The organism is Cronobacter sp. EKM101R, from assembly GCF_963888145.1.
Taxonomy (GTDB): domain Bacteria; phylum Pseudomonadota; class Gammaproteobacteria; order Enterobacterales; family Enterobacteriaceae; genus Cronobacter; species Cronobacter turicensis.
The window spans coordinates 53,790-111,460 of sequence record NZ_CAWPHW010000001.1 but is presented as its reverse complement, the minus strand read 5'-3'; the positions used below and the strand labels follow the sequence as shown (position 1 = coordinate 111,460).

Here is a 57,671-nt window from a genome sequence, read left to right as displayed (position 1 = left end):
AGACGACCGGCGGAGAGATCGGAGTAAATCAAATCCTGGTTCTGGTACGCCACCACATCAACGCCCTTGCCGCGCCATTTCTCATTCGCGTAGGCTTCCTGGGTTGAGCCCTGAAGCACGCCAACATGTTTGCCTTTCAGCGATTCAATGGTTGGCTGAATGGTCGCGCCTTTGGCGGCGATCAGGCGGGAATCGGCGGCGTAGAGCTTGTCAGAGAAGGCGATCTCTTTCTGGCGCTTTTCGGTAATCGAGAGCGAAGAGATAATCGCGTCGATTTTTTTCGCCTTCAGCGACGGGATCAGCGAATCGAAATCGCTGCCGACCCAGGTGCATTTCACCTGCATGCGTTTACACATCTCGTTGCCGAGATCGATATCAAACCCGACAAAATCGCCTTTGGCGTCTTTTGAGGAAAACGGCGCGTAAGTGGCATCCGTACCAATGCGCACCGTCTGGGGCAGCGCGGCGAAAACGCTGGCGCTGGTGGAAAGGCCAAGCAGTAAGGAGAACGCGAGCACCTTCTTCTTCATACATTACCCTCAAGTTTTCTGATTTTATTATCTGTTGCGTTGTGTGTTGCAACCAGACGTTGCACTTCCCATGCCAGCTTTACGCGACCGCGCGTGCCGACTGGATTTGTTAAAAAATGGTTGCAATGAAGTTGTGTGAATGAAAGATAGCACTCCGCACAGCAGACGCTGAGCGTGAAATGGCAAAAGGCGGGATTAAATGTCGAGGATATGATCGCGCTTGCAGAATTGCCCCAAAATGAGGCGCCGCGCTGCGCTTTGCCTCACCGTGGCGCGCGTTACGCGCCGGGCCAGCGGGTGAAGAGGTCGGCGGGCAGCGTGATATCAAGCTGATCGAGCGCGCGGTTTACCGTCTGGTTAATCACGTCATCCAGCGTCTGCGGGCGATGATAAAACGCAGGCATGGGCGGCATAATAATCGCCCCGAGTTCCGCCGCCTGGGTCATCAGGCGCAGATGGCCGAGATGCAGCGGCGTTTCACGCACGCATAGCACCAGCCGACGTCGCTCTTTCAACACTACATCCGCCGCACGGGTCAGCAGGCCGTCGGTATAGCTGTTCACGATGCCGGAGAGCGTTTTAATCGAACACGGCAGGATAATCATTCCGTCGGTTTTAAACGAGCCGGAGGAGACGCTGGCGGCGATATCGCGCGCGTCGTGGTTCACGTCGGCCAGCGCCTGTACGTCGCGCACGCTCATGTCCGTTTCCAGCGCCAGCGTCTGGCGCGCCGCCTGGCTCATGATGAGATGCGTTTCCACATCCGGCACGGCGCGCAGCGTCTGCAACAGCCGGATGCCGTAAATCGCGCCGCTGGCGCCAGAGATGCCGACAATGATTTTTTTCATGGAGTTATCTGGAAAAGGAGCACTGAGCGAGACTTTGCCGCAAGACGCGGCGAGATGCAAACGGGGATTTCGCCCCTCGCGTTGCGCAAGGGGCGACGGCACGCAGGAAGGTTAGCCTTCGTTGTGCATTTCTAAGTTTTCAACTTCGTTCTGGCGCATTACCGCTTTGGCGTCGTCGTTACGCAGAGATTCGAGGTATTCCAGGTACTGGTGATCGACATCTTTGGTGACGTAAACGCCGTTAAAGACCGAACATTCGAACTGCTGAATATCCGGATTCTCGGCGCGCACGGCTTCAATGAGGTCGTCGAGATCCTGGAAAATCAGGCCGTCAGCGCCGATGATCTGGCGGATTTCGTCCACTTCGCGGCCGTGAGCGATAAGCTCGTTGGCGCTCGGCATGTCGATACCGTAAACGTTCGGGAAGCGAATTTCCGGCGCGGCAGAGGCCAGATAGACTTTCTTCGCCCCCGCCTCGCGGGCCATCTCGATAATCTGCTCGGACGTGGTGCCGCGCACGATGGAATCATCGACCAGCAGCACATTTTTATCGCGGAACTCGGCGCGGTTGGCGTTGAGTTTGCGGCGCACCGACTTACGACGCAGATGCTGGCCCGGCATGATAAAGGTACGGCCGACGTAGCGGTTTTTCACAAAACCCTGGCGGTAGGGTTTGTTGAGAATACGCGCAATCTCAAGCGCGATATCGCAGGAGGTTTCCGGAATCGGGATCACCACGTCGATATCCAGGTCTTCCCATTCGCGGGCGATTTTCTCGCCGAGCTTTTTACCCATTTCCACGCGGGCGCTGTACACGGAAATCTTGTCGATAAAGGAGTCCGGGCGCGCGAAGTACACATATTCAAACAGGCACGGGTTGCTGACCGGGTTATCGGCGCACTGGCGGGTGAACAGCTGGCCTTTTTCGCTGATGTACACCGCTTCGCCAGGGGCGACATCGCGCAGGAATTCAAAGCCCAGCGTATCAAGCGCCACGCTCTCGGAGGCCACCATGTATTCGGCGCGGCCGTTGCCGGCGTCGCGCTTGCCAAGCACCAGCGGGCGGATGCCGTTAGGATCTCGGAACGCCACCATGCCGTGGCCGATAATCATCGCCACACACGCGTAAGCGCCGCGGATCAGGCGGTTCATCGACGCGATGGCCGCGAAGATGTTGTCCGCTTCCAGCGGGTAGTGACGGAAGTTATCCAGCTCGCTGGCGAAAATATTGAGCAGGATTTCAGAATCTGAGGTGGTATTGATATGACGGCGCTTCTCTTCAAAGAGCATTTTGCGCAGTTCATGGGCGTTCGTCAGGTTGCCGTTATGGGCAAGCGTAATGCCGTAGGGCGAGTTCACATAGAACGGCTGGGCTTCAGAGGCGCTGGAGCTGCCTGCTGTCGGGTAGCGCACATGACCAATACCCATATTACCCTGCAGACGCTGCATGTGGCGGGCTTCGAATACATCATTCACCAGGCCGTTCGCTTTACGCAGACGGAAGCAATTATTCGCATCGATGGTGATGATGCCTGCGGCATCCTGCCCGCGGTGCTGAAGCACCGATAACGCGTCATAAATCGACTGGTTGACCGGCATAACACCGGCGATCCCGACAATACCGCACATGTTGTCTTTTCCTCAATTCAAAGACCGCCCCCGGCACGATTACCGGGGCAGGAAACTTGACGAGCTTTGCAGATAGTCAAAGAACCATCTGATGATGAAACTGAACTGTGGGATGAGCTGCGACTTTTGCCAGTCCTCGCTTTTGGACAGGCCCGTGAAGGTATCAAGAAAGAACAGAATGGCGGCGACAATCAGCACGCCTCGCAAGGCGCCGAAACAGATCCCCAACACCCTGTCTGTACCCGACAGGCCGGTTTTCTCCACCAGCGCGCCAATCACATAGTTGACTATCGCACCGACGATAAGCGTCGCGATAAACAGCACCGCGATAGCAATCCCATTACGTACCAGTTCGTCTTCAAAGCCGGTGAACCAGACTGCCAGGTAAGTGTAGTAATGACTGGCGACAAAGAAAGCGCAGCCCCAGGTGACCAGCGACAGCGCCTCTCTCACGAACCCGCGGATGAGGCTGACCAGGCACGAGAAACCCACTACTGCAATGATGGCGTAATCTATCCAGACCATGAATGTGTCCCACGATAAAACGCCCTGACATCCGGTTCGGGGCGCATTCTAACAGAAAAAGAAAACGTTTGCGTAGGGATTTCCTTTCCACGCGTTAATAAAAAATGGCGTTGAAAAAATCTTCAACGCCATCCGTCCGTTACGCCCGCGGGCGTTAAAAACGCGCCTGCTGCAGGCCGTCTGTGGCGCGATGCGGTTTCTCGGTGCGCCTGAGAAAAAGGCGCCGGACCGCTTAGTTCACGCTGTAATTCATTATCACGCCGTTCAGCCCCGACAGGCTATTCAGCTCGCCCAGCGACGATTTTAACTTATCTTTCGACGCCTCCGGCCCTACCAGAATGCGAGTGATTTTCCCCTGCACCGGCGTGGACGGCGACGTATACGCCCGGTAACCCGCCGAGCGCAGTTTGCCGACTATTTCATTCACTTTATCGGCATTTTTCAGCGCGCCGAGCTGCACGACATACGCCTTGCCCGCTGGCGGCGTTTGCGGTTTCTCCGGCGGCGTGGTTTTCGCAGGCGCTGGCGCTTCGGCCTCGCTCACCATCGCCAGTTGCTCGTCGGTTTTATCCCGCTGCGGCTTGTTCTGAGGCTTATCGGCGGCGCGCGTTTTCGCGGGCTCCGTCGCCTTCGGCTTCGCAGGCGTCACCGGCACTTCATCAAGCTCCGCGCCAGTTTCGGCAGGCAGGCGCGTGGTGTCGATGGAAGAAGTCGCCGCGTTACCGGCCCTCACCTCTTCCGCCGCGCCTTCCGGCGGCTGAGACGGCAGCGCCTGCGTCGCGGCAGGCAGCATATCCGGCTCGTCGCGATCGCCTGGCTTCGGCACCAGCGGGATCGCCGCGAACTCATCCTGATAATGTTTTTTCTGGCCGTCCAGCAGCCCTGGCAGCACGATAACCCCCAGCGCCACCAGCACAATCGTGCCGACTAATCGGTTCTGAAACTTACTCGCCACCTCGTCTCCCCGCGTCCATCTCTTCCATTACCTGTGCGACGGTATGAAACGACCCGCATACCAGTACCGTATCGGCAGGCTGCGCGTCGGCCAGCGCCGCATGCCAGGCCTGCGCCACGCTATCAAAGACAGCGCTGGCCTGCAGATGTTCCGCAAGCTCTTCGGCGCGGGCGCCGCGCGGCCCGTCCAGAGGGGCACAATACCAGCTATCCACGACCCTCTCCAGACAGGCGAGGGTGCCGGCGATATCTTTATCATGCAGCATGCCGATAACCGCCAGTACGCGCCCGGCGGATGGCGACTGCGCGAGCCGCTGCGCCAGATACCCCGCCGCGTGCGGATTATGAGCGACATCCAGAATGATGCGCGGGGCCTCGCTCACAATCTGGAAACGCCCCGGCAGCGTGGCGCGCGCAATGCCGTCGCGGTAAGCCTGCTCGCTAACCGTAAGGCCGCTTGCGCGAAGCGCGGCCAGCGCGGTCGCCGCGTTAGGCTGCGGCACCTGCGGGAGCGGGAGGTGAATCAGTTCGCCATCGCCGTCGCTAAAACGCCAGCCGTCACTATCGGCCTCATAGCGCCAGGCGTCGTTCACGCGCAGCAGCCGCGCGCCCTTCTCCCGCGCCACCTGCGCGATGGACTGCGGCATATCCGTCTCGCCCACCACCGCCGGTTTGCCCGCCCGGAAAATACCGGCTTTCTCACGCCCGATGCTTTCGCGATCCGGCCCCAGCCAGTCGGTGTGATCGAGCGCAATGCTGGTGACCACCGCCACATCGCAATCCACCAGGTTGGTGGCGTCCAGACGCCCGCCAAGCCCCACTTCGAGGATCACGACATCCAGCTGCGCCTCCTTAAAGAGCCACAGCGCGGATAGCGTGCCGTATTCAAAGTATGTAAGAGAGGTTTCACCGCGCACGGCTTCAATCTCCGCAAACGCGGCGGTGTGCTGGCTTTCGGCAAGCTCTTCGCCCTGCACGCGCACGCGCTCGGTGTAGCGCACCAGATGCGGCGAGCTGTAAACGCCCACGCGAAAACCGGCGGCCATCAGCACCGCCTCGAGCGTGCGGCAGGTGGTGCCTTTGCCGTTGGTGCCCGCGACAGTGAAGACAAACGGCGCGGGTTTCACCACATCAAGCAATGCCGCCACGCGTGAGACGCGCTCAAGGCCCATGTCGATGGTTTTACCGTGCAGGTTTTCCAGATAAGAAAGCCACGTGGCCAGAGGCGACGTGGCTTGGGGAAGGTGTTGCTTTTCCATGGTGCCCGTATCCTGGTTACGGTTCATAAACAAGAAGGGCAGCGCCTGGTGGCCCTGCCCTTCATGACTATCAGGCCTCTTGATCCTGCTCCGGCACCGGCGGCACCACCACCGCTTCACGCGGCGCGTCCGGGCTTGGCGCCGGGAGGTTCATCAGCTTCGCCAGAATGCTGGCAAGCTTCAGGCGCAGCTCCGGACGACGCACGATCATATCGATTGCGCCTTTTTCGATCAGGAACTCACTGCGCTGGAAGCCAGCCGGCAGTTTTTCACGCACGGTCTGCTCGATAACGCGCGGACCGGCGAAGCCGATCAGGGCTTTCGGCTCGGCGATGTTCAGATCGCCAAGCATCGCGAAGCTCGCGGAAACGCCGCCCATGGTCGGGTCGGTCAGCACGGAGATGTACGGCAGACCACGCTCCTGCATTTTCGCCAGCGCAGCGGAGGTTTTCGCCATCTGCATCAGCGACATCAGCGCTTCCTGCATACGCGCGCCGCCGGAGGCGGAGAAGCAGATAAGCGGGCAGTTGTCTTCCAGCGCCTGCTCAACCGCACGCACGAAACGCGCGCCAACGACGGAGCCCATGGAGCCGCCCATAAAGGCGAACTCAAACGCCGCCGCGACAATCGGCATACCATGCAGGGTGCCTTTCATCACCACCAGCGCGTCTTTCTCGCCGGTTTCTTTCTGGGCGCTCGCCAGACGGTCCTTGTATTTTTTGGAATCACGGAACTTCAGCACATCTTTCGGCTCAAGCTCACTGCCCAGTTCCACCAGCGACCCTTCGTCTAACAGGCTGTGCAGACGGTCGCGTGCCGCCATGCGCATGTGGTGATCGCATTTCGGGCAAACCTCAAGGTTACGCTCCAGTTCGGCGCGGTAGAGTACCTGGCCGCAGCTGTCGCACTTGGTCCACACCCCTTCCGGGATGTTTGCCCTGCGAGTGGGAGTAATATTGCTTTTATTGAGAATTCGTTCAATCCAGCTCATTGATAACCTTTCTGCCTGAACCTGGTCGATGCCAGTTTTTCTGTGGGGGCGCATAATGCCATTATTGCCTTCCACAGACCATAAATGGTGCTCATTAAACCATAACGGCCCGCGACTTTGGATAAAAAAGTGGTCGAACCGCCAGAGGGCTTATTTTGTCTGGCGCGCCGCGGCGCGTTTGTGACGCACCACTTCATATACGCCCGGCAATACCGAGACGACAATAATAGCGACAATCAGCAACTTCAGATTGTCCTGAATAAACGGCATCGCGCCAAAGAAGTAGCCTGCGTAGGTAAACAGCAGAACCCACAACAGCGCGCCCACGACATTAAACAGGGCAAAATGACGGTAGGACATATGCCCCATCCCGGCGACGAACGGCGCGAAGGTGCGCACGATCGGCACGAAACGGGCGAGGATAATCGTTTTACCGCCGTGGCGCTCATAAAACGCATGCGTTTTATCAAGATAGCTCTGCCGGAAGATTTTTGAATCCGGGTTGCTGAACAGCCGCGCGCCAAAGAGTCGGCCTATAGTGTAGTTCACCGCGTCGCCGAGGATCGCGGCGATGACCATTAAAAGCGCCATCAGGTGCACATTGAGATCGTTGGACGGCAGCGACGAGATAGCGCCCGCCACGAACAGCAGCGAATCGCCCGGCAGAAACGGCGTCACGACCAGCCCGGTTTCGCAAAACAGGATCAGGAACAGGATCGCGTATACCCAGATCCCGTACTGTGCCACCAGCTCCGCCAGATGCACGTCGATATGTAAAATAAAATCAATCAGAAAGCGAATAATGTCCATACTGGTTCTTCTTCCCCGACTGCTGTCAGTCAGCTAAAAAAAATGGGCCCATCGGCGGCTTCGGAAGCGCAAACTGCGCCGGATAATCCACCGACACCAGATAGAGCCCTTCCGCTTTCGCCGTCGCTGCCGCGAGCGTTCTGTCCTTAGCCGCCAGCAGTTCTGCCATCCAGCTCTCCGGCTGGTTACCGCAGCCTATTTCCATCAGGCTGCCAACGATATTGCGCACCATATGATGCACAAACGCGTTAGCCTTGATATCCACCACAATGTACGCCCCGAAGCGCTCAACGTTGATATGCATCAGGTTGCGCCAGGGCGTGCGGGACTGGCACTGCACCGCGCGAAACGAGGTAAAGTCGTTCTCGCCGATAAGGCACTGCGCCGCCCGGTGCATACGCTGTGCGTCCAGCGGCAGGTGGTAATGCGTCACCCCCTGCGAGAGCACCGCCGGCCGCAAACGGTGATTATAGATAACGTAGCGGTAACGGCGAGCCGTGGCGCTGAACCGGGCGTGAAACTCCGCGGGCACATCTTTAACCCAGCGCACCGCGATGTCACCAGGTAAATTCGCATTTACGCCCAGCGTCCAGGCGGCGTCCTTGCGCACAGCGGTGGTTTCGAAGTGCACCACCTGGCCGGTGGCGTGCACGCCCGCGTCGGTGCGGCCCGCGCAGAAGACGTTAACCGGCTCGTTCGCCACCTGCGAGAGCGCCTTTTCAAGCTTTTCCTGAACGCTGCGCACTTCCTGCTGACGCTGCCAGCCGTAATATTTACTGCCGTCGTACTCAATGCCGAGCGCGATTTTCCTCACCGGCTTTTCCAGACCTTCCGACATCAGTACACGTACTCCTGCAGCAGTTTCTCCGCGGTTTTGATTGCCATCAGCGCGCCGCCGAAGCGCACGTTATCGGCGACCGACCAGAACTGGATCTGCTCCGGCATCCCGTAGTCGTTACGCACGCAGCCGATAGAAAGATGCACGCTACCGGAGGCGTCGCCCACCTGGGTCGGATAGTCGTTCTCTTCGGAGAGCGCGATATCCTGATCGCGCTCCAGCGCGTCGCGCGCCTCTTCCGCCGCGAGCGGTCGCAGCGCTTCGAAATTCACCATCTGGGCGTGGCCGTAAAACACCGGCGCCTGTACGCTGGCCACGGAAATCATTAAGCCGTCGTCCTGCAATACTTTGCGTACTTCATCCACCAGACGGCGGTCCTGGCGCACGCTGCCTTCGCGGTCCGGCAGCAGCGGCAACACGTTGAACGCCAGCTGGCGGCCAAAGTGATCGTCGTCATCGACCGGCATCCCGTTCAGCAGGCGCGCGCTCTGCCCCGCCAGCGCATCCACCGCCGCTTTGCCCTGGGCGGATGCCGCCAGCAGGTTCGTCACCTGAATACGCGACAGCCCCCCCGCTTCCATCAGCGGGCGCAGCGCCGTCAGGAGCTGACTGGTCAGGCTGTCCGCCACCGCCACCACGTTACGGTTGCGGTAATCGGCCAGCACATACGGGTTCACATCCGGCACCACCAGCGGCACGTCCGGCTCAAGCGCAAACAGGCCGCTGGAGTCAATAACCAGACAACCGGCGTTGGTCGCGTCATCAACATAGCGCGCGCTGGCCTCCGGGCCCGCGACGAAAAAGGCGAGCTGCGCCTGGGTCCAGTCGAAATTCTCAGCGTCCTGCACCTGCACGCTTTTACCGTTAAAGCGCAGCGTTTCGCCCGCGCTTTCGTTGCGCGCCAGCGCATAAAGGTCACCCACCGGGAACTGACGCTCGGCGAGTTGCTCAAGCAGGGCCTCTCCCACGGCGCCCGTCGCGCCCAGTATGGCGATATTCCAGCCTTCAGACATGGTGGTTTTACTCCAGAAAATAAAAATGCCTTCCCCGCCCGTTGCGCGGGGAAGAAGAGAATCAGTGATTAACGGATCGGATGATGGGTCGCGTTAAAACCCAGCTTTTGCAGCAGCGCGGCGGCGGCTTCGTCATCGCACTGCACATAGAGCGACGACCATTCGCGGCGCTCCTGGTAATTTTTGCGAAGTTTATCAAACTCGCCCGGAACGCCCGCCACACGCCGAAGCGGGGCATCGTCGCGGCGCACATCATACACCAGATGCACCAGCCGTTTCAGCGTCGCCTGGTCGAGCGGCCCCTGGAGCGTCACGCGGCCGAATTCCGGCGGCGGCAACAGCGTAGCCAGCGCCACCTGCTGCGGCGCGCCGAGGAACTGACTGTACGCCTCAAACACCTGCGTGGTGCCGCGCGCTTTGCCTTCGAGCGTATAGCCCGCGATATGCGCGGTGCCAATATCAACGCGTTTTAAAAGCTCAACGTTCAGCGCAGGCTCCGGCTCCCAGACGTCCAGCACGACGCTGAGCGGCTGCCCCGCCTCAAGGCGCGCCAGCAGAGCGGTGTTATCGACCACCGGGCCGCGGCAGGCGTTAATCAGAATAGCGCCAGGCTTCAGGCGCGCGATCAGCGCTTCGTCGGCCAGATGCAGCGTCTTATAGGGCCCGTCTTTAAAGAGCGGGGTATGGAACGTGAGGATATCGGCCTCGCGCACCAGTTCGTCAAGCGGGCGGAAATCGCCGCGGTCGCCGCGATCGGCACGCGGCGGATCGCACAGCAGCGTGCGCACGCCTAACGCCTCAAGGCGCGCCTGTAAGCGCGAACCGACGTTGCCTACGCCGACGATCCCGACGGTGCGGTCGGTGAGCGCAAAACCGTCACGCTCGCCAAGCATCAGCAGCGCGGAAAAGACATACTCCACCACCGCAATCGCGTTGCAGCCGGGCGCGGCGGAAAACGCGACGCCCGCCTCGCGTAAATAGTTTTCATCAACGTGGTCGGTGCCCGCCGTGGCGGTGCCGACAAACCGGATGTTTTTACCGTCCAGCAAATCGCGATTCACCTGCGTCACCGAGCGCACCATCAGGGCGTCGGCATCGCTCAGTTCCGCCTGCGGGATCGGGCGCCCCGGTACGGCCTGCACTTCGCCAAGACGGCTGAACAGCTCGCGTGCGTAAGGCATATTTTCATCAACGAGGATTTTCACGTTTCTCTACCTGTTTATGTGCGGGAGATAGCCGTTAAGTGTGCCATAATCTCGCCGCCAGGCATACTTAACAGCGTGGTTAGTTTCGCGGCACCGTCCGGTCAGGTTAAGGATTATTGATGATGCAACCCATTCATGGCGCCACGCCCCGCCCGGCGGGCGAGCCTCCCACATCGCCCCACTCCGCAGGCGAGCAGCCGCTTTCCACCCAGCAGCGCACGGTGCTGGAGCGGCTTATCACCCGCCTCGTGGCGCTGACCCAGCAGCAAAGCGCTGAAGTCTGGGCCGGTATGAAGCACGATCTGGGCCTAAAGAGCGATGCGCCGCTGCTCTCGCGCCACTTCCCCGCCGCCGAGCAAAACCTTAACCAGCGGTTAGGTCAGGCCCAGCAGTCCCACACGCAGCGCCAGGTGTTGTCGCAACTGACCGAGCTTCTGAGCGTCGGCAACAACCGCCAGGCGGTGAGCGATTACATTCGCCAGCAGTTCGGCCATACCGCGCTGAACCAGCTTTCCGGGGAACAGCTGAAAAGCGTGCTGACGCTGCTGCAAAACGCGCAGCTTAATATCCCGCAGCCGCAACAGCGCCCGGCGACAGATCGCCCGATGCAGCCTGCCGAGCACAATACCCTTAACCAGCAGGTGACCAAGCTTGCGGCCGCGACCGGCGAATCGCCGAAGCTTATCTGGCAGTCGATGCTGGAGCTTTCCGGCGTGAAAAGCGGCGAGCTGATCCCGGCGAAGCATTTCGCGGCGCTCTCCACATGGCTTGTCGCGCGCCAGACGCTGGCCGACCAGCCCGCGCCGACGCTGCACAGCATTCAGGCCGCGCTGCGCCAGCCGCTGGAGTCACGTGAATGGCAGGATATTAGCGACTACGCGCAGCAGCGCTTCCAGGCGACGCCGCAAACGGTGCTGACCACCGCGCAGGTGCAGGATATTCTTAATCAGGTCTTTATTCGTCGCTCTGAAGGGTCGCAGGAAACGCTCGAAGTGCGCCATATTCAGCCTATCTACAGCCCGTTTATCGCGTTTTTCACCCAACCGATGAAGCAGATTTCCGCCAAACCCGGCCTCGCGATGTTCCTGCTGGTGCTGGTTCTCGTTCTGCTCTGGCTGGTTATCTGACAGACAGCAAAAAGGCGTCTTTCGACGCCTTTTCTTTTACTGCCATCCACGTATCAGAAACTTAACGACACGCCGGCTATCACGCTGCGGTTGCTGTTGCGCCCGTCGCTGGTCTCCTGCTCGCCGGTCAGATTCAGGTTCAGCGCCGGATTGACCTGCCAGCCCAGCGACACCGCGCTGGTAAGCGTTTTCTCAGGCGCCGTCACGCCGTGGAGCGGCACCGACTGATCCACGCCGGTAAAGCTCGCCTGATAGCGCCCTTCATCCTGGCTTAACGCGCGTTGCAGATGGGTCTGAAAGCTCAGATCCAGCCGCCCGTGGGTTTTCAGATCGAACGCATAAGCCGCGCGCAGCCCTGCGCCCGCCTGCCAGCGTGTGGTGGTCTGGTTGTCGGCGCGCAGGCCGAAACCCGAGGCGCTTTTCTCGCTAAAGGCGTCCTGCTTCAGCGTGATGTATTGCGTATCGATAAACGGCGTCACTTCCAGGCCTTCTACGCTGAAGCGATAGCCGGTCTCGCTGCCAAGCGACATCCAGCTGCCGCTCTGGCGGCTGTTGACGCGCTCGGAACGGCTGCCGAGCCACAGCATACGTTTCTGCTGGCCGTCGTAGTAACCGGACGCCAGACGCCCGGTCAGGTAGTAGCCGCCGTAAATCTTACCGCCGTACAGCGCGGCTTCACTGAGGCTGCCGGTGTTGCGCTCGCCGCCGCTGCTCAGCGCGCTGAATGTTTCCGTGCGCGAGAGCGAAGTGCCGATAAACGTATGCTCATCGATAAACCGATCCTGGCCGGTCACCCACCCTTTCATGGAATAACTGACCGGCGAGAACCCGTTGCGTCCGAGGCTGCCGTTCCAGGAAAGCGTGTCGCTCCAGCTACGGCTTTGCGGCGCGTCGAGCAGTTCACTGATGTGCGTCGCGCTGCTGCGCTGATTCACATTGATAGCCTGCCAGGTCAGGGCCGCCGTTGCCGCCGGAAGCTGGCCAGAGAGACTCTCCAGCGCCGCGCGGGCAGACTGATTGTTCGGAATGCGCTGCAATTCGGCTGCCGCCGAAGCGAACGAACTGGCGCGAACCGCCACGCCGGTCGCCACCTGTTTATCAAGCTGCGTAAACGCCTGCTCCAGACGCACGGCGGCGGACTGCGTGGCCGCAGACGTGCTGGCGACTTTCGTCTGCGTGACCTGCAGACGTTTGATGTTAAGCCATACCTGCTTTGTGCTGTACCCGAGCGAGCCGGTCAGGAAAACGCCCGCCGACTGCGTAAAGCGGCTGAACCGGCCAGACAGTGCGCCAGCGTTGACCACCGGCTGGCGCGCCTGGGTGACGTAGCCTGTCGGCACGCCAAGCAGATGCAGATTCCCGGCAAGCGTCGCGCGTCCGGTGACATCCAGCGTCGAGCCGAGCATAAACGCCAGGCTGCCGGTGGCGCGCTGCGTGTAGTTGCGCACAAAGCGCGTTTTGCCGTCGCGCAGCAGCACATAACCGCTGTTATCGACATTGCCTTTTACCGTGCGTACATCCAGCGTGCCCGCGCGACCTATCGTCACCGCGGAGGCCAGGCTTTTCGCGGACGACAGCGTGCCGCCCAGTACCTGCGTTGTACCGGTATAGCTGGCGTCCTGCGTCAGCACCAGCTTACCGGTACCGCTTTTAACTAATCCGCCGCTGCCGCTGATGGCGTTGCCCCAGGTCGAGGTGTAGCTGTTAAACGCCACGCTCACGGTGCCCCAGTCAAATTTCGCCGGGCCGTTAATCGCCTTCGCCGCATTCAACAGCCCGTAGCCAAACACCGCGTCCACGCCGGGCGCGCCGATGTCGGTCGCAGTGCCGAGCACCGTCTGGCGCACCAGATCGTTAGTGAAGTAGGGGTATTTCTGCCACACCATCGCCGCCACGCCGGAGACCTGAGGGGCGGCGAAGGACGTGCCGCTGACCAGGCGCAGCACTGGTTTACCGGTGCTGTCGGTTGATTGCACGTAAACGCTGCCAGGCGCCGCCAGACAGCTGTTTTTCATGACGCCGCAGCGGTTGGCGTAGCTTGCGATATAGCTCGGGTTAAAGGTGTCGACCGCCGTGGCGACCAGCCAGCCTTTATCCAGCCCGGACTTCGGTGACAGCGAAGGAAGCTTCGCTACGCCTACCGGGTTCGCCGCGCCGTCGTTGCCGCTCGCAAACACAATCAGCCCGTTGTACGACGAGATAAATGGCTTCCAGGCGTTCACGAAATAATTGGTCGTGGCGGTACTGGCCGGGTTCCAGTCAGGGATACCCCAGGAGTTGTTGATAATTTTCGCGCCCGCGCGCGCCAGATCGTAGTTGATCTGCCCGAAATTCAGGCTCTGGCGGGTGTTGGCGACATCAGGAATGATACGCGCGCTGATAAGCGTCGCGCCTGGCGCGGTACCGCCGGTGAACAGGCCCGTGGCGCGTCCGGCAAGCGTCTGGGCGACCATCGTGCCGTGGCCGCGGACATCGCCGACGCTCAGGTTATTGGTTTTCGGATCGACATAGTTCAGGGCGCCCTTCACCACGCCCTGCAGCGCCGGATGCGTGGTCAAAATACCGGTATCCGCCACGCCGACTTTAATGCCCGCGCCGTTGATGCCCGCCGCGCGCGCGGTGGACGCGCTGGTGATAAACAGCGGTCGGTTAAAGTTAGTGCGCGTGACGACATCCGCGGCTGTTACAGAAGGCACATACGTGAAGACGTCATCGGCATCCTTCTTTACGCTGGCAGAGGCCGCACCTGAACATGACAGGATAATGAGTGGAATCACTCTCCCTTTGGTTAATAAAGTCCCTTTACCCAGAGATGTGTCTGTGGGCATGGTTGGTTTCCCCGGCTGGCAAGGCCTCGTAAGAGGCAAACAACTAGTCCCTGAATTCCGCAAACAGATTTCGGATTTCTTTTATGCTGCGTCCTTCACTCTTATCTTTTTGAAAAGATTAAGAATGGCATGATGTGATATGCGTTTCCGCTAAGCGTTACCGTTAATAGAATTAAACGACCGCTTATCTATACATAGATATATCGTCAAAAAATGCCGTAACTTTATGGAAGGAGCCAATAAAGTGATTTTTCTTAAAATAAATATTATTTATCAGTTAGTTATTTTTAAGTTAAATTAATTTTTATTGACTTAAGTGAAATTAAATAAATCACCAATAATTTAAGCGCAGGTAAAATAACGCATTTTTTGAATAGCCGTGACGTGCCAGGGTTTGAAAGTAACATCTATTAAAACAAGAGGTTATTCTTAAGATAAATTTTATGTATGACGCCGCGGCGACAAGGAGATTATCCAGAATATTTCAGATAAGGAAATGCGGGAAAGTAAAACGCGGGAGATAAACATAAAAAAAGGAGCCTTTCGGCTCCATTTCTTTTAAAGAGACATTACGCCTGGTATTTACGCATGACCAGCGTGGCGTTGGTGCCGCCAAAACCGAAGCTGTTGGACATGACGGTCGTCAGCTCGCGCTCAACTGGCGCGGTGATGATGTTCATGCCGTTCGCCTGCTCATCCAGTTCTTCAATGTTGATGCTCGGCGCGATAAAGCCGTGCTCCAGCATCAGCAGGGAGTAGATAGCCTCCTGCACGCCTGCGGCGCCCAGCGAGTGGCCGGTCATCGCTTTAGTCGCGGAGATAGCCGGCGTGTTGTCGCCGAACACTTCACGGATAGCGCCAAGCTCTTTCACGTCGCCAACTGGCGTAGACGTACCGTGGGAGTTCAGGTAGTCAATCGGCGTATCCAGACCGTGCATCGCCATCTTCATGCAGCGTACCGCGCCTTCGCCAGACGGCGCGACCATGTCGGCGCCATCGGAAGTTGCGCCGTAGCCGACGATTTCTGCGTAAATGTGCGCGCCGCGCGCCAGCGCGTGCTCCAGCTCTTCAACCACGACCATACCGCCACCGCCTGCGATAACGAAGCCGTCACGGCTTGCATCATAGGTACGGGAGGCTTTTTCCGGGGTCTCGTTGTATTTGGTAGAGAGCGCGCCCATCGCGTCGAATTCACACGCCATTTCCCAGCCCAGCTCTTCGCCGCCGCCCGCAAACACGATGTCCTGTTTGCCAAGCTGGATCTGCTCAACCGCGTTGCCGATGCAGTGCGCGGAAGTCGCACACGCGGAGCTGATGGAGTAGTTAACGCCGTGGATTTTAAACGGGGTCGCGAGGCAGGCGGAAACCGCAGAAGCCATCGCTTTGGTGACCACATAAGGGCCGACCGCTTTCAGGCCGCGCGGGCTGCGCATCGCGTCAGCGCCGAACACCTGGGCTTTGGACGAGCCGCCGGAGCCGGCAACGATCCCGACGCGCGGGTTATTCTGATACACCTCGTCGGGCAGACCCGCGTCTTTGATAGCTTCCTGCATGGAGAGGTAAGCATAAATAGAGGCGTCGTTCATGAAGCGCACCACTTTACGGTCAATCAGACCGGTGGTGTCCAGCTTCACGTTGCCCCAGACGTGGCTACGCATACCTGCGTCGAAAAATTCTTGAGAGAAAGTGATCCCCGAGCGTCCTTCACGCAGGGATGCCAGGACTTCCTGCTGGTTATTACCGATGCTGGAAACAATGCCCAGGCCAGTAATTACTGCACGTTTCATTCAATACCTCTTCGAGTACGCTAAGTAAGTGTCGTGTCGCAAGATAGCGTACAGTTGTACGCCGAACAAGTCCGATCAGCCAGATTGGCAAGAAATTTGCGATGTCCGACCGGGCTCGCTAAGATCGTGCGACTGCCTGTCATTCGAGCAATTTACGTGAAACCTATCGCCATCCAGCCTGCCAGCCTGACGTTTAATAATGAGGGTACACCTGTTTCCCGAGATTTTGATGACGTTTATTTTTCCAATGACGACGGTCTGGAAGAGACCCGCTACGTCTTTCTGAACGGCAATCAGCTCCCTGAACGCTTTATGACACACCCGCGTGACAGCTTTATTGTCGCCGAAAGCGGGTTTGGCACCGGGCTTAATTTTCTGACGCTCTGGCAGGCGTTCGCGGCGTTTCGCGACGCGCACCCGGACGCCGCGCTACAGCGCCTGCACTTCATCAGTTTTGAAAAATTTCCGCTGACGCCCGCCGATCTTGCCAGCGCGCACGCCCACTGGCCGGAACTCGCGCCCTGGGCGCAACAGCTCCAGGCGCAGTGGCCGATGGCGCTGCCGGGGTGTCAGCGGGTGCTGCTGGATGACGGTCGCGTCACGCTCGATTTATGGCTCGGCGACATCAACGAACTGGTCGACGCGCTGGATGACACACACAACCGCCAGGTTGACGCCTGGTTTCTGGATGGTTTCGCGCCGTCGAAAAACCCCGATATGTGGACGCCCGGCCTGTTTGCCGCGATGGCGCGCCTCGCCCGCCCGGGCGGTACGCTCGCGACATTTACCTCCGCGGGCTTTGTGCGCCGCGGGCTGATTGACGCCGGTTTTAACGTGGTGAAGCGCAAGGGGTTCGGGCGCAAGCGCGAAATGCTGACGGGCGCGCTGAGCGTTGATGTCCCGCCGCCTGTCCGCGCGCCCTGGTATGCGCGCCGCCCGGCGAGCGGTGATAAAGACGTGGCGATTGTCGGCGGCGGTATCGCCAGCGCCCTGCTCGCGCTCGCCTTACAAAGGCGCGGCTGGCAGGTGACGCTCTACTGCGAAGATGACGCTCCGGCGCAGGGCGCGTCGGGCAACCGCCAGGGCGCGCTCTATCCTTTATTAAGCCACCACGACGCGGCGCTGGCCGCCTTCTTCCCGGCGGCGTTCACCTTCGCCCGCCGACTCTATGACGCGCTGCCGGTCAGTTTCGATAAAGACTGGTGCGGCGTAACGCAGCTTGGCTGGGATGAAAAAAGCCAGACCAAAATCAGCCAGATGCTGGAGCTCGGTCTGCCAGAATCCCTGGCGCGCGGCGTTGACAGCGATACGGTGCGCGAACGCAGCGGCGTGGAAACCGGCTGCGGCGGCATTGAATATCCGCAGGGTGGCTGGCTCTGCCCGGCGCAATTAACCGCGGGCGTAGTGACGCTTGCGCAGACGCACGGCCTGCGGGTGCGTTACGGGCACAGGGTCAGCGCGCTGTACCCTGAAAACGGGGGCTGGCGGCTGGATTTCGCGAGCGGCGCGCAGGCGCGTCACGCGGTTGTGGTGCTGGCGAACGGTCATCAGCTCAGCGGTTTTCCGCAAACCGAAACGCTGCCGGTCTACCCGGTCGGCGGCCAGGTGAGCCATATTCCCACCACTCCGGGCCTCGGCGCGCTGCGCCAGGTGCTGTGTTATGACGGCTACCTGACGCCGCAAAATCCGGCGAACGGCATGCACTGTATCGGCGCCAGCTATCATCGCGGCGTCAGCGAGATGCGCTATCAGGAAGAGGACCAGCAGCACAACCGCCAGCGGCTTATCGACTGCCTGCCTGCCGCAGCCTGGACGCAGGACGTAGACGTCAGCGCGGGCGACGCCCGCTGCGGCGTGCGCTGCGCCACGCGCGATCATCTGCCGATGGTCGGCAACGCGCCGGATTACGCCGCCACGCTTCGCGATTACGCTACGCTTTCCCACCATGCCAGCGCGCCGGAAACGGTCGCGCCCGCGCCGGTGCTGGAGAATCTCTTTGTGCTGGGCGCGCTTGGCTCGCGCGGGCTGTGCAGCGCGCCGCTGGCCGCGGAGATTTTAGCCTCGCAGATGAACGGCGAGCCGCTGCCGCTGGATGGCGCGACGCTCGCGGCCCTGAACCCAAACCGGCTGTGGGTGCGTAAATTGCTGAAAGGCCGCGCGGCCGGTTAACGCTTTTGCGGCGCGTCAGCGCGCGCCGCAATGGCTGGCACACGCTTCTGATATTTCTGAAAAATCATTTCACCAAAGCTTGATCCAGGTTAATAAAGCCCTCTGCGGAAACTCAGGCGCGTGCCGTTAATAGTGTTTACCGTTCCGGTAAATACTATGGCCCGCTAACAATGAATAATCTTAAATTTTCTCAAAAGATAATAATGAGCCTCTCTGTTATTCTCGCATTGATGCTCGTATTGGGAGCTTTATCACTTTATTTTCTCAGCAATAATAATAAGAGCGCGTCGTTTATTCTGACCGAGCGCTTTCCGGCCGTCCGGTATACGCTTGAAATGCGAGGTGTTTTATCGGAGCTGCGCCTTCAGCAGGTGCAGATGATCGCCTCCACTACGCATACCGAGAGAGAAAAGCATCAGAAAGAGCTGCAACAGGCGATTAATAATTTCCTCGACGCGCAACATCATTATGTCCGTTTATATCAGGGCGCCGCTCTGCCGCCGCTCGCGACAAAAATCGTCGATAATTTTAAAGCCTTTTCACAATCCAATAATCAGGTGCTGGCGGCATTAGCGCAGGAAGATATTGCGCTTGCCAGTAAAATCAGCGGCGATAACTCGCGCCAGTACCGCACGCAACTGATGGCGGATCTGGCTGAGCTTGAGAAAAACGAAATCGCCGCGGCGGACGCCGAGGCGAAAAGCGCGGCGCAGGGCTATTCCTCCGCGACATGGATACAAATTATTCTCGGCATGGTGGCGCTTGCGGCAAGCGGCGTGATTGCAACCCTGCTTACCCGCAACCTGATGCGCCAGCTCGGCGGCGAGCCCGCCAAAGCGCAGGCGATCGCGTACACCATTTCGCAGGGCGATCTGAGCCACCCGGTGACCTGGCGCGGCGATAACAATCTTTTGAGCTCGCTCGGCACGATGCAAAATGAACTGCGTAAGCTTATCTCGGCCATTCGCCACTCGGCGGAAACGGTCTTCAACCACGCGGGCGAAATCGCCTCCGGTAACCGCGAACTTTCCGCTCGCACCGAGCAGCAGTCCGCCGCGCTTATCGAAACCGCCGCCAGCATGGAGCAGATCACCTCCACCGTGAAAAATAACGCCGAGCATACGCATCAGGCGCGGCTGATGGCGGGCAATGCCGCCTCCAGCGCTCAACAAGGCGGCGTGGTGATGAGCCAGGTTTCCGGCACCATGCAGGCGATTTCCGCAAGCGCAGACAAAATGACGGAGATTATCGCCCTGATAGAAGGGATCGCGTTTCAGACGAATATCCTCGCGCTGAACGCCGCCGTAGAGGCCGCGCGCGCCGGGGAGCACGGCAAAGGGTTCGCGGTCGTTGCGGGCGAAGTGCGCAATCTCGCCCACCGTAGCTCAGAAGCGGCAAAAGATATTCGTCAGCTGATTGCCGGCACCACCAATAAAGTGGGCGAAGGGGCGACGCTGGTGAAGACGGCGGAAAGCGCCATGCACGATATCATCGCCAACGCGACGCGCGTTCACGATCTGCTGAACGAGGTCAACATGGCGACGCAGGAGCAACAGCGCGGCATTGAGCAGATAAACCTGGCGATTGCGGAACTGGATAAAGTGACGCAGAGCAACGCGTCAATGGTGGAAGAGCTGGCGGGATCCGCGGATGTGATGTCGGAGCAGGTGACCCGGCTGAACGCGGGAACGCGAGTGTTTCGGCTGGAAGCGCAGGCGTAATAAGGTGATGACCTGCGCGCCCGGCGGCGCGCAGGTTTACAGGCTCAGTTGAGCTTAGCCTGCTGGAACAGGTTATCCCACATACCCAGCACCAGCGACTGATCGCGCGGCGAGAGTTCGCCCGCGTGGATCGCGGTTTCGAGACTGTTAGTCACCTGGGTATATACCGCCTGCTGAGAGTGGTCGTCACCCTGCTCAAGCGCCGCGACGGCAAGCGTCAGGTGCCCGCGCAGATAGCCGCTGGCGAACAGTTCGTCATCGCTCGCGTGCTCCACCATCTCATCAATCAGCGCCAGAATACGTGCTTCAAATTCGGCAATCATTCGTTTTCCTCGGTTAATAACATGGCGATTAGCACAAGTCTTCCGGCCATGGGAATTGTTGCGCCGCCAGCGGCGGCGTCTGGTAAAAATCCTGTAATGCCGCGATAAAGCGCGCCGGACGTTCGGGAATGCCGTCGGTCAGATACTGCATCACCTGACCGTGTACCCGGCGCTGAAACGCAATGCGATCCGGGTCGAAATCGCCGTTGAGGTTGTCGCAGCTGACGTTAAACGGAAAGCCCGCCGCCACGCAGAACAGCCATTCCAGCGCCTGCGGTTTGACTTCCACATCTTCAAATTTGCCCTGGGTTTGCGCATCGCGCCCGTCCGGGCAGTACCAGTAGCCGAAATCCACCAGCTCGCGCCGCGCTTTACCTGCGATGCACCAGTGCGAAATTTCATGCAGGGCGCTGGCGTAAAACCCGTGAGCGAAGACCACGCGGTGATAAGGCGCATCGGCATCTGCCGGAAGATAGATCGGTTCGTCGTCGCCTTTAATCAGACGGGTATTAAAATCGACGGCAAAACAGCCGTCGAAAATAGAGATTAAATCCTGATAGTGGTGTTCACGCATTACGCCATCCCCAGCCAGTGGAGGATCTCCTGTCCGTGGCTGTCATATAACAATTTGGCGCTCATCACCGCCGAAACGATAACGATCATCGGGCGGATCAGGCGCTGTCCTTTACTTAATACCAGACGCGAGCCTAAGCGCGCGCCGAGAAACTGACCGGCAAGCATCACAAAGCCGGTACCCCAGATAACTTTGCCGCCGATGATGAACAGCAGCAAACCGCCGACGTTAGAGGTGGCGTTAAGCACTTTGGCGTGGGCGGTGGATTTGGCGAGGTTAAAACCGGCGAGCGTCACAAACGCCAGCGCATAAAACGAGCCCGCGCCGGGGCCGAAAAAACCATCGTAAAAACCGACGCACCCGCCCGCCACCAGCGCGAACGGCAGGCCATACAGCCTGCGCTGGCGATCGTCTTCGCCAAGGCGCGGCATTAGCAGAAAATAGAGGCCGATGGCGATCACCAGCACCGGCAGGATCTGGCGCAGAATATCGGACTGCACATGCTGCACCAGCAGGGCGCCGCTGGTGGAGCCGATAAACGTCATCAGGATGTTGAGCTTCTGGTCACGCAGGCTGACCACGCCGCGACGGATAAAATAGAGCGAGGCGGACAGCGAGCCGCCGCACGCCTGCAGTTTATTGGTCGCCAGCGCCTGGGCAGGCGACATGCCCGCCGCCAGCAGCGCAGGCACGGTCAGAAGCCCGCCGCCGCCCGCGAGGGCATCGATAAAGCCCGCCAGCAACGCGACAAAAAAGAGCGCGGTCAGCAACAGCGGCGAAACCATAAACCAGTCCATCACGGCCATCCTTAGTCGGTGTTAAAGAACGTGTTTGTCGAGCAACGCCTGACACGACGGCGGCAATGGCGGCGGCGTGGTTTTCTCAGGCTTGCTGCTGCCAGGCGCCGCAGGCTTGAACCAGCTTTGCAGCTCGTCGCCACAGCCATCCCCCGCCGGCGGCGGATCCTGCTCCACGCACTCCAGGCTGTCCGGCGGGCAACGCAGACGCACGTGCATATGGGCGCGATGCTGGAACCACGGACGCACTTTGCGCAGCCAGTCGCGATCCGGCCCGGCATCCAGGCAGAGCTGCTGCTTGATGGCCGGATTTACGAAGATGCGGGTCACTTCATCATCCAGCGCCGCGAGCTTAATCAGCCCGCCGATTTCCGGCTTCCAGAGTGACTGCACCACGGATTTCCCGTCGTCTGACACCAAATCCAGCGCCTGCGGACGGCGCAGTTGCGCCGCGCTCCAGCGCGTTTTCGGCAGTTGCAGGAAAATATCGACATCAAGCCCCGTCTGGTGACTGGCGTGGCCGCCGTTAAAGCGCCCGCCCGCTGGCATGCCCATATCGCCCACCAGTACGGTGCCGAGCTGTAACTGATTGACCTGATTGCTCAGACGTTCGATAAAGCGCACCAACTCCGGATGACCAAAATAACGGCGCTGGTCGGTGCGCATTATCTGATAATGCTCTGACTCTATTGGCAGCGGCTGCGCGCCGACGATACAGCCATTGGAAAAGGTGCCGATCGACTGGGCGGCGCCCGGGATCGGCTGAGTAATTTTCTGCCACGGCGTGGCGGCGCTTGCCGCGCTGCAAGCAAGCAGCGCCAGCAAGGCTAAGCAGAGTTTTTTCATTTACTTACCAGCGAGGAAGCGTGGTGGTGACATCCGCGTTCTGGGCGCGGTGACGCAGCAGGTGATCCATCAGCACGATAGCCATCATCGCCTCGGCGATCGGCACCGCGCGAATGCCCACGCACGGATCGTGACGACCGCGGGTGATCATCTCCACTTCGTCGCCGAAGCGGTTAACGGTGCGGCCCGGCACGGTGATGCTGGAGGTGGGCTTCAGCGCGATATTCGCAACAATCTGCTGGCCGCTGCTGATGCCGCCGAGAATGCCGCCCGCGTGGTTGCTCTGAAACCCCTCTTTGGTGATTTCGTCACGGTTCTCGCTGCCTTTCAGCGCCACGACGCCAAACCCTTCGCCAATCTCAACGCCCTTAACGGCGTTAATGCTCATCAGCGCGTGGGCGATGTCGGCATCGAGGCGGTCGAATACCGGCTCGCCGAGGCCCGGCGGCACGTTGTCGGCGACCACTGTCACTTTCGCGCCGATGGAGTCGCCCTCTTTTTTCAGCGCGCGCATCAGTTCGTCCAGCGCTTCCAGCTTATCGGCATCCGGTGAGAAGAACGGGTTCTGCTCCACCTGCGCCCAGTCTTTGATCTCCAGCGGAATATCGCCCATCTGGGTCAGGCAGGCGCGGATGACGATGCCGAATTTCTGCGCCAGATATTTTTTAGCGATAGCGCCTGCCGCCACCCGCATGGCGGTTTCACGCGCGGAAGAGCGCCCGCCGCCGCGATAGTCGCGCAGACCATATTTCTGTTCGTAGGTGTAATCGGCATGCCCTGGACGGAACACATCTTTAATGGCGCTGTAATCCTGGGAGCGCTGATCGGTGTTTTCAATCAGCAGGCCGATGCTGGTGCCGGTCGTCACGCCTTCAAACACGCCGGAGAGAATTTTCACCTGGTCCGGTTCGCGGCGCTGCGTGGTGTAACGGGAGGTGCCAGGACGGCGGCGATCGAGATCGTGTTGCAGGTCGGCTTCGCTCAGCGCAATGCCCGGCGGCACGCCGTCAATGATGCAGCCGAGCGCCAGACCATGCGACTCGCCGAAGGTGGTTACGCGAAAGAGTTGTCCAAGAGTGTTGCCTGCCATCACGGCTCCGTTGTCGTGTCGTTGTGGTGTTGTCGTTATTCAGCGGGCCCGCGCCCGCCTGTTTTTAATCTTTGTAGATGCTGAAGTGTTCGCGCGCGCTGATGAGCTGCGCTTTAGTCAGCATAAAGACGCCGTCGCCGCCATTGTCGAACTCAAGCCAGGTAAACGGCACGTCAGGGTACTGCTCCATCAGATGTACCATGCTGTTACCGACTTCACAAATCAGAATACCGTTGTCGGTCAGGTAGTCCGGCGAGCAGGCCAGAATGCGGCGCGCGAGCTTCAGCCCGTCGCTGCCCGCCGCCAGGCCGAGTTCCGGCTCATGGCGATATTCGTTCGGCAGATCGGACATATCTTCTTCATCCACATACGGCGGATTGGTGACGATAATGTCGTACTGCACTTTCGGCAGGTCGCGGAACAGATCGGAGCGGATCGGCGTGACGTGATGGATAAGCCCGTGCTCTTCAATGTTGTGCTCGGTAACGGCCAGCGCGTCGGTGGAGATATCCACCGCGTCGACTTCCGCATTCGGGAAGGCGTAGGCGCAGGCGATAGCGATACAGCCGCTGCCGGTGCACATATCAAGAATGTGCTGCGGTTCGTGGTCGATAAGCCCGGCGAAGTGATTATTGATTAACTCGCCAATCGGCGAACGCGGCACCAGCACGCGCTCATCGACATAAAATTCGTGGCCGCAGAACCAGGCTTTGTTAGTGAGATAGGCCACCGGAATGCGCTCGTTAACGCGGCGGATCACTCGCTCGACGATACGGTGGCGCTCGCTGGAGGTCAGGCGCGCGGTGCGCATATCTTCCGGAATATCCAGCGGCAGGTAGAGCGACGGCAGCACCAGTTGCACCGCCTCATCCCAGGGGTTGTCCGTGCCGTGACCATACCAGATGCCGGCCGCGCTGAAGCGGCTCACCGCCCAACGCAACATATCCTGAATGGTATGCAGTTCACTGACTGCCTCATCGACGAAAATTTTATCCACACTGCCCTCCGCATGACGCTCCGCGTTAAATTCGGCGGCTAGTTTGCCATGAAGGCGGCGATAAATCAGCAACCGACGCGTCATCCCCGAAAAATGGCTTTTGTTTGGCGACGCGCCAAACTCGGGTAAACTGCCTGCGCAAAGAGGAAGAAGAGAAGAAGATGAAAAAGAAGCCATCGCTGAGTGAGGAAGAAAAGTCGCTGTTTCGCGCGCTGATGAGCGGAACGCGCGAGCTGAAACAGGACACCATCGTGCACCCGCCTGCGCGTAAAAAACTGCGCGAGGTGCCGCCCAAACGCCTGTTGCAGGAGCAGGTAGACGCCAGCCACTATTTTTCCGATGAATTCCAGCCGCTTCTGAACAGCGACGGGCCGATGCGCTACGTGCGCCCCGGCGTGGATCACTTCGAGCTGAAAAAACTGCGCCGTGGCGACTATTCGCCCGAGCTGTTTCTCGATCTCCACGGCCTGACCCAGATGCAGGCCAAGCAGGAGCTGGGCGCGCTTATCGCCGCCTGCCGCCGCGAACATGTGTTCTGCGCCTGCGTGATGCATGGCCACGGTAAACATATTCTCAAACAGCAGACGCCGCTGTGGCTGGCCCAGCATCCGCATGTGATGGCCTTCCATCAGGCGCCGAAAGAGTATGGCGGCGACGCCGCGCTGTTGGTGCTGATTGAAGTGGAAGAGTGGCAGCCGCCGCAACTGCCTTAAGCGCATCGAACCCGAGAGCAGAAACAGAAAGAGCCGCATCAGCGGCTCTTTTTCTTTTCATGGTACAGGCGGGTATTACATCGCTTTCGCCATTTTGAGATTGCAGGGGCTCATCTGCCAGTTAAAGACGCCCTTGTCGTTATCGTCCTCTACCGTCACGCAGGCGATAGCGGACGTGGAGAACATCGGCGGCGTTTCGCCAGGGCAGAGTTCCGCCACCAGATAACCGACCAGCGGCAGGTGGGAGATAACCATCACCGCGCTGACGCCGTCACGGGCCAGAACATGGAGGTAATCGCTCACCAGACCCACATCGCCGCAGGGCGTAAGCTCCGGCAGCACTTCGGTTTTGACAGGCAGGCTCATGGCCTCTTTCACGACGTCCAGTGTCTGTTCGGCTCGCAGGAAAGGGCTCACCAGAACACGTTCGATATCCACCTTTTGACCTTTTAACCAGGTCGCCATTTGACGGGATTCATCACAACCGCACGCGGTCAGAGGACGAACCGAATCACTGGCGGCATCGAGTGCTGCGTCGCCGTGACGCATGATAAAAACTTGCATATTGCACCGCTTTTGTTGACCAGAAGCGCCAGCGAAGCCTTGAAAAAAGCAACGCGCTTTTTAAGGGTATCGTCTGGCGGTCGGGCATTGTGCCTGATCCGTACTTCGAATGAAACGCTGTTTTTTACCTTATTGACGTAAGTATAGTCAATCACTGTTTACAAATTAGCCAGCGCTGCGTTTTCGAAGCCAGGAACTACGCTATATCAGACCGTCAGTTCAGCCTGCGGGTTCCCCGCGTGCCAAAATGTTTGCCCGGTCTGCGCCATGCGCAACAGCCTGTCGCACGGGGTAAAACGGTCTCCGTAACGGGTGGAAAGACGCGTGAGCGTCGCCACCACTGCCGCCGCGCCGAGCGTATCCATATAACGGAACGGGCCGCCAAGAAACGGCGGAAAACCGATGCCAAACACCGCGCCAATATCGCCGTCGCGCGCCGAGCGCACCACGCCTTCATCCAGACACCGCGCCGCCTCGTTAAGCATCATCATGACGCAGCGCTCTGCTATCTCCTCGCCGCTCAGTTTCCCACCCGGCTTGACGCCAATAAGCCCGTAAACCGCAGGGTCAACCTGCTTGTTGCTTTTACGCCCTTTCGCCGGATAAAGATAGAAACCGCGGCCATTTTTTCTGCCTTTGCGATCGTCATTCAAAATTGCTGCAACGGCGTCTCCCGGCGCGCTGAATCGTGGTCCGTAAGCGCGCTCCAGCACCGGCATAATTTTGGTGCCGACATCAATCCCGACTTCATCGAGCAGCTGGATCGGGCCGACCGGAAAGCCCCTTTTGACCAGCGCCTGGTCGATTTTCTCAATGCTCTCCCCTTCCATCAGGCAGCGCATCGCCTCATTAATGTAGGGCGCCAGAATACGGTTAACGTAGAACCCGGCGCAGTCGGCCACCACAATCGGCGTTTTGCCCTGTTTTTTGGCAAGCTGCACGGTGGTGGCAATGGTTTCCGCGCTGGTGCCCGCGTGCGGGATAACTTCCACCAGCGGCATTTTATCCACCGGGCTGAAGTAATGCAGGCCGATGACCTGCTCCGGGCGCGCGGCGCCTGCGGCGATATCGCCGATAGGCAGCGACGAGGTATTAGAGGCGAAAATCGTGTGCGGCGCGGTATGCGCTTCGATTTCCGCCACCATGTTTTGCTTGAGCGTTAACTCTTCGAAAACCGCTTCCACAACGATATCGCGCTGATGGAACCCTCGATAATCGGTGCTGGCGGAGATCAGCGCCATTTGGGCGTCGCGTTCGCTGGCGCGCAGATGACGGCGGCGCACTTTTTTCTCAAGCAGATCCCAGCTGTATTTCAGGGCGTGGTTAATGCCCTTTTCGCTGATGTCTTTGATACGCACCGGCAACCGGGCTTTGGTGGCGGTGACATACGCAATCCCGCCGCCCATCAGCCCGCCGCCCAGCACGCCGACCGAATGCAGCGCGCGCGGGGCGGCCTCGCTGCCGGTCTCTTTTTTAAGTTCGGTGGTGGCGAAGAACAGCCCTCGCAGCGCGGCGGATTCCGGCGTCATCGCCAGTTCGCCAAAGGCGCGGGCCTCCGCCTGATAACCGCTGGCGCTGCCCTGCTCAAGCCCCGTGCGCACCACGTCGATAATGCGCTGCGCCGCCGGGTAGTTGCCGTGGGTTTTCTGGTGCGTTTTCTGCGTCACCATGCGAAAGAGCAGCGCGCGGCCAAGCGGGCCGGCGAGCACGCGCTCGCGCACCGGTAGGTGGCGCGGCGAGGGGCGGCGTTTTTTCGCCAGTTCGGCAGCGGCTTCCAGCAGAATAGACTGCGGCACCACATCGTCCACCAGCCCGGCTTTCAGCGCCTGACGCGGCCTCAGCTGTTTGCCCGCCAGTATCATCTCAAGCGCGGTGCTGACGCCCACCAGACGCGGCAACCGCTGCGTGCCGCCGGAGCCCGGCAGCAGCCCCAACTGGACTTCCGGCAGCCCGAGCAGCGTTTTCGCATCGTCGGTACAGATGCGGCTGTGGCAGGCGAGCGCCAGCTCCAGCCCGCCGCCGAGACAGGCGCCGTGAATAGCCGCGACCACATGCACCGGCAGCGCGCGTATCTCCGCCATGATCTGCTGCCCCTGGCTTGCCAGCGCTTCGGCCTCCTGCGCGCTCTGGCAGTGCGCGATCATGTTGATATCCGCCCCGGCGATAAAGTTATCCGGCTTGGCGGAGATAAACACTACGCCCGCGAGATCGCGGTTGTCGCGAAGCGTTTTCACGATGGCGCGCACGTCGCGGGCAAACTCCGCCTTCAGCGTGTTCATTTTCTCGCCCGGTACGTCGATGGTCACCACCGCCACGTTGTCCGGGCGCATCTGTAAATCAAATGCGGATGTCGATTCCATTATTCGGCCTCCAGTACCATTGCCGCGCCAAGCCCGCCCGCCGCGCACGCGGTGACCAGCCCGAAACCGCCGCCGCGGCGGCGCAGTTCATTAAGCGTCTGGGTGATCATTCGCGCGCCGGTCGCCGCGAACGGGTGCCCGTAGGCGATAGATCCGCCGAGCACGTTAAATTTGCTTTCATCCACCTCGCCGGTGGCCTGGCTGCGGCCCAGCACCTCGCGGGCGAAACGGTCGCTTGCCAGCAGCTTCAGGTTCGTGAGCGTTTGTGAGGCGAACGCCTCATGCATATCAAAGAGCGTGAGATCGCCCATCGTCAGCCCGGCGCGCTCCAGCGCCAGCGGCGTCGCCCAGGCCGGGCCCAGCAGCATATCCTGCCAGACATCAATCGCGGTAAAGGCGTAGCTGCGCAGATAGCCGAGCGGCGTCAGGCCGAGCTCGCGGGCGCGGGATTCCGTCATCAGAATCACCGCCGCCGCGCCATCGGTGAGCGGCGTGCTGTTGGCGGCGGTCACGGTGCCATGTTTTCGGTCGAACGCCGGACGCAGTTTTGTGTAATCGGCCAGCGACGAGGTTTTGCGGATGTTGTTATCTTCGCTGAGCGGCTCGCGGTATGGCGGCGTGTATGCGGTCATCACTTCTTCACGCAATTTGCCCTCCGCCCACGCCTGGGCCGCCAGCTGGTGCGAACGATGCGCCAGCGCGTCCTGTTGTTCGCGGGTAATGCCATGCGTTTTCGCCATCTGCTCGGCGGTATCGCCCATGCGAAGCCCGGTGGAATATTCCGCCACGGCGGGCGGTACCGGCAGCAGGTCGCGCAGACGCAGGCGCGAGAAGAGTTTCAGCCGCTGCCCGGCGGTACGGGCTTTGTTTGCATCCACCAGCGTGCGCGCCAGTTTTTTACTGACGCCTATCGGCAGCACGGAGGACGAATCGGCCCCGCCTGCGATCCCGGCGCGGATGGTGCCCGCCATCAGGCTTTCCGCGACGTTCGCCACCGCCTGAAAACTGGTGGCGCAGGCGCGGCTGACGCTGTAGGCGTCGGTATGGACGCTCATGCCAGCGCCAAGCACAATTTCGCGCGCGATGTTTGGCGCCTCCGGCATTTGCACCACCTGACCGAAGACGAGCTGTTCAATCACCTCAGGCGGAATTTCGCTGCGGGCCAGCAGTTCGCCGACCACCATTTTACCGAGATCGACCGCCGGTACGCCATGGTACGCCGTCGCCTGACGGGCGAAAGGCGTGCGCAATCCACTGACAATGGCAATGCGATCCCCATGACGGGTGACCAGCGGTAGTGCCTGACTCATAACGTTCCCCTGTAAAAGGCTAAAAATGCATTAAGTGGTCTGACCTGATAACAGTTTTAACCAGAATTTTACATTCAGCCAATCACATAAAGGAAAAATTGCGAGGCAAAACACGAATTACGTAACAAGAAATGCGCCCCGGCGAGACCGGGGCGTAAGCGGCAGGATTAACGCAGGCTCAACTGGAAAATAACGGTTTCGGCCTGGCAGGCGAAAACAAAGTCGATGTCCAGACGCACGCCGTCGGCTTCTTCAGTAAAGCGCGGGGTTATCTGGCACGGCTCGGACTCGACTTCACGCGCTCTGGCGGTAAGTGCCGCGAGGGTGGCGTCGGCGTCGGCGCGGTTTGCGAATACGCGGCTGTAAGAGGCGACGCAGTCGGTGTTATCAATAATGGTGCCAACATCAATACAGCAGCAAACCGGGGTTTCATCAGCACTGCATTTGGTCATGGTGATTTCCTCTGTATTTACTGAAAAGGGATACGTCTATTTTACGCCCCGACCCGGGACCTCTCTACCAGTTCTTCTGGTTTGCGCCCATAAGTGACCGAAATCACACTTAAAAATGATCTAACGCAATAATCACCAGATTGATGAATTGTCGCACCCCGAAATTTTGCTAAACGGATCGCGTTTCTTAGATCACAATTGAAAAAACTTATAAACATACTTGCAACATCTCTGCTGGTCGGACCTATACTCTCGCCACTGGTCTGATTTCCCTGCCGTACCTCAGACCCTACACTCCGCGCTCCTGTTACGTCACGTAACATTATTTGAATAAAAATAAATGGATGAGGTTATGGTCATGCGCCAGAAAACCCTGTTTACCAAATCTGCTTTAGCAGTCGCAGTGGCAATCGTGTCTTCTCAGGCCTGGTCCGCAGGTTTCCAGTTAAACGAATTCTCTGCCTCCGGTCTGGGCCGCGCCTATTCCGGTGAAGGCGCTATGGCGGATGACGCAGGCAACGTCAGCCGTAACCCGGCGCTGATTACCATGTTTGATCGCCCGACTTTCTCCGGCGGGGCGATTTTCGTCGACCCGGATGTGAATGTGTCTGGTCAATCCCGTACGGGCCGCAGCCTGGACGCCGATAACATCGCGCCGACCGCCTGGGTGCCAAACCTGCACTTTGTCGCGCCGATTAACGAGCAGTTTGGCTGGGGCGCGTCCGTCACCTCCAACTACGGTCTCGCCACCGAATACAACAACGGCTACACCGCAGGTTCCGTCGGCGGCAAAACCGACCTCGAAACGCTGAACCTAAACCTCAGCGGCGCGTATCGCCTCGATAACCACTGGAGCTTCGGTCTGGGCTTCGACGCCGTGTATGCGCGCGCGAAAATCGAGCGTTACGCGGGCGACCTGCCGCAAATCATTGCAGGCGGCTTGCCAGCGCTTGTGCAATCCGGCCAAATTGATTCACAGACCGCTGCACGGCTCGGCGCTGCTGCAGGCGGCATTAATAGCGACACCCAAATTGCGCACCTGAAAGGCGACGAGTGGGGCTTTGGCTGGAACGCGGGTATCCTGTATGAACTGGATAAAAATAACCGTTACTCCCTGACCTACCGCTCTGAAGTGAAAATCGACTTTGACGGCGATTATAAGAGCAGCCTGCCGGCAGCGCTTAATCCGATTAACGCCGCGCTGGGCCTTGGCCTGCCTTACGGCACGGGTGGCAGCACCACTGGCGGCTCGCTGACCCTGAACCTGCCTGAAATGTGGGAAATCTCTGGTTATAACCGTATCGCGCCGCAGTGGGCCGTTCACTATAGCCTGACCTACACCAGCTGGAGCCAGTTCCAGGAGCTGAAAGCGACCAATAACAACGGCGACACGCTGTTTAAGAAAGAAGAGAAATACCGGGACGCGTACCGCATCGCCCTCGGCACCACCTATTATATGGACGACAACTGGACCTTCCGTACCGGTATCGCCTTTGATGACAGCCCGGTGCCAGAGCAGCAGCGCTCTATCTCCATTCCTGACCAGGACCGTCTCTGGCTGAGCGCCGGTACCACTTACGCCTTCAATGAAGACGCCTCCGTGGATGCCGGTGTGTCTTATATGCACGGCCAGCACGTCGAATTCACCGAAGGCCCGTACACCTTCAAATCTGAAGGTAAAGCCTGGCTGTATGGCGTGAACTTTAACTACCGTTTCTGATCGGAATAACACGATAAAGGCGAGCTACGGCTCGCCTTTTTTACTGGCGTTTAACGCCTGGCGTGAAATAAAAAAGCGAGCCCCGGCCCGCTTTTTTTATTTATGTTAAGAATGAACGCATCCGGCGTTTTATTCCGAATCGATATCCTTAAGATCCCCTTCAATCGCCTGCGCGTTAGGGTTTTCATTCGGCTTAAGCTTACCGCCGTTGGCGATAAAGTCGTGGCGCTGGAAATAGGCTTCACGCACCAGGATGTAAGGATCGGAGGACTGGCGCAGCAGGCCGTCGGAATCCAGCAACTGAGCGCGCGACTCCACGCCTTCCACCGCCCATTTACCGAGCGACAGCGGCCAGGTCAGCCAGGAGAGCACCGGATATGTGGTGTCCGCCATATCGCCGACATCCTCACGCAGCGTAAAGCTGCCGTAGAACGGCAGTTGCACATACGGCCCGTAACCGACGCCATACGTGCCAAGCGTACTGCCGAAACGGTGCGGCTCTTCGCGCTGCAGTTTCGGGTTCGCCATACCGGCCACGTCGATAAAACCGCCCATCCCCAGCAGGGTATTCAGGAAGAAACGGGTGAAGTGCACCATCCCCTGGTAGGGGTCGCCCTGAATGAATTTATTGAGCATCGAGGCGGGTTCTTCCAGGTTGCTGGTGAAATTGCCCAGCCCGTTGCGTGCCGGTTGCGGCACGTAGTCGCGCCAGGCGACAGCCACCGGGCGCAGCACATAAGGGTCAACCACGTCATAGTTAAAGGTAAACATGGTGCGGTTGAACCCTTCTAAGGGGTCGGAACGCCCTTGCTGCGGCTCTGACGAACTGGCGCAGCCCACTAAAAGCGTGGCCGCCAGCGCAAGCCCGGTAAGGCGAAAGTTCATAGCAGTCTCCCTGTAAATGGTAACTAACCCGCTCCTGATGGCGAAGGCGCAACCAGGACGTCCACCGGCGAAGCCGGGTTGAGCGTGGTGACACGGCGCTCGCCTGTCCAGTCTCCGGGTTGCACGGCCGCGTTGCCGTCCCGGGAAATATGCACCTTCACAATACCCTGCGTGACATGCTCAAGCCCCCGCTCAGGGAGCATCGCGTCAGCGTCATCAAGCATTATTGTCAGCGGAAAATGGCCCAGCGGCAATTTTTTCACCAACACGGGCACGCCGGATACGCCATCCGTCACGCTGACAAAGAGTATCCCTTTATCCGGCAAGGCTTTATTCGAAACGGGTGAGAGCGTGATTTTAACAGCCAGTCTGGCGTTGTCCATGCCGCTGTCCACCCGCGCCTGCTGAATGCCGCGCAGCACGGCCGCCCGGCGCGCATCGTCCGGCGGCAGGCGCGTCAGCATCGCCTGCCAGATGGCGATCGCCTCCGGATAGCGCTGCTGGCGAAACGCGCTGAAGGCGAGCAGCCCCTGCGCGCGCAGATTATCCGGCGCCTGCGCCGCGACCGCTTTCAGCATTTGCTCGCCGAGGCGGTTATCGTCCGGCTGCGCCGAGCGCGCTAACACTTCAGCATAGTCGAGCCGCGCTTCGGTGCTTTGCGAATTGAGCTGCCAGGCGCGTTTAAACGCCTCTGTGGCCGTATCGGCGTTATTCAGCACCATACCGATGCGCCCGAGCATCGCCCAGCCTGCGGCGTTGCGTGGTTCTTCCTGCAAACGCGTGCGCAGCCCAAGCCCGAGGCGCGTCAGTTCATCCACCGTGAGCGGCGCCGCGTGCGGGTCCATTACGCGCGCCACCAGTGAAGGCGTCTCGCGCGTCGCCGCCTGCCAGGCATTCACCTGTTTAAGGCTATGCGTCGCCATGAACAGCCCGCCGCTGACCACGACGACCAGCAGCACGCCCGCCAGCAGCGCGCCATAACCCGCATGGCCCGTTCTCTGCGCGCGCGGCGCGGGGATATCCGCCAGCAGGCTGTGCTGCAATTCCACCACCAGCGCCTCCCGGGCCTCGGGCGGTTCATCGTTAAGCTCCCGCAGACGCGAATAATAGAGTGTGCGGTTCAGCGCATCGCGGCTGAGCGCGCGCCGGTCGCGCCACGGGTAAAGCACCAGCGCCGCAACGCCCGCCAGCAGGACGACGATAACCATGATTAACGCGCTCACGGGCGTTTTCCTTCTTCATTCAGCAGCGCGCGCAGCCGCTCCTGTTCGTCTTCGTCAAGCGGGAGAGGCTCACGGCGGGCGCGACGGGTGCGCGCCACCAGCACGGCAACGCCGCCTGCCGCAAACAGCGCGGGCAGCAGCCAGAGCAGTATCGTGCCAGCCGTGACGGGCGGATCGTAGGTCACGAAATTCCCGTAGCGCGCCACCATATACGCCACAATTTGCTCGCGGCTCTGCCCCTGTTGCATCAGTTCATAGACCTTCTGGCGCATGTCGGCCGCGATCATCGAACCGGAATCGGCAATGCTGTTGTTCTGGCACTTCGGGCAGCGCAGCGCGCCGGTCAGCTCGCGGAACTGCTGCTCCTGCGCCTCATTGTGAAAAGGGTACGCCTCGATGGCGGCGAAAACATGACACGTCAGCAGCAGACCGGCCAACAGGCTTAACAGGCGTTTCACGGCTTGCCCTCCTGGTTGAGCGCATCCCACAGCGGTTTGACGTCCTGACGCCAGACCTGGTCATTCAAATCGCCCGCGTGGCGATAGCGAATCACGCCGCGCCCGTCGATAACAAACGTCTCCGGCGCGCCATAAACGCCCAGATCCAGCCCCAGCATCCCGCTGCCGTCAAACAGGCTCAGCGCGTAAGGGTTGCCGAGCGTATTAAGCCACGCCACGGCTTTGGCGCGATCGTCTTTATAGTTAAGCCCGACGATTCTTACGCCCTTCGCGGCCAGTCCGTTGAGAAACTGATGTTCGGCGCGGCACGTCGGGCACCAGGTCGCCCAGACGTTAAGCAGTAGCGGCTTACCATTCACAAGCGCGGCGCGATCGTAGGTCACGCTCGGGTCATCAAGCGCGGCGAGCCGGAACGCGGGCAGCGGCTTGCCCACCAGCGTGGACTCCAGCTGAGACGGATCATCGCCCGCCGCGTTGCGCGTCAGTTGCCAGAACAGCACGGCGGCAAGCAGCAGAAACAGCGCCAGCGGGATCAGTAAAATGCGGCGTCTCATGCGGCCTCCTGCGCTTTTTTCAGCCGGTAACGCGGGTCGAGCATACAGAGCAGCCCGCCGAGCGCCATCAGCAGCCCGCCGTACCAGATCCAGCGGACAAACGGTTTGTAATAGAGCCGCACCGCCCAGCTGCCGTCGTCGAGCGCTTCGCCGAGCGCCGCGTAGAGATCGCGCGTCAGCCCGCCGTCGATAGCAGCTTCGGTCATCACCACACCGTTGCTGTTATAGGCGCGCTTTTCAGCGCGCAGCGTCGCCTCGGGTTTACCGTCGCGCAGCACATCGATAATCCCGACCGCGCCGCGCCAGTTTGGCCCCTGCGCGTTGCGCACCTCGCGGAACACAAAGCGGTAATGGTGAATATCGACGCTGTCGCCCGCCGTCATGCGCACGTCGCGCTCCACGCTGTAGTTCTGGCTGAACGCGATGCCAATGACCGTCACGGCAAGCCCGACGTGCCCGAGCGTCATGCCCCACTGACTGCGACTTAATTTCCACAGCCCGCGCCACAGCCCATGACGGTGTGTAGCGCGATCAATCAGTTCCATCAGCGTTAACACCAGCACCCAGACCGCCATCATCAGCCCGGCGACCGTCATCGCCTTAACGCTGTCCTGCAAAAGCCAGGGCAGGATCAGCGAGGCCGCGAGCGTGACCACCAACGCCGCCAGCAGACGACGGCGTAGCTTCTGCGGCTCATCACGCCGCCAGCGCACCAGCGGCCCGACGCCGAGCAGCAGCGCGAACGGCGCCATCAGCGCGCTGAATAGCACATTAAAAAACGGCGCGCCGACGGAAATCGACCCCAGCCCCAGCGCCTTATGCACCAGCGGCAGCAGCGTGCCGAGCAGCACCACCAGCATGGCGGTGATCAGCAGAATATTGTTGCCGAGCAGAAAGCTCTCACGCGACCAGAGCGCATTGCCCACCCGCGCCCTGACGCTGCCGCCTTTTACGGCATACAGCAGCAGCGAGCCGCCGATAACAATCACCAGCAGCGCCAGAATAAACATGCCGCGCGCCGGATCGGAGGCGAATGCGTGCACGGACACCAGCACGCCGGAGCGCACCAGGAAGGTGCCGAGCAGGCAGAGCGAAAAGGCGGTGATGGCGAGCAGCACCGTCCAGGCGCGGAAGCTGCCGCGTTTTTCGGTAACCGCCAGCGAGTGCATCAGCGCCGTGCCCGCCAGCCACGGCATCAGCGACGCGTTTTCGACCGGGTCCCAGAACCACCAGCCGCCCCAGCCCAGTTCGTAATAGGCCCAGGCGGAGCCGAGCACGATGCCGATGGTCAGAAACACCCATGCCGCCTGCGTCCACGGGCGCGACCAGCGCGCCCAGGCGGTGTCGAGCCGCCCCGTTAAGAGCGACGCCACGGCAAAGGCGAACGCGACCGAAAACCCGACATAGCCCATATACAGCAGCGGCGGATGAAAAATCAGCCCGATATCCTGAAGCAGTGGGTTGAGATCGCGCCCTTCAATCGGGAATTCCGGCAGCGTGCGGGTGAAGGGGTTTGAAGTCAGCAGAATAAAGAGCAGGAAGCAGAAATTAATCCCGCCCATCACTGACAGCACGCGGGCGATGGCCTCCTGCGGCATCCCGCGGCTGAAGATAGCCACGGCAAACGTCCATGCGCCCATCAGCAGCACCCACAGCAATAGTGAGCCTTCATGCGCGCCCCAGGTCGCCGCCACGCGATACCAGACCGGCAGCTCGGTGTTGGAGTTGCTCGCTACATAGAGCACCGTGAAATCATTCACCACAAAGGCGTGCACGAGGATCAAAAACGCGCCCAGCAAACAAGCGAAAAGCGCACAGGCGAGCGGGCGCGCCAGCGCCATCAGCCGCGGCACCTGACGCATCGCGCCCCACTGCGGCCAGAGCGTGAGCAGCAGCGCCAGTCCGGCGGCGAGGCACAGCAAGACGTTACCGATTTCCGGCATCATGGGCGGTTATCCTTATACGCCTGCGGCGGGCGCGAGTGGTTGACGTCCATCGCCGCTTTCACCTCCGGCGGCGTATAGTTTTCGTCATGCTTCGCCAGCACTTCGCGGGCGTGAATGCGCTGATCCTCGCCCAGCACGCCTTGCGCCACCACGCCCTGCCCTTCACGAAACAGATCGGGCAGAATGCCGTCGTAATCGACATCCACCACGCCGCGCGCGTCATAGAGCCGGAAGCTCACCTTCAGGCTCTGGCTGTCGCGCTTCACACTCCCCGGCATCACCATGCCGCCGACGCGCAGCCGCTCGCCAGGCTCCGGCTTCTCCTGCGCAGCGCCTTTGCCGTAGAGAATTTCGCCCGGCGTATAGAAAAGATCGATATTGGCGCGCAGCGCGTAGAGCACCAGCGCAAGCGTCAGCCCCAGCCCTGCCAGCACGGCGAGCGCGACCCACAGGCGCGTTTTACGACGCGGGTTCATCGCGACACCTCCGCGCCCTGGCGTCGGCGCTCGCGCGCCTGACGCTTCTCGATCTCCCGGCGCAGCGCGCGACGTGCGAAACACGTATGCGCGATCAGCAGCGCCAGCGGAATGACGGTCATCGCCACCGCCAGCCAGACGTAAAAGGCGTAGCCGCCCATCAGAAAAAACGTGGTCAGCGCGGCGGTCATGATTTTTTCTCCAGCACTGCCGCCACCCACGGGCGATGACGCTCCTGAAGCAGCAGCAGGTTGCCGAGGCGCATCAGCGTGAGCGTGACAAACAGGCACAGAAAACCGGCGAGATTCCAGCGCAGCGGCGCGCGCATGCTCGGGTCGATGCTCTGCTGCATATTGGTGGAGCCCTGATGCAGCGTGTTCCACCACTCCACCGAGTAGTGAATAATGGGCAGGTTCACCACGCCCACCAGCACCAGTAGGCCCGCGGCGCGGCCCGCGAGGCGGCGGTCGTCAAAGGCGTGCCAGAGGGCTATCACCCCCGCGTATAAAAACAGCAGCACCAGCTCGGAGGTAAGCCGCGCATCCCAGATCCACCAGGTGCCCCACATCGGTTTACCCCAGGCGGAGCCGGTCGTCAGTGCAATAAAGGTATAGACCGCGCCCACCGGCGCCATCGCCATCACGCCAAGATCGGCCGCCCGGTTCTGCCACACCAGCCCGATAAACGCCGCGACCGCCATTGAGGCATAAATGCCCATCGATCCCATCGCCGCCGGGACGTGCAGATACATGATGCGGTAGCTGTCGCCCTGCTGGTAGTCGGGCGGCGCGAAGACAAACCCCCAGACGCAGCCCGTCGCGAGCAGGACTGCGCTCAGCCACGCCAACCACGGCGTCAGCCGTCGGCAAAGCCCGTAGAGCCGCTCAGGCCGGGCCCAGGGGTGTAAGAATTTCCACATGTTGTTGCTCACATAAACGTTATCGCCCGCACGCGCGGGCCTACTGAATACTGATACGCAGCGCCGCTGCGGTGGCGAACGGCAAGAGCGTGACGCTTCCCGTCAAAAACGCGCCTGAGATCGCGAAAAAGCCGCCGACCGGAAGCTGCATCACGGCAGCGTCCACCGCGGCGGTGGAGAAAATCAGCAGCGGGATCGCCAGCGGCAGAATAATCAGGCTCAGCAGGATGCCGCCGCGCCGCAGCCCGGCCGTCAGGGCCGCGCCCAGCGCCCCGAGAAAGCTCAGCGTCGGCGTGCCGAGCAACAGCGTCAGCATCAGCGTCAGCGCCGCATGTCCGTTCAATCCCATCAGCAGCGCCGCCAGCGGCGAGAGCACCACCAGCGGCAGCCCGGTCGCCACCCAGTGAGCGGTCACTTTCGCGATAACCACCACCGGCAGCGGCGTTGGCAGCAGCATCAGTTGTTCCAGCGCGCCGTCGCGCGCGTCGTCGCGAAACAGCCGGTCCATCGCCAGAAGCGAGGCAAGCAGCGCCGCCACCCACACTACGCCCGGCGCGATGCGCGCGAGCAACTGCGGCTCCGGGCCTGCGCCGAGCGCGAACAATACAATCACCACCAGAAAGAACCACAGCGGGTTAAGGAGCTCCGCACGATGACGCGCGGCAAGGCGCAGCTCGCGGCGAATAATGCGGCCCATCATGCGGCGGGCTCCGGCGTCAGGGTTAACGTGCGGTGCGCGACGTTAAGCGCCAGCGGCTGGTGAGTGGTGACTATCACCGCCCCGCCGCGTGCCGCGTGCGCCTCCAGACGCGCCGTCAGCGTCGCCACGCCTGCGGCATCAAGCGCCGTCAGCGGTTCATCCAGCACCCACAGCGACGCGTCGCTGAGCCACAGACGCGCCAGCGCCACGCGGCGCTGCTGGCCTGCTGAGAGCTGCTCAACCGGCAGATCTTCATAGCCGCCAAGCCCGATGGCGGCGAGCGCCTGCCAGCGCGCCTCGCGCCGGGTATACGGGTGATAAAACGCGAGATTTTCATCGGCGGTGAGCGCCGCTTTGATGCCCGGCAGATGGCCGAGCCACAGGAGTTCCTGATGAAAGGCTGAACGCGTGCGCGCCAGCGGTTCGCCGCGCCAGCAGACATCGCCCTCTTCCGGGCGCGCCAGCCCCACCAGCAGGCGCAGCAGCGACGTTTTCCCTGCCCCGTTCGCACCGGTCACGTGCACGATATCTCCCGGCGACACGCGAAACGAGAGCGCGCGAAACAGCAGTCGCTCGTCGCGTATGCAGGCAAGATTCCGGGCTTCTAACATGGGGCGGCTCCTTTCAGGCGAGTCGGGAATAGTACCACAGGGGAATGACGCGGCCACCTCACGCGCCGCGCAGGTGGCGAAACCCCGTGCGATAGCGCGCGAAATCGCCACCGGGCAGGCCGAATTGTCTGTTTTTCCGGATAACAGCCGCCGACGCGCTACGCTTAACGAAGCCCCCCTAACCTGACAGGAACCCCATATGGACAAAATCGGCGAGGAAAAAATCGACGACGCGGATGAGCTGGAAGTCGAGAGCGAAGAGAAAAAGAGCGGCGAAGAGATAGAAGTGGATGAAGAGGCGCTGCCGTCGCGCGCGATGGCGATCCACGAGCATATTCGCCAGGACGGCGAGAAAGAGATGGAGCGCGACGCGATGGCGCTGTTCTGGTCAGCCATCGCCGCCGGGCTGTCAATGGGCGCGTCGCTGCTGGCCAAAGGCATTTTCCATGTGCACCTGGAAGGCATTCCCGGCGGATTTTTACTGGAAAGCCTCGGCTACACCTTTGGTTTTATTATCGTCATTATGGCGCGCCAGCAACTCTTTACCGAGAACACCGTCACGGCGGTCCTGCCGGTGATGCAGAACCCGACCGGCACCAATATGCTGCTGTTGCTGCGGCTCTGGGGCGTGGTGCTGCTCGGGAATATCGTCGGCACCGGCCTTGCGGCGCTGGCGTTTGAGTTTATGCCGATTTTTGATGAGGCGACGCGCGACGCGTTTGTAACTATCGGCACGGAAGTGATGCACAACTCGCCGGGCGAGATGTTCGCTAACGCAATTATCTCCGGCTGGATCATCGCGACCATGGTGTGGATGTTCCCGTCTGCGGGTGCGGCGAAGATTGTGGTGATCATCCTGATGACCTGGCTTATCGCGCTCGGCAACACGACGCATATCGTGGTCGGTACCGTCGAGATCCTGTACCTCGTGTTTAACGGCACTATCCACTGGAGCGAATTCTTCTGGCCGTTCGCCCTGCCGACGCTTGCGGGCAACATCATCGGCGGTACGTTTATCTTCGCGCTATTAAGCCATGCGCAGATCCGTAACGACATGAGCAATAAGAAGAAATCAGAAGAGAAAGCGCGCCTGAAAAAAGAACAGAAAGCGCGTGAAAACGAAACCAGAGGCGGCTCACAAAAACGCTGACGATGGCGATTGTTTAACCGAACAGGCGGCTAAGCCCTTAACGGCGGTGTAAAAATCGGTATACTGACGCCGCCTCGTCCCCTTAGTTAAATGGATATAACGAGCCCCTCCTAAGGGCTAGTTGCAGGTTCGATTCCTGCAGGGGACGCCATTTCATAGTTCGCCCGCCTCCGACACCGTTCGCAAATCATGACAAAACCCAGTAAAAAAGCCATTCCAGCGTTCGCGCTTGTTCGCATCGGTTCGTTGAAAGCCTCATTTTTTCTTGGGTAAATTTTGGGTAAAATAGTTTTACCCATCAATTTTTTACCCAGTGGGGTTTTACCCAATGCTTACTATTAAGCAGATAGACGCAGCCAAACCTAAAGAAAAGCCCTACCGTTTAGCCGATGGGAATGGGCTATATCTATATGTGCCAGTGAGCGGAAAAAAGGTTTGGCAGGTTCGTTATCACATTGGTGGGAAAGAAAAAATCCATACTGTCGGCAAATACCCTGAGATCGGCCCGGCAGAAGCCAGAAGCATGACTTTTGAACTTAAACGCGATCTTGCTCTTGGGATTAACCCTGCGGTTAAGAAGAAGCAACAGGAGACCAAACCGGATAGCTTCGGCTCAATCTTCGAGGAATGGTATCAGCACAAAAAGCAAGTGTGGTCGGAAGGATATGCCGATGAACTACGCCGAATGTTTGATGCAGATATTTTGCCGTTTCTTGGCGGCATGGCTTTAGAAGAAATAGAACCCATGACGCTTCTAGCGGTGCTACGCCGGTTCGAAGATCGTGGTGCAATGGAGCGGGCCAATAAGGCACGTCGACGCTGTGGAGAGGTGTTTCGCTATGCCGTAGTAACCGGTAGAGCTAAATATAACCCTGCGCCTGATCTGGCGGATGCTATGAAGGGATACAGGAAAAAGAATTTCCCGTTTCTTCCAGCTGATCAGATTCCTGCTTTCAACCAGGCGCTTGCAGGCTATGGTGGGAGCGTAGTTTCTCGCATTGCTACTCAGGTGCTGCAATATACGGCCATGCGTACTAAAGAGTTGCGCTCTATGCTGTGGCAGAATGTCGATTTTGAAAACCGGCTTATCTTAATCGATGCGGAAGTGATGAAAAATCGCAAACAACATTTGGTTCCAATGTCGCAGCAAGTCTACGATCTTTTAAAGCATCTTCAACCCATCACTTCGCTTTCGCCGTTCGTGTTTGCCGGGCGTAACGATAAGCGCAAACCTATCAGCGAGAATACTGTTTTACAGGTTATCCGCCAAATCGGATACGAGGGGCTGGCTAGTGGTCATGGCTTCCGGCACCAGTTCAGTACCATTCTTAACGAACATGGGTGGCCTCAGGATGCCATTGAACGGCAGCTCGCTCACGTTGATCGCAATAATATTCGCGGCATCTATAACCATGCCCAGTACCTTGATAAGCGTCGGGAAATGATGCAATGGTGGGCTGATTGGCTGGAGAACGGCATTGAGTGATGCGCGGCTTCACGTAGAGTACATGCATCCAACAGTTGTATCATCAAAACGTTAATTATACTCATGTGATAAGTAGCTCACATATCTTACCTGCTTTTATTGCCATTATTTACAATGACTTAATGTTAAGTTGCCTTACTGGATCGTCCCCGGATACCAAAGTTAAAGCCAAGACTTGCTAAACATAACGGATGAGGTCATAATCAGTACATGCTTCTGACTTGGAGCATCTCCAGTCAATCAGGAAGCCTCTATAGGCAGTATAAGGTCTTGTAAAATTATTAAGGCTCCCGTAAAGTTCTTGCGGGAGCCTTAATAATTTCATATATCCGCAAAAGGGTTTCAGCACTTCATTCTGAAGATTTTATAAGACTAATCACAGGTAATAATAGCATGAAAAATAACAGCCTGGAGAGTGTTTTTAATTCTTACTTTAACCATAAAAAGAATTTTGATGATTTCCATAATATCCGTACAGAAGAAGAAGTTCGCCTTATTCCCCTTAGCAGGACGAAAGCTGATCTTTATCAATGTTCAGATAGACTAAAACTCATTCATACATTTCTTTCGCGCTTTATATTCAGCGAAATGCCTGTGCGAGAAGATATTGTTTTCTCATATAGAAAAGAAGTAAACATATCCGAGGCCGTAAAACCCCACTGCAATAGCGAGTTTATTTTTAAAACGGATATATCGAATTTTTTCCCCTCGATCAGTAGTGAAGCCGTATCAAATAAACTATCCAAGTACTACGATTATCTAAGCACCATTGACATTGAAGATGTAAAAAAAAATATAGAAAGGATAGTCTATCTCTGCACTTTCGATAATCGATTACCTATTGGTTTTTCGTCCTCACCATCAATAAGCAACTTTTGTTTTTTTGATTACGACAATATTATCGAATCATATTGTAAAGATAAACAATACATATATACTCGTTATGCAGATGATTTAATCATTTCATCTCAGCATGAAATTCTTAAAAAAGAAATAACTAATGACCTTATAGGCATTTTATCATCAGATCCATTATTGAAGCTTTCTATTAATCATAAAAAAACAAAAGTTATCACAAAAAAATATGAAAGAAAGGTTTTGGGCATTAGCATACTAAACGACGGAAAAATGACGGTAAGCAAAGCAACTAAAACGGATATTGAGGTTAAACTGCATCTGCTCAGAACCGATCGAGATAAGCTGATGAATTATACAGGAATGGATGAAATGTCATCTATCTTATCTATAGCAGGCGTTCTGAGCCAGATCAATAACATTGATCAAGACTATTTATTTCACCTGCGAAAAAGGTATGGTAATGCCATCATAAGTAAACTCCTCAGAGGCAAGGAGCTGCTTAAATGATCATTAGTGTAGATATTAGAGAACTTCAGCATCTCTCCAACATTAGTGTAACTTTTGATTTTTCACGTGACCCGCTTATCTGTATGACAAGCAAAAATGGTGTGGGCAAAACATCAATTATAAAAGCCTTAGCCCTTCTTAAAGATACTGCTATCGTAAGTAAAACCTCTTCCGTCTTTAGCATTAGCGAAAATACAGAAATAGATATAAAAATTGAAGAAAAACTTTACGCTTTCAGATTTAACAATGGAGATCTTGATACAAAAGACATACTTAGGGATGAGTCATTTATAAACGTTGAACTTCCAATTCCTTATGGTAAACGTTTCTCAGAGTTTCCAGCCTTGGGTAATATTGACATGACGCTACGAGAAATGTACCTCAAAAAAAACTATGAAGACGCCCATGAATTAATCGCTTTTCTGAACATTGTCTATAAAGACGCTAATAAATTCCAGAATCTTAAATTCGTCACTATAAAGGGTGTGCAATACTTTTTTTTGCCGCTTGACGACAATCGTTATATTCGTGAGGATTATTTCAGTTCAGGTGAGTTTTTTGTTATAAGTATTTTCAAAATGATAACTTCTTCTAGCAAAATAATCATTATTGATGAAATAGACGTGTCGTTGGACTCCTCTGCACAAGTTTCCCTAATGAATGCAGTTAAAAATATCTGCTTGGAGAAGGATAAAAAAATCCTCTTCACTACACACTCATTAGCAATTATGAAAACTATCTATGAATATGGAACACCAATCATTTACCTAAAAAATGAAAATGGTGAAGTAATTCATAACCTAGTTTCATACAGTTTTATTCAGTTTGAAATGTTCGGATTTCATGGTTTTGACAAATATATATTTACTGAAGACGTGACCCTCGAAAGTTATATAAACCTTAAGTTGTCTGCTATTGAAACGAAAAATCGAATAAAGGTAATTTACATAGGCGGCTGTAGTAACGTTGTCGATTTAATGAAGCGCAATGCCTGGACTCAATTTATTTGTGCGCCTCATAATGCAGTAGCGATTTTGGATGGTGATGCAAAAGATAAATATGGCAATCGTGATGATGTTATTTTTAGTCCCTATGATGATATAGAAGATGAAATTTTTAATAAATATAAACAAGAAAATTCACCGTATGGGCTTCCCGATGTTGCGCCAGAAAATGCAAAATCCAAAGCTTACTGGAAAAAGTTGCAGGAAAGGCGTGAGGAACATGGTCTAACACAAGAGCGAATCTTTGAAATTCTTGAGGCAGGTTTTGAAGAACAAGTTTCTGATTTTTTTAAAAAAATAAAAACCTTTGTTAACGGCTAAGCACATAAATTATATTCAGTTTCCACCATAAAGCTCTCTTTTCGTTAGTATAGAAAAAATAATGAAAAACATCTCGCATCTATTCTATTAGATTATGGGCCGCTGATCAGTGATGCTGTCCGCGCTGTGAATGGTATGCGTAACCACTCCGGCGATCTCCACATCATCCAGCGCCGAGCCCTCCAGCGATTCCCCATCGTCAGTAATGATCCCGTGTTGGGTGATAAACCCAAATTGCACATTCCCATATAAAGAGAAGAGAACGGTCGCGCCGATGGTCGCCATTATGCTGATATCTATCACCGCGTAGCCGGTGGGCGTCTCAACGATGCGGCTATTCATACCAATAGCGCATATACCATCGAGAGTTACGCGGCGCTCGATGTAATCCGTGGCGGGTGATGGGAAGCCCATGATCAGATCCCCCCGTTCGGGTTGTACATCGCCAGGGTGCGGTTTTCGCCTTCCTCGGTCGATATGTCTTTAAACGTTGTTAGGCAGGCATCCATCCATTCGTTCGCCTGCTTTAGCGACCAGTTCCAGTTAACGGCGGCCAGCTCTTTCACAAAGTCGGCAGTCGTTACGGTGCGGCGGCCTCTGGCGTCCAGCTTCATAGCCCGACGAAAGGCGGTTTCAATCTCATAATAGCGCGGCATAATTTCCTCCCCATAAAAATACTGTATATAGATACAGTAGTTTCATGAAGAAATTAGATCAAGGCAGTGGCACCTATCAATCGCAGCGGCAGAATATATTTTCATGATCGATCACTACTACAGCGCGGCCCAGGCGGGCCGCTGCTGGTTCATCATTCGCTGGTGGTCGTATCTCCGGAGGCTGTGAGGCTGGCGAGTGTTGCTTTCATCTCTTCCAGCTCAGACTTGAGCGCATCCATCTCTGCCCGCACCTCTTTAAATGCTTCGACATACAGGGCCGCTAAGGCGTTATAGTCAACCGCCAGAGGGTTCTCAATCGGGCGACACTCCTTATCGATAGTGGTCTTGTCTGCCTCGCATTTCGTTACGGCCTCCGGCAAGACCTTCTGAACGTCCTGGGCAATCAGGCCGGCATTTCGCACGGTATTCTGCACCGTTGTATGCATCGAATAAGTTACGCCGCGAAGCTGGCAAATCTTATCGAGGGCGCTCTCTACTGGCTTAATCCAGAATTTAGCCCGCTCGTCAGAGATGTTGGTGAACTTAACAGCGCGAACCTCACCCGTAGAGCCGTTGACCGACATTTCTGAACCCGTCGCGCCTGTAGAGCTATTGTCTGGCCTGATGCATATTAATTGCCCGTTTGCGATAGGTCTTGAATAAATAACCCCACGATTTTTGTTGTCGCTGTTAATAAAATAAAGATGTGCGTTTGCCGTGGTAGATATAGCTTTAGAGTTTAAATAACCAGAACGAGACTCAATTGTTGAGCCATACAATCCCTTGTTACACCCGGCCCATGCATCTGTCATTGTGATACTTGTGCCGTATTTATAGTTGGTCATTACAGTGTCATAGCTTGCACCAGATCTGCCCACAAGCATGATGTTTGAATTATCACTATCACGAATAAGCATGTAAGTTGCCTGGTTCGCTCCGGTAGGGCGTAACGTCAAAACCTCACCATTGCTCTTAAACTCGGCACCAAAACCAGACATAACGCGACCAGACGGCTCAACCTCCCCATTCTGCCTGATCGTGAAGAATCGCGGCCCCGTCGGGTTACGGTTAACTATTGATGCGTTGCCAGTAGACGTGTCGCACCACATCTCGATCCGGGCTTTAGTTGTGCCATCAGATCCGACAATTTCAGAAGATAATGAGTTACCCCTTACAGGATCGTCAGAGACTTTCCTCGTATAAATGTCGCTATTACCTTTTATCAGGTTGAACTCGACATTATTAGCGACATCAAGACCGAGATTTTTCCTCGCTCCGGAGGCATCTTTTGCTCCAGTGCCGCCCTGAGCAATAGCAAGGGGGATATATTCATCAGCGCCATTAAGGGCGCCCCACGTTCCGTTATCAAAAATGAACAGACGCGAGCCTGCTGGCTTACCGAGCGCTGTAGACGTTGACCCCTGCGTTACGCGGTCAATCCCTAGGTTAACTTTTGCGGCAGACATGTTTGAAACATCAGCCAGATTCTGATCTTTCTTCAGCACCTTTGTAGCGTCGAACGAATCAGCGAGGTCTTGTGCGCGCTCAGCCTGCTTAAGTGCCTCAGATGCCGACTGGCTCGCTGATGTGGCCGAATTTGTCGCCGAGCTGGCGCTGGTGGCTGCACTGGTGGCGCTCCTGGCGGCGGCAGCCCCGGCGCTTTCTGCGGCATTCTGCGCTGCTGTAGCGCTGGTGGCCGCGCTCTCTGCGCCGGTACGGGCGGTTTCTGCTGCCTTCCGGTCAGCGCTTACGCTGGCCTGCGCTGCTTTCATGTCATTAACAATTTGCTGTAGCCGGTCAGGATCGAGGTCTTCCAGCAGGTTAACGATAAACGGCCAGCCTGGGCCTTTAAATTCGCTGCCGTCGGGTAGGGTGACAGTGACGTTATTACTCTCGGAAAATACCTGCTGCCAGTTCGCTTTGTCATGGTTCAGGCCGCGTAAAGCCTCTGTGACTTGGTTCACCACTTCCATCGTGATCTGGCTCATGGTGCTGCGCGGCACCGCCGACCATGCCAGGCCGTCAGCGTCCGGGCCTGTATAGGGTTTGGTTAGCGTTAGCGCCGTGTCGCTGTCCACTGACTTAATCGCCAGCGTATAGACAACCTGCCCCGCCGTGAAAACGATGTAATCACCGGCAGCCAGCTCGGCGGTGAAGGTGGTGCCTGCGCCTGTAATGGCGGTTGCGCCACTGGCGATGCTGATAGTGCCTTTAGCCATTCAGTTAACTCCTGAAAATAAAAAACCCGCCGCAGCGGGTTATTTAATAAATAAACGGTCAGTACATGCTGTCGAGCAACAAAACATTCATGCCGGTTGTTTTATTGGCCGTCACGGGATAGTCAGCCGTCCAGACAGCGGCCACATAACCACGCCCTACCCGGACGGAATTACCCGACCGGACAAGCCCCTGATATTTGGCATAGCACCAGCCGCCGGATATGTCGGTCTGTGCGCCATACCGCCCCAGCATGATGTACCGGTTGCCAATATCCGCGGCGGTGCCGGATGGCTTATAAAATGCGTTGCTGTAAAGGAACGGGCGTTTAGTCGTTGAAAACGTGCACTGCCCTTTGCTGTTAAAGAAATTAAGCCCCGGCCCCGCCACCGGCGCGACGCCGGTCGCAAAGATAACCACGTCCATTGTCACGGTGGCGTTAACGTTCGCCCCGTTACGCTCGGCCACGGCACGGACCACGCTGCCGTCATACTCCACCACAACGCCGTTTGCGCTCCACTTCGCAAACACGGCGTAGGATTGCCGGTTGTAGCCCGTTGAGGGAGGCGACCAGGAGCCGGTAAACGTCACCCGACCGCGATAAACGCACTGGCCGACCGTGGCGGCGTCGGTGATGGCGGTAAAGTCGGTACTGTCAGAAATGTACAGCCCGCGGTTTCCCGACTGGCTCGCGGGGAGGATCTGCCAGACCGTGCCGGGGTATATTTTCCCGTTGCTCATTTTGTAATTTGACCATACGGAGAAGGTCAGTACATTTCCGCTCTGAGATACGCCGGTTAACACGTCCATGTCCGGGATCAGACTGGTGCCGCCGCCCACATAAATCCCGGCGGTGACGTGCGGCGCAAACACTGCCGTTGCGCCCGTCACATAGCCCGGAATGGTGTATTTATTCCCTTTACCGCTGGCGTACCCGCAGTAAGACGGACACCGAAGGCCCGCCGTTATTTCCATTGCAGGGCCGCCGTCTTTCAGGTCGATATATAATCCGCTCGGCATTGCTACCACGTTCCCAGAATAATACGGCCACCATTAGCCAGATTGACGGTGACGCCATTGCCGTTAATAACAACGGTATTACCGGCACCGGCCATAGAAAACTGCCCCTGCGTTGCGATAATGGTTCCTCGCACCGTCACGTTATTAAACTCAGCGGCGCCAGCCTTATTAATCATCCAGCCGGTTTTACCCGCGGCATAATTGTTCGCCTGAATTACTGCGCCAATTTTGGCGTTTGTAATTGTGCCATCCTGAATAAAGGCGCTGTTCATAAACACCTGCCCGTTCACAACCGCAAACGGTGAATAACGGTTGTCGCCGCTGCCGCTCATCACAACAAACTGGTTGGCATTCACGGCGAAACGAGTATCAACGGCCTGGCCGTTTACGGTCACGGCAACCGACATCCCGGCGTCGTAATACTTCCCTTTGTACTCCACACCGGTTTTCATGGTGTAGATGGCCGAGCCGCCACTGGCGTCAACATACGCATCCATTTTGCCTTCAACCGCGGCGGCCACCTCGCCGAACTTTGCCACAACCGTATCGTTGATCTCGCTGATGGCTGAGGTGTTGTCTGCCGTGGCTTTCTCCAGGCGGGAGGCGGTGGCCTCGAAATCCTCAAATTTCGCGTTTACGGTGGTTTCCAGCGCCGCTACGGACTTGTTTGCATCGGCGGCCAGCGTCTGCGCCTGAATGATGCCAGCGCGGTTTTTGCCGTACTGCTTCCACTGCTGAATCACCGTGTCATGGCCGTTCAGGGCGTTCTGCAGGATGGCTTCCGGGTCGAGGGTTATCTGACTTAACAGCGCTTCGCCGTCTTCTTTCGTCAGAAAGTCATCGGCAATATCGCCCAGGTAATCCCCGGCCTGGTCGTTCGCCATACCCTCGATCCAGTCTGTCCAGCCCGACTCGTTGCCCAGTTTATCGACCAGCTGCGCGCGGTATAAAAACCGCTGTCCGGCTTTCAGGCCGAGCTGCGAATAATCCCGCTGCGGATAAGGCACATCAGCCAGCAAAAGCGGGTTATCGGTGTCACCGTTCACCACATACTGGATCTCGGTTTTGAGTGTGTCGCTGGTGTCAGCCGGGAAGCCCCAGCTCAGACGCACGCCCCAGTTCAGCGATTCGGCAGAGAAATTAACCGGTTTTGGCGGGTTCCCCTGCTTGCCGGTCAGCGCCGTTAACTCTGAATAACCCCATACGCTGGAGACTTCCACGGCGTTAATCGCACGCACGCGCACCAGGTATCCACCCGCATAAATGCCATCGATATCGAAGCCGCAGACCGAGGAGCGCGGGATGTTCACCCAGTTGTTGTTATCGCGGCGCCACTGGGCCTCATAAGCGATAGCCCCTTCAACTGCATCCCAGGTGGCGTGGAGGGTCTGGATCGCCATGCCCTGATTAATCACCGTGAAGCCTTCAATCTTCACGTTTTGCGGGGCTGCAACGTGGCCCGGCGGCACAACACTGATCGGGCGCTCGTCAATGATTGCCCCGGTATCGATACGCGCGTATTTGTCCGGGTCGTGCCAGGCTGCAACGATGTTGTAAGTGCCGTCGCCGTTATCCGTCACGCTGGTAACGCGGTACTGCTGCGCGTACAGATCATCGCTCTCGACCGTCCAGCACGCCCCGGCGTCCGGCGTTGTATCCCAGGCGGCGGTGACCGTCACCACGTTACCGGAAACCGTGGCAATGGTGCGGGCCTGGACGGTGCCGTCAGGCAGGTTTACCAGCAACCGATCATCATTTTTCGCCGACGGCACGCGGTCGAGGGTGACCGTCCGGCCATCGGCTGCGCTGATGCGCCCGCCCATCACGCGCCCGGAAAGCATTTCATCAGCCACGGCAATGATATAGCCCGGCAGCGGGATATTACCGTCGAGCCCCACGGCGAACGTAACGATGCGGTCGCGGTTGTTGGTCAGGATGCCCCAGCGGCCCTTTCGGTTGGCCTCGCTCTGCCTGGTACAACCGATGGCGGTTATCTCAAGCTGGTTGACGCCGTAGCGGTTAACCAGATCCGGCTCGAATACGGGTTCCATCGCGTCGGCGTACTGATTATCGGGATCAGACCAGCTCACCAGCGCCGTAGAGTAGCGGGCCTTTGTCGTGCTGCTGGCGTAGGTAAAGCGCCCCTCCACCACGTTCGCGCGGGTGTAGACGTAATCCACATCGCGCGGCATGTCTGCCAGCGTCACCAGCTGATCGCCGCCCCAGTAGGTCATGCCCCGGAAGATGGCCGAGAAATCTCGTAAAACGGTGAAGGCATCGGCGCGGTTCTGCACATAGACGTTGCAGACATACCGCGGCTCTTTGCCGTCGCCGCCCCTGCCGTCCGGCACCAGCTGATCGCAGTATTGCGCCACCTGATAGAGCGCCCATTTGTCCACGTTGTCGGCATCCAGCCGGTCGCCCAGCCCGAAACGGTCGTTCAGCACCAGATCGTAAAACACCCAGGCAGGGTTATCCGTCCACGCCCATTTAAACGTGCCATCCCAGGCGCCGGTATAGCTGCGTGTATCGGGGTCATAGTTCGCCGGTACGCGGATCACGCGCCCGCGCGGCTCGCAGGAGATTTGCGGAATGGAGCCGTTAAACTGGCTCGAATCGAATTCCATGTAGAGCAAGGCGGTGTTCGGATAGCGCAGCTTCGCATCAATGATGGTGGTGTAGCTTTGCAGCATCATGGTATCGCCGATGCGTGCGCTGTTTGCGTTCGGTGTCAGCCTGCGAAGGCGTATGTTCCACGTTTTACCGGCGGGTAAATCAATGCGGTGGCTTCGCTCGTAGCCGCTGGTGGTTTTGCCGGATACGGCTGTTTTCAGCACCTCTTTCCAGTTGCCGCCGTCAACCTGCATTTCAATGACGTATTGCAGCGTGTAGCCCACCATGTCGCCGTTATCTTTCTGCTGAAACAGTTGCGGCCATTTGATGCGCAGGCGAACGGCGGAAAGCGTGGAATCGTCAAAGGTTCGCGTCCAGCCCTTTTCCGTGGTGATCTGCATATTGGAAAGCGGGAATTCGTTTTCGGCGCCGGGAATGCCCTGGATGTATTCCTGGGCCTGCGTGCCGGGGCGAAACTCCCATTTTATGCCGGGGTAATTCTCGCTCCCGTCAGGGTTAACCAGCGGCGTGCCGTCCAGGAAGATAGACTTGCCATCAAGCTGGCCGTCGAACTCCCCTTCACCCAGCGCCACCAGCACTTTGGCTTTGGCGACGGAAAGCAGGTTGTCGTCCTGCTCTTTCGGGGTGTGCTGCTTGCCGCCGCCACCTTTCGCGCCATGAATCGCTTTTTCTGTCATATTGCGCCCACAAAAAAGCCGCCCGCAGGCGGCCTGTTATCTGGTTTAACTTACTGCTGATCTTCGGCATAGATGCCCGCCGATATCACCGCCCCGCCGATCCGGCGTTTGCCATAGAGAAGCGGCACCGGGTAGCCCTGGGAGGCGGTATTGGTCACGCCGCCGAAGGCGTAAGACGCGCGATTGTCGGCATCCTGCTTGCTGGCAAGGCCCGGCACCTGGGGGGAAAGCATCTGGATAACACCGCCCAGCATGACGGCCGCGCCCATTTTCATCATGGGAACGCCTACCGCACCGCCGCCGAAATAAGTGATCACCGCCCCCACCACTACCAGCACCGCCCCTAAAATCGTCTGGCCGATGCCCGCCCGTTTGCTGCCGATAACCACGGGAACGATGCGGATCACATCGCCGGTAACAGGAAAGCCCAGCTCATCCACGCCGAGGTTTTTCTTGCCCCGGAATACGTGGTAAGCCAGCCCGCGCTGTTTGCTGGTGTTCAGGAACTTCTCGAAGCCAGGGATCGTGCAACAGAGCGCCCTCACGGCCTCCGCCGTGCTTTTGACGGCCCGGAGGTGGGTTTTGCCAAATTGTCGCGCCAGAGCGCCGCCCAGCTCGATTTTCGTTAATGTCTGCGTCATGCCTCCCCCGTCAGATCCTTGTGGCGCACAATCTTCATGGTTCGTTCACGCCAGTAGCCCCCGTAAGGCGTGCGCCCCGACTGGTGGCCGTACAGGTGGTGCAACAGCATGTTGCCCTCCAGCAAAATCCCGGCGTGGTTCCAGCGCGGTGCGCTTACCTGCATGATCACCATGTCGCCCGGCCGTGGCGGCCCGTCGAACTCCCGAAAGCCGCATTCATACCAGCAATCCTGATAAAAATTTTCAGTGTGTCCGGCTTCCCACCAGTGATAATCGACGCGGTAGTCGCGCAGCTCGATCCCGTGCTCCTGCCGGAAATAGCTCATGATCAGCCCCCAGCAGTCATAGACGCCCAGCACAAACGGGCGGCCAATCAGCGGCAGCTCGCCGCGCGGGTAAATGGTGCGTAAATCACCCTCCGGCCAGCTCACGATATGCCAGGGCAGCTCTGTAACGTCGCACTGCGCCTTATCCAGCTCGCTCGGCTGGCTGGTGGCGTCAGGGTGGCTGTGAACGATGCCCACCACGTCGCCCTGATCTTCAGCGCGGGCGTAGTCCTCCGGCGCGATGCGGAAATGCTCCGCCGGGTCGGTGGCTGTGTTTCTGCAGGGGATATAACGCGGCTGGCCGTCCTGCAGGATGACAAGACCGCAGCACTCCTGCGGGTAGGTCTGCGCCGCGTGCGCTTTAATCTCCTGAATCAGTTTTTCATCCACGTTTAGCTCCTGATAAGACTGGTGCCGGGGAATCCGCCGAAGTCGAGCGGCTGCGCCTCACCGAATCGCAGCTTGCAGGCCGTCAGCGTGCCGTTGCAGACGTCCAGAGCCGGATCGTCCACGGGGTTATTCAGGCGGTCGAAATAGCGCGTGCCAGCGTAGGAACAGCCGTCGCCGCTGCGGTATTTGCCGTTAATGCACCAGGTACACAGGGAATGCAGCTGGCGGCGCGGCAGCTGTAACCCCTCCAGATCCATTGGACTGGAGAGGACAAACTCCACGGCCTCGTTCGTTTCGCTGGATTTGCCGTTGATGTAGTAAACGCGCCGGATCTCCTGGGTCGGGTCTGCCGTCGTGTTGCCATCGGGGAAGTTACGCGCATCGAGGTACTGCACCAGGGTTTCCCTGATTATCACTTTCGCCTTAAACAGGTCGTCATACGCGAGACAAAGCGCGGTGATCGAGGTGTCCAGGTTTGCGACGGTGAGCTTTGGCTGTGCGCAGGTGCCGTCGGTTGATGCCTCAATGCCTTCAATCTGGCACGGCCAGGCGGAATATTCTTCGCCCTGCCACCAGATTGATTTGGCCGGTAGCTTGTTTTCGTCGCCACCCGCAGCGGCGATTTCCTCGGGAGTGTGCGGCAGGTTGTAGGAGTGGAAGCGCAGCACGTCGGGCATGTCGAAAGACTCGCCGCTCACCTCAAACAGCCGGATCGTGTTGCCGGGCTCCAGCTGCTGATAATCACGATAAAGTTTTACGGGGCGGTTGGTGGTAGTCATGGTGCGCAAGCCTGCTTAAATGTGGCGTTGATGGTCATCACGTTACGGGAGAGCGGGGCCGAGCGGATTGATTCAGGGTCGACGCGCCATAGGCTCGTTTCACCGTTCGGCGCCGTCCAGATGAAGGATTTGGCGACGTGTCGTCGCACAAAGGCCAGCACGGCCAGCATCTCGCCATTTATGCCGCTCATCTCGACCGGCCAGCTCTGAAACTCCGGGTTGATGCCATCGGCGGCCACCTGCTCGTAACCATCGCCGAATTTCGCGCGGCGAACGGTTGTTGTGTATTCGCCCTGCATACCTGCCTGGATCTGCGTCGGCCAGCTAAAGGTTTCGATTGCCATCCGGTTTCCTCCGGGCAATAAAAAACCCGCCACGGTGGGCGGGTCTGATGGTCAATAATGTATTTCAGGGTTTCGCCGCGCCCCATACGTGCTGTAGCGCCGTTAGCTCGCTTTCCAGCGCGGCATCAAACCGTTCGGCGCAAAGTTGCGGCATCCCGGCGCGAAGCTGGTTAATTTCCTGCTCGTTGCTTGCCATAATCACGCTTGCCTGCTGGCGAGGCATCCGGGCAACATAGGACGCGGCCAAAGCCTTAACGGCGGCGCGGTTCAGTTCAGCGGCTTCCCCTTCGCCGATCACGAAGTCAGCCCCGACCCGCTCGCGCTCCGGCGCTGCCACACTTGCAGGCTCAACCGCACTTCCGCAGTGTTTGCATTTGCGGGCTTCTGGGCTGATTGGCTCGGCACAAAACGGGCATTTAACCTGCTTTTCACTTTCACCCTTGCCAAACAAGATCATTAGCAAGCCGCAAAGCACTATAAAGGCACCGATGAAGATATGATTTTGCCGCGAGGCGATAAGCCCCAGATTATTAACCCTTCTCCCGCTTTCGGTAAGCACGGTAACATCCATGTTTAAGGCAATAACGGCCCAAATCAGGCCAACGGCCAAAACGGCGCATCCAATCTTTTTCATCGTTCCTCCCGGTATCATTGGTTTTAATTTGTGCAACCGAAAAGCCTAGCGCGGCACTGGCCCAACACTTTGCGGACGGTCAATTTATCGGGCTTTTGTTGCGTTCCAGATAATGCCGCCTGGCCGCGTCTCTCTCATGATCCCTGCGCGGATGGATTCGTTGATGGTTTGCTGATAAGCACGCTGAACAGCCGCCGAGTTTTGGCTCTGCTGTTTTTGGTCGTCGCTGCCACCGCTCTGGTTAACCGTAACGGAAGTTTGAACAGTTACCGAGCCAGATCCGCCAGTCAACCCGGCGCGCGGAGCCTTGCCAACGTAACCGCCATCAGAATATCCCGGCGCCCCGTTCATCATGGCGTAAAGGTTGTTAACGCCAATTCGTTCAGTGGCTTCTTTCGTAAATACAAATTCGCCGCCGTGGACAATCCCCTTTGGCTCGTACTTGCCGCCGGGGCCGGTATAGCCTCCAGTGGCAAAACCGAAAAAGTCACCTATTGCCGTTCCCTTTAAAGCGCCCATTGCTGATTTCATGGCCTGTACTTCAGCCATCTTAACGAGCATTTGCGCAAGCCCTTTCAGCACATCAGACAGAAAATCATTAAAGCTGGCTTTCCCAGTGGTAACGAAGTCTACCAGGAAGCTGGTCATTCCGGTAAAGGTGTTCTGGCTGAAATCGTAAACCTGCTGGAAGGTGTTAGTTGCGCTGTCTTCATAGTCAGCCCACGCCACCTTTGCACCAGCTCTCCAGTCATCGCGTAGCTTGTTCTCTTTCTGATAGGTGGCCTCCAGCTCTTGTATCGCCCGGTTGCGCGCCTCGGGGTTTGCAGCATAGGTTGTATTGATGCGGTCGCGTTCGGCGTCACGCTCGGCTTCCCGGCTCGACTTCCCATCCATTTTGGACTGAATTTCAGCGCGCTTTGCTGCCTGCTGTTCGGCAAATCTGGTCGCCTGCTGCTCAAGCTGGTTAAGCTTCTTCTGCTGTTCCACCTTGTCGCCCAGGGCTGCCAGTTGCTGGCGATAGGCCAGTGTTTGCTTGTCAGCCGCAAGAGTGATCTGCTCCTGCTGGCTTAATCCTTCCTCCTGCGCCTTTTTGGTCAAAATGGCGATTTCAGATTCAGTTTTCCAAAGGTTTCGCCGCTGCTGGCTGATAACGTCATTCGCCTGGCGGTGCTTTTGCAACACGTCCAGCTCGGCTTGCAGCGCCAGCAGGTCGCGCTGGGCATTATCGGATGAACGCTCAATAGTGCCGCTTCCCTTCGGCTTGCCTTTTTTGTTCTCCAGATCCTGAAGCTGCTTAATCTCTTTTCGCTTCTGGTCTATGAGATATTGCGCCTGTTTCTGCGCCGCCTCGTTGCCGGTTCCCGCCAGTGTTTTCTGGTTTTCTAGTAACTGGTTCAGCTCGCGCTGCGCATTGGCTATCCGGTTGGTCGAATAGAATTGCTTTTCCGTTTCATCTGTAACCGCCTTGACGTGCTTGCTGCTCGCCTTGAGGACTTCCTCCATGTCCTTTTGCGTTTGCAGAGCGCGCTGCCGAACGCTTTCCCCTTTAATCTCATCCTGGCGCATCTGAATATCTGACATTGCACCAGTGGAGAATGCCAGCGTGCCAATCGCCAGCCCTTTAGCTTTTTTAGCGGCAACATCCAGCCAGGTATCGCCGAGGGCGGCTACTTTCTGCTGGTGGTCGGCGATGATGTTGTTCAGCGCGGTGAAATTTGATGCATCCTTGTATTCTTTAACTCTCGCCGCAGCCTGCTCATAGTTCATCCCCACATCGATCAACTTGTCGATAGCGTCGCTGGCGCTGTCTTTGGTGGTGATGTATGCCTTTGCAACATCGTCAGCACTTTGGCCGGATACGTCGGCCAGATGTTGAACGCTTAAGGCTACCTTGTCGGAAAAGTCACCACTAAGCCCCGTCGTTTTTTCAATGCTTTCGCGGATCTTAACGAATTCATCATTCGCCTTGAGTACGCTATAGGCAAGCGTGCCGAATACTGCCGCAGCGGTGCCGATAGCCACGTTTAGCGGCGTGACGAACGTCATGAGCGCCCGCAGCGCTCCGGCAATACCCCCGAAAGAATCCTTGATCTGGCCGCCCTGCTGAATAGCCACCATCCAGACCGGCATTCCCGATGCGAGAGACGTCACCACGTCGGTGATCTGCATGGGCAACATGCGCATAGCCTGCTGATACTGGCCCGCGCTAATGCCGCCTTTCTTCCAGGCCTCGTCCTGTTCGCGCAGCCTGGCGATAAGCGGCGCCGTCTGCTGG

The 57,671-nt window shown here is 57.9% G+C and carries 53 protein-coding genes and 1 tRNA gene (2 of these 54 cut by a window edge); 10 read left to right on the top strand and 44 right to left on the bottom strand.

All coding sequences use genetic code 11. From position 1 onward, the window contains the following. The 11 genes from argT to pdxB all read right to left on the bottom strand — a co-directional run. On the bottom strand, positions 1-530 hold the 5' portion of the coding sequence (gene argT / locus AACV31_RS00620) for a lysine/arginine/ornithine ABC transporter substrate-binding protein ArgT (RefSeq protein WP_105538387.1). 253 nt of this gene lie to the left of the window's left edge; only the first 530 of its 783 coding nucleotides appear in the window; its start codon is at positions 528-530; its stop codon lies beyond the left edge, outside the window. A gap of 278 nt (positions 531-808) precedes the next feature. Further along, positions 809-1,378 carry a UbiX family flavin prenyltransferase gene (locus tag AACV31_RS00615; RefSeq protein WP_165154844.1) on the bottom strand — a complete coding sequence of 190 codons (570 nt, stop codon included), beginning with the start codon at positions 1,376-1,378 and terminating at the stop codon, positions 809-811. 111 nt (positions 1,379-1,489) lie between these two features. Further along, the gene (gene purF, locus AACV31_RS00610) at positions 1,490-3,007 is read right to left on the bottom strand and encodes an amidophosphoribosyltransferase (RefSeq protein WP_075199655.1); all 1,518 of its coding nucleotides are present in this window, start codon (positions 3,005-3,007) and stop codon (positions 1,490-1,492) included. 39 nt (positions 3,008-3,046) lie between these two features. Beyond that, positions 3,047-3,532 carry a colicin V production protein gene (cvpA, locus tag AACV31_RS00605; protein ID WP_004386645.1) on the bottom strand — a complete coding sequence of 162 codons (486 nt, stop codon included), beginning with the start codon at positions 3,530-3,532 and terminating at the stop codon, positions 3,047-3,049. 232 nt (positions 3,533-3,764) lie between these two features. Beyond that, positions 3,765-4,487, bottom strand: a complete 723-nt coding sequence (dedD, locus tag AACV31_RS00600; protein ID WP_007762868.1) for a cell division protein DedD — start codon at positions 4,485-4,487, stop codon at positions 3,765-3,767. After that, positions 4,477-5,745, bottom strand: coding sequence for a bifunctional tetrahydrofolate synthase/dihydrofolate synthase (gene folC, locus AACV31_RS00595; RefSeq protein ID WP_075199660.1), 1,269 nt, complete (start codon positions 5,743-5,745; stop codon positions 4,477-4,479). Before folC ends, dedD begins: the two co-directional genes overlap by 11 nt. A 70-nt stretch (positions 5,746-5,815) precedes the next feature. Beyond that, positions 5,816-6,736, bottom strand: a complete 921-nt coding sequence (gene accD / locus AACV31_RS00590; protein ID WP_015741952.1) for an acetyl-CoA carboxylase, carboxyltransferase subunit beta — start codon at positions 6,734-6,736, stop codon at positions 5,816-5,818. Positions 6,737-6,886: 150 nt separating this feature from the next. Then, a complete protein-coding gene (locus tag AACV31_RS00585; RefSeq protein ID WP_075199656.1) occupies positions 6,887-7,546 on the bottom strand; it encodes a DedA family protein in 660 nt (219 codons plus the stop codon). 25 nt (positions 7,547-7,571) lie between these two features. Then, positions 7,572-8,384 (bottom strand): tRNA pseudouridine(38-40) synthase TruA, encoded by an 813-nt coding sequence (gene truA / locus AACV31_RS00580; RefSeq protein WP_165154846.1) that lies wholly within the window; start codon positions 8,382-8,384, stop codon positions 7,572-7,574. After that, entirely contained in the window at positions 8,384-9,397 is a 1,014-nt protein-coding gene (locus AACV31_RS00575; RefSeq protein ID WP_075199657.1) for an aspartate-semialdehyde dehydrogenase, read from the bottom strand. The genes truA and AACV31_RS00575 overlap by 1 nt, the downstream gene beginning before the upstream one ends. 68 nt (positions 9,398-9,465) lie before the next feature. Beyond that, positions 9,466-10,602 carry a 4-phosphoerythronate dehydrogenase PdxB gene (gene pdxB / locus AACV31_RS00570; protein WP_165154848.1) on the bottom strand — a complete coding sequence of 379 codons (1,137 nt, stop codon included), beginning with the start codon at positions 10,600-10,602 and terminating at the stop codon, positions 9,466-9,468. 119 nt (positions 10,603-10,721) lie between these two features. Between pdxB and flk the strand changes: the two genes are divergently transcribed. Next, complete coding sequence (gene flk, locus AACV31_RS00565; protein WP_007762907.1) at positions 10,722-11,729, top strand: flagella biosynthesis regulator Flk; 1,008 nt, start codon at positions 10,722-10,724, stop codon at positions 11,727-11,729. 53 nt (positions 11,730-11,782) lie between these two features. On the opposite strand, the gene AACV31_RS00560 is transcribed toward flk, so the two are convergent. Both AACV31_RS00560 and fabB read right to left on the bottom strand, forming a co-directional pair. Further along, the gene (locus tag AACV31_RS00560) at positions 11,783-14,425 is read right to left on the bottom strand and encodes an autotransporter serine protease (protein ID WP_242658682.1); all 2,643 of its coding nucleotides are present in this window, start codon (positions 14,423-14,425) and stop codon (positions 11,783-11,785) included. A 701-nt stretch (positions 14,426-15,126) separates the two neighbouring features. Then, positions 15,127-16,344: a beta-ketoacyl-ACP synthase I gene (gene fabB / locus AACV31_RS00555; RefSeq protein ID WP_015741959.1), complete on the bottom strand. Its 1,218-nt coding sequence runs from the start codon at positions 16,342-16,344 to the stop codon at positions 15,127-15,129. Between the two features lie 156 nt (positions 16,345-16,500). On the opposite strand from fabB, the gene mnmC reads away from it, so the two are divergent. Then, the gene (gene mnmC, locus AACV31_RS00550) at positions 16,501-18,513 is read left to right on the top strand and encodes a bifunctional tRNA (5-methylaminomethyl-2-thiouridine)(34)-methyltransferase MnmD/FAD-dependent 5-carboxymethylaminomethyl-2-thiouridine(34) oxidoreductase MnmC (protein WP_165154850.1); all 2,013 of its coding nucleotides are present in this window, start codon (positions 16,501-16,503) and stop codon (positions 18,511-18,513) included. 170 nt (positions 18,514-18,683) lie between these two features. Next, positions 18,684-20,234 carry a methyl-accepting chemotaxis protein gene (locus AACV31_RS00545; protein WP_165154852.1) on the top strand — a complete coding sequence of 517 codons (1,551 nt, stop codon included), beginning with the start codon at positions 18,684-18,686 and terminating at the stop codon, positions 20,232-20,234. Positions 20,235-20,278: 44 nt separating this feature from the next. Here the strand turns inward: AACV31_RS00545 and AACV31_RS00540 are convergent, their stop codons facing one another. From AACV31_RS00540 to prmB, 6 genes are all read right to left on the bottom strand, one after another. Beyond that, a complete protein-coding gene (locus AACV31_RS00540) occupies positions 20,279-20,557 on the bottom strand; it encodes a YfcL family protein (RefSeq protein ID WP_007762922.1) in 279 nt (92 codons plus the stop codon). A 28-nt stretch (positions 20,558-20,585) separates the two neighbouring features. Next, positions 20,586-21,131 (bottom strand): elongation factor P hydroxylase, encoded by a 546-nt coding sequence (locus tag AACV31_RS00535; protein WP_075198324.1) that lies wholly within the window; start codon positions 21,129-21,131, stop codon positions 20,586-20,588. Next, complete coding sequence (locus AACV31_RS00530; RefSeq protein WP_007762924.1) at positions 21,131-21,928, bottom strand: sulfite exporter TauE/SafE family protein; 798 nt, start codon at positions 21,926-21,928, stop codon at positions 21,131-21,133. The genes AACV31_RS00535 and AACV31_RS00530 overlap by 1 nt, the downstream gene beginning before the upstream one ends. A 21-nt stretch (positions 21,929-21,949) precedes the next feature. Further along, complete coding sequence (gene mepA / locus AACV31_RS00525; protein ID WP_165154854.1) at positions 21,950-22,774, bottom strand: penicillin-insensitive murein endopeptidase; 825 nt, start codon at positions 22,772-22,774, stop codon at positions 21,950-21,952. Positions 22,775-22,778: 4 nt separating this feature from the next. Beyond that, entirely contained in the window at positions 22,779-23,864 is a 1,086-nt protein-coding gene (gene aroC / locus AACV31_RS00520) for a chorismate synthase (protein WP_007762926.1), read from the bottom strand. 64 nt (positions 23,865-23,928) lie between these two features. Next, entirely contained in the window at positions 23,929-24,861 is a 933-nt protein-coding gene (prmB, locus tag AACV31_RS00515) for a 50S ribosomal protein L3 N(5)-glutamine methyltransferase (RefSeq protein ID WP_007762927.1), read from the bottom strand. 161 nt (positions 24,862-25,022) lie between these two features. Here prmB and smrB point away from each other — a divergent pair, with 161 nt between their 5' ends. Beyond that, positions 25,023-25,574, top strand: a complete 552-nt coding sequence (smrB, locus tag AACV31_RS00510; protein WP_004387043.1) for an endonuclease SmrB — start codon at positions 25,023-25,025, stop codon at positions 25,572-25,574. Positions 25,575-25,649: 75 nt separating this feature from the next. Here smrB and sixA read toward each other — a convergent pair whose 3' ends face one another. The 4 genes from sixA to AACV31_RS00490 form a co-directional block, all read right to left on the bottom strand. Next, entirely contained in the window at positions 25,650-26,138 is a 489-nt protein-coding gene (sixA, locus tag AACV31_RS00505) for a phosphohistidine phosphatase SixA (RefSeq protein ID WP_165154856.1), read from the bottom strand. Between the two features lie 206 nt (positions 26,139-26,344). Further along, positions 26,345-28,498 (bottom strand): fatty acid oxidation complex subunit alpha FadJ, encoded by a 2,154-nt coding sequence (fadJ, locus tag AACV31_RS00500; RefSeq protein ID WP_165154858.1) that lies wholly within the window; start codon positions 28,496-28,498, stop codon positions 26,345-26,347. Then, positions 28,498-29,808: an acetyl-CoA C-acyltransferase FadI gene (fadI, locus tag AACV31_RS00495; RefSeq protein ID WP_165154859.1), complete on the bottom strand. Its 1,311-nt coding sequence runs from the start codon at positions 29,806-29,808 to the stop codon at positions 28,498-28,500. The genes fadJ and fadI overlap by 1 nt, the downstream gene beginning before the upstream one ends. Before the next feature lie 167 nt (positions 29,809-29,975). Next, positions 29,976-30,260, bottom strand: a complete 285-nt coding sequence (locus AACV31_RS00490) for a YfcZ/YiiS family protein (RefSeq protein ID WP_007762938.1) — start codon at positions 30,258-30,260, stop codon at positions 29,976-29,978. Positions 30,261-30,618: 358 nt separating this feature from the next. Between AACV31_RS00490 and fadL the strand changes: the two genes are divergently transcribed. Further along, entirely contained in the window at positions 30,619-31,980 is a 1,362-nt protein-coding gene (fadL, locus tag AACV31_RS00485) for a long-chain fatty acid transporter FadL (protein ID WP_165154861.1), read from the top strand. A 129-nt stretch (positions 31,981-32,109) separates the two neighbouring features. On the opposite strand, the gene mlaA is transcribed toward fadL, so the two are convergent. The 10 genes from mlaA to ccmA are packed head-to-tail and all read right to left on the bottom strand — an operon-like array spanning position 32,110 to position 39,752. Continuing rightward, positions 32,110-32,865, bottom strand: coding sequence for a phospholipid-binding lipoprotein MlaA (mlaA, locus tag AACV31_RS00480; protein WP_007762943.1), 756 nt, complete (start codon positions 32,863-32,865; stop codon positions 32,110-32,112). Positions 32,866-32,888: 23 nt separating this feature from the next. Continuing rightward, the gene (ccmI, locus tag AACV31_RS00475; protein ID WP_370458092.1) at positions 32,889-34,073 is read right to left on the bottom strand and encodes a c-type cytochrome biogenesis protein CcmI; all 1,185 of its coding nucleotides are present in this window, start codon (positions 34,071-34,073) and stop codon (positions 32,889-32,891) included. An 11-nt stretch (positions 34,074-34,084) separates the two neighbouring features. Next, complete coding sequence (locus tag AACV31_RS00470) at positions 34,085-34,546, bottom strand: cytochrome c-type biogenesis protein (RefSeq protein WP_165154865.1); 462 nt, start codon at positions 34,544-34,546, stop codon at positions 34,085-34,087. Further along, positions 34,543-35,100 (bottom strand): DsbE family thiol:disulfide interchange protein, encoded by a 558-nt coding sequence (locus AACV31_RS00465; protein WP_165154867.1) that lies wholly within the window; start codon positions 35,098-35,100, stop codon positions 34,543-34,545. The genes AACV31_RS00470 and AACV31_RS00465 overlap by 4 nt, the downstream gene beginning before the upstream one ends. Continuing rightward, positions 35,097-37,046, bottom strand: coding sequence for a heme lyase CcmF/NrfE family subunit (locus tag AACV31_RS00460; protein WP_165154869.1), 1,950 nt, complete (start codon positions 37,044-37,046; stop codon positions 35,097-35,099). Before AACV31_RS00460 ends, AACV31_RS00465 begins: the two co-directional genes overlap by 4 nt. Next, positions 37,043-37,522, bottom strand: coding sequence for a cytochrome c maturation protein CcmE (ccmE, locus tag AACV31_RS00455; RefSeq protein WP_165154871.1), 480 nt, complete (start codon positions 37,520-37,522; stop codon positions 37,043-37,045). The genes AACV31_RS00460 and ccmE overlap by 4 nt, the downstream gene beginning before the upstream one ends. After that, positions 37,519-37,713 carry a heme exporter protein CcmD gene (gene ccmD / locus AACV31_RS00450; protein ID WP_165154873.1) on the bottom strand — a complete coding sequence of 65 codons (195 nt, stop codon included), beginning with the start codon at positions 37,711-37,713 and terminating at the stop codon, positions 37,519-37,521. Before ccmD ends, ccmE begins: the two co-directional genes overlap by 4 nt. Then, positions 37,710-38,441 (bottom strand): heme ABC transporter permease, encoded by a 732-nt coding sequence (locus AACV31_RS00445; protein WP_165154875.1) that lies wholly within the window; start codon positions 38,439-38,441, stop codon positions 37,710-37,712. The genes ccmD and AACV31_RS00445 overlap by 4 nt, the downstream gene beginning before the upstream one ends. Positions 38,442-38,481: 40 nt before the next feature. Then, the gene (gene ccmB, locus AACV31_RS00440) at positions 38,482-39,141 is read right to left on the bottom strand and encodes a heme exporter protein CcmB (protein WP_105539081.1); all 660 of its coding nucleotides are present in this window, start codon (positions 39,139-39,141) and stop codon (positions 38,482-38,484) included. Further along, positions 39,138-39,752 carry a cytochrome c biogenesis heme-transporting ATPase CcmA gene (ccmA, locus tag AACV31_RS00435; protein WP_165154877.1) on the bottom strand — a complete coding sequence of 205 codons (615 nt, stop codon included), beginning with the start codon at positions 39,750-39,752 and terminating at the stop codon, positions 39,138-39,140. Before ccmA ends, ccmB begins: the two co-directional genes overlap by 4 nt. A gap of 199 nt (positions 39,753-39,951) precedes the next feature. Here ccmA and AACV31_RS00430 point away from each other — a divergent pair, with 199 nt between their 5' ends. The 5 genes from AACV31_RS00430 (at position 39,952) to AACV31_RS00410 (ending at position 45,078) form a co-directional block, all read left to right on the top strand. Continuing rightward, positions 39,952-40,902, top strand: coding sequence for a formate/nitrite transporter family protein (locus AACV31_RS00430; RefSeq protein WP_165154879.1), 951 nt, complete (start codon positions 39,952-39,954; stop codon positions 40,900-40,902). Positions 40,903-40,978: 76 nt separating this feature from the next. Next, positions 40,979-41,053, top strand: a tRNA-Arg gene (locus AACV31_RS00425). A 177-nt stretch (positions 41,054-41,230) separates the two neighbouring features. Next, the gene (locus tag AACV31_RS00420) at positions 41,231-42,388 is read left to right on the top strand and encodes a tyrosine-type recombinase/integrase (RefSeq protein WP_165154881.1); all 1,158 of its coding nucleotides are present in this window, start codon (positions 41,231-41,233) and stop codon (positions 42,386-42,388) included. Between the two features lie 393 nt (positions 42,389-42,781). Beyond that, positions 42,782-43,753 (top strand): reverse transcriptase domain-containing protein, encoded by a 972-nt coding sequence (locus AACV31_RS00415; protein ID WP_165154883.1) that lies wholly within the window; start codon positions 42,782-42,784, stop codon positions 43,751-43,753. After that, positions 43,750-45,078, top strand: a complete 1,329-nt coding sequence (locus tag AACV31_RS00410) for an AAA family ATPase (protein WP_165154885.1) — start codon at positions 43,750-43,752, stop codon at positions 45,076-45,078. Before AACV31_RS00415 ends, AACV31_RS00410 begins: the two co-directional genes overlap by 4 nt. An 87-nt stretch (positions 45,079-45,165) precedes the next feature. Here the strand turns inward: AACV31_RS00410 and AACV31_RS00405 are convergent, their stop codons facing one another. The 11 genes from AACV31_RS00405 to AACV31_RS00355 form a co-directional block, all read right to left on the bottom strand. Then, complete coding sequence (locus AACV31_RS00405; RefSeq protein ID WP_165154887.1) at positions 45,166-45,492, bottom strand: hypothetical protein; 327 nt, start codon at positions 45,490-45,492, stop codon at positions 45,166-45,168. Between the two features lie 2 nt (positions 45,493-45,494). Continuing rightward, a complete protein-coding gene (locus AACV31_RS00400; protein ID WP_097565996.1) occupies positions 45,495-45,734 on the bottom strand; it encodes a hypothetical protein in 240 nt (79 codons plus the stop codon). 152 nt (positions 45,735-45,886) lie between these two features. Then, positions 45,887-47,953 carry a tail fiber domain-containing protein gene (locus tag AACV31_RS00395; RefSeq protein WP_165154889.1) on the bottom strand — a complete coding sequence of 689 codons (2,067 nt, stop codon included), beginning with the start codon at positions 47,951-47,953 and terminating at the stop codon, positions 45,887-45,889. Positions 47,954-48,011: 58 nt separating this feature from the next. Then, on the bottom strand, positions 48,012-48,971 hold the full coding sequence (locus AACV31_RS00390; protein WP_165154891.1) for a DUF6453 family protein: 960 nt from the start codon (positions 48,969-48,971) through the stop codon (positions 48,012-48,014). Positions 48,972-48,973: 2 nt separating this feature from the next. Continuing rightward, the gene (locus AACV31_RS00385) at positions 48,974-52,282 is read right to left on the bottom strand and encodes a host specificity protein J (protein WP_165154893.1); all 3,309 of its coding nucleotides are present in this window, start codon (positions 52,280-52,282) and stop codon (positions 48,974-48,976) included. 50 nt (positions 52,283-52,332) lie between these two features. Beyond that, positions 52,333-52,923, bottom strand: a complete 591-nt coding sequence (locus AACV31_RS00380) for a tail assembly protein (protein WP_165154895.1) — start codon at positions 52,921-52,923, stop codon at positions 52,333-52,335. Beyond that, a complete protein-coding gene (locus tag AACV31_RS00375; RefSeq protein ID WP_165154897.1) occupies positions 52,920-53,639 on the bottom strand; it encodes a C40 family peptidase in 720 nt (239 codons plus the stop codon). The genes AACV31_RS00380 and AACV31_RS00375 overlap by 4 nt, the downstream gene beginning before the upstream one ends. Before the next feature lie 2 nt (positions 53,640-53,641). Further along, entirely contained in the window at positions 53,642-54,418 is a 777-nt protein-coding gene (locus tag AACV31_RS00370) for a phage minor tail protein L (protein WP_165154899.1), read from the bottom strand. After that, complete coding sequence (locus tag AACV31_RS00365) at positions 54,415-54,762, bottom strand: phage tail protein (protein WP_165154901.1); 348 nt, start codon at positions 54,760-54,762, stop codon at positions 54,415-54,417. Before AACV31_RS00365 ends, AACV31_RS00370 begins: the two co-directional genes overlap by 4 nt. Before the next feature lie 64 nt (positions 54,763-54,826). Continuing rightward, entirely contained in the window at positions 54,827-55,396 is a 570-nt protein-coding gene (locus AACV31_RS00360) for a zinc ribbon domain-containing protein (protein ID WP_165154903.1), read from the bottom strand. Positions 55,397-55,480: 84 nt separating this feature from the next. Next, positions 55,481-57,671: the 3' portion of a phage tail tape measure protein gene (locus AACV31_RS00355; RefSeq protein ID WP_165154905.1), read on the bottom strand. The gene runs 530 nt beyond the window's last position; 2,191 of the gene's 2,721 nt are visible here — the last part of the coding sequence; its start codon lies beyond the right edge, outside the window; its stop codon occupies positions 55,481-55,483.

Coding starts and splice junctions, on each gene's coding strand:
- AACV31_RS00360 (WP_165154903.1), bottom strand. CDS start 55,396: ATGAAAAAGATTGGATGCGCCGTTTTGGCCGTTGGCCTGATTTGGGCC.
- AACV31_RS00420 (WP_165154881.1), top strand. CDS start 41,231: ATGCTTACTATTAAGCAGATAGACGCAGCCAAACCTAAAGAAAAGCCC.
- AACV31_RS00540 (WP_007762922.1), bottom strand. CDS start 20,557: ATGATTGCCGAATTTGAAGCACGTATTCTGGCGCTGATTGATGAGATG.
- ccmI (WP_370458092.1), bottom strand. CDS start 34,073: ATGGTTATCGTCGTCCTGCTGGCGGGCGTTGCGGCGCTGGTGCTTTAC.
- fadL (WP_165154861.1), top strand. CDS start 30,619: ATGCGCCAGAAAACCCTGTTTACCAAATCTGCTTTAGCAGTCGCAGTG.
- AACV31_RS00395 (WP_165154889.1), bottom strand. CDS start 47,953: ATGGCTAAAGGCACTATCAGCATCGCCAGTGGCGCAACCGCCATTACA.
- accD (WP_015741952.1), bottom strand. CDS start 6,736: ATGAGCTGGATTGAACGAATTCTCAATAAAAGCAATATTACTCCCACT.
- mlaA (WP_007762943.1), bottom strand. CDS start 32,865: ATGAACTTTCGCCTTACCGGGCTTGCGCTGGCGGCCACGCTTTTAGTG.
- AACV31_RS00400 (WP_097565996.1), bottom strand. CDS start 45,734: ATGCCGCGCTATTATGAGATTGAAACCGCCTTTCGTCGGGCTATGAAG.
- purF (WP_075199655.1), bottom strand. CDS start 3,007: ATGTGCGGTATTGTCGGGATCGCCGGTGTTATGCCGGTCAACCAGTCG.
- ccmD (WP_165154873.1), bottom strand. CDS start 37,713: ATGACCGCCGCGCTGACCACGTTTTTTCTGATGGGCGGCTACGCCTTT.
- cvpA (WP_004386645.1), bottom strand. CDS start 3,532: ATGGTCTGGATAGATTACGCCATCATTGCAGTAGTGGGTTTCTCGTGC.
- sixA (WP_165154856.1), bottom strand. CDS start 26,138: ATGCAAGTTTTTATCATGCGTCACGGCGACGCAGCACTCGATGCCGCC.
- truA (WP_165154846.1), bottom strand. CDS start 8,384: ATGTCGGAAGGTCTGGAAAAGCCGGTGAGGAAAATCGCGCTCGGCATT.
- fadI (WP_165154859.1), bottom strand. CDS start 29,808: ATGAGTCAGGCACTACCGCTGGTCACCCGTCATGGGGATCGCATTGCC.
- AACV31_RS00575 (WP_075199657.1), bottom strand. CDS start 9,397: ATGTCTGAAGGCTGGAATATCGCCATACTGGGCGCGACGGGCGCCGTG.
- AACV31_RS00405 (WP_165154887.1), bottom strand. CDS start 45,492: ATGGGCTTCCCATCACCCGCCACGGATTACATCGAGCGCCGCGTAACT.
- AACV31_RS00530 (WP_007762924.1), bottom strand. CDS start 21,928: ATGGACTGGTTTATGGTTTCGCCGCTGTTGCTGACCGCGCTCTTTTTT.
- AACV31_RS00445 (WP_165154875.1), bottom strand. CDS start 38,441: ATGTGGAAATTCTTACACCCCTGGGCCCGGCCTGAGCGGCTCTACGGG.
- AACV31_RS00585 (WP_075199656.1), bottom strand. CDS start 7,546: ATGGACATTATTCGCTTTCTGATTGATTTTATTTTACATATCGACGTG.
- aroC (WP_007762926.1), bottom strand. CDS start 23,864: ATGGCAGGCAACACTCTTGGACAACTCTTTCGCGTAACCACCTTCGGC.
- ccmE (WP_165154871.1), bottom strand. CDS start 37,522: ATGAACCCGCGTCGTAAAACGCGCCTGTGGGTCGCGCTCGCCGTGCTG.
- fadJ (WP_165154858.1), bottom strand. CDS start 28,498: ATGGAATCGACATCCGCATTTGATTTACAGATGCGCCCGGACAACGTG.
- AACV31_RS00545 (WP_165154852.1), top strand. CDS start 18,684: ATGAATAATCTTAAATTTTCTCAAAAGATAATAATGAGCCTCTCTGTT.
- AACV31_RS00490 (WP_007762938.1), bottom strand. CDS start 30,260: ATGACCAAATGCAGTGCTGATGAAACCCCGGTTTGCTGCTGTATTGAT.
- fabB (WP_015741959.1), bottom strand. CDS start 16,344: ATGAAACGTGCAGTAATTACTGGCCTGGGCATTGTTTCCAGCATCGGT.
- flk (WP_007762907.1), top strand. CDS start 10,722: ATGATGCAACCCATTCATGGCGCCACGCCCCGCCCGGCGGGCGAGCCT.
- AACV31_RS00410 (WP_165154885.1), top strand. CDS start 43,750: ATGATCATTAGTGTAGATATTAGAGAACTTCAGCATCTCTCCAACATT.
- ccmB (WP_105539081.1), bottom strand. CDS start 39,141: ATGATGGGCCGCATTATTCGCCGCGAGCTGCGCCTTGCCGCGCGTCAT.
- AACV31_RS00430 (WP_165154879.1), top strand. CDS start 39,952: ATGGACAAAATCGGCGAGGAAAAAATCGACGACGCGGATGAGCTGGAA.
- AACV31_RS00460 (WP_165154869.1), bottom strand. CDS start 37,046: ATGATGCCGGAAATCGGTAACGTCTTGCTGTGCCTCGCCGCCGGACTG.
- AACV31_RS00465 (WP_165154867.1), bottom strand. CDS start 35,100: ATGAGACGCCGCATTTTACTGATCCCGCTGGCGCTGTTTCTGCTGCTT.
- AACV31_RS00370 (WP_165154899.1), bottom strand. CDS start 54,418: ATGACTACCACCAACCGCCCCGTAAAACTTTATCGTGATTATCAGCAG.
- mepA (WP_165154854.1), bottom strand. CDS start 22,774: ATGAAAAAACTCTGCTTAGCCTTGCTGGCGCTGCTTGCTTGCAGCGCG.
- AACV31_RS00385 (WP_165154893.1), bottom strand. CDS start 52,282: ATGACAGAAAAAGCGATTCATGGCGCGAAAGGTGGCGGCGGCAAGCAG.
- AACV31_RS00415 (WP_165154883.1), top strand. CDS start 42,782: ATGAAAAATAACAGCCTGGAGAGTGTTTTTAATTCTTACTTTAACCAT.
- smrB (WP_004387043.1), top strand. CDS start 25,023: ATGAAAAAGAAGCCATCGCTGAGTGAGGAAGAAAAGTCGCTGTTTCGC.
- folC (WP_075199660.1), bottom strand. CDS start 5,745: ATGGAAAAGCAACACCTTCCCCAAGCCACGTCGCCTCTGGCCACGTGG.
- AACV31_RS00535 (WP_075198324.1), bottom strand. CDS start 21,131: ATGCGTGAACACCACTATCAGGATTTAATCTCTATTTTCGACGGCTGT.
- AACV31_RS00380 (WP_165154895.1), bottom strand. CDS start 52,923: ATGACGCAGACATTAACGAAAATCGAGCTGGGCGGCGCTCTGGCGCGA.
- AACV31_RS00390 (WP_165154891.1), bottom strand. CDS start 48,971: ATGCCGAGCGGATTATATATCGACCTGAAAGACGGCGGCCCTGCAATG.
- AACV31_RS00615 (WP_165154844.1), bottom strand. CDS start 1,378: ATGAAAAAAATCATTGTCGGCATCTCTGGCGCCAGCGGCGCGATTTAC.
- ccmA (WP_165154877.1), bottom strand. CDS start 39,752: ATGTTAGAAGCCCGGAATCTTGCCTGCATACGCGACGAGCGACTGCTG.
- AACV31_RS00365 (WP_165154901.1), bottom strand. CDS start 54,762: ATGGCAATCGAAACCTTTAGCTGGCCGACGCAGATCCAGGCAGGTATG.